Genomic DNA, 57,671 nt, shown 5'->3' with positions numbered 1-57,671 from the left:
CGCGATCCTGAACCTGCGGGACGCCGCCGCTGGCACACTGAGCTACATCTCCCCGGAGGGAAAGGAGTACACCCTCCGGACGGATGTACCGCTCGCCGTCGTCGTCGCACGTCCGCGCGGCTGGCACATGGAGGAACGCCACCTTCTTGTTAACGGTCGGCCGGCGGTCGGCGCGCTGGTTGATTTCGGTCTGCACTTCTTCCACGTCGCCAAGCAACTCATCAGCAACGGACAGGGCCCGTACTACTATCTGCCCAAGATGGAGAGCCACCGTGAAGCGCGGCTCTGGAACGATGTGTTTGTCTTCGCCCAGGACCGGCTCGGCATCCCGCAGGGAACCGTCCGTGCCACGGTGCTGGTCGAAACGATTCCTGCTGCGTTTGAAATGGACGAGATCCTGTTCGAACTCCGCGACCACGCCTCCGGACTCAACGCCGGACGCTGGGACTACCTGTTCAGCATCATCAAGTATTTCCGCGATGCCGGCGAGGAGTTTGTACTTCCGGACCGCGCCTCGGTGGCCATGACGGCACCGTTTATGCGCGCCTACACGGAACTGCTGGTCAAGACCTGCCACCACCGCGGCGCTTTTGCGATGGGAGGCATGGCTGCGGTGATCCCCAACCGCCGACATCCTGAGGTTACGGAAGCCGCATTTGCCAAGGTCCGGGCTGACAAAACCCGGGAGGCCAACGATGGCTTCGACGGGTCCTGGGTGGCCCACCCAGATCTGGTGCCGACGTGCCGTGAAGTGTTCGATTCGGTCCTTGGCGACCGTCCCAACCAGCTGGACAAGCTGCGGCCAGAGGTCTCGGTCACTGCGGAACAACTCCTGGATATCGCTTCGGCCGACGGTCAGGTCACCGAGGCCGGCCTGCGCCTAAACCTGTACGTCGCCGTCGCCTACACCGCGGTGTGGATCTCCGGAAACGGTGCTGTGGCCATCCATAACCTTATGGAGGACGCCGCCACGGCGGAGATCTCCCGCTCGCAGGTCTGGCAGCAGATCCGCAACAAATCCGTCCTGGCAGATACCGGCAACACCGTCACGCGGGAACTGGTGGAGCGCATCCTGGGCGAGGAAACGGAGCGGCTCCGTTCCGAGTTCGGCGATGAGGCGTTCCGCCGCTACTACCAGCCCGCCAGCGGGCTGATCGCGGACATCTGCCTCTCCGAGGAATACACGGACTTCCTCACCACCCCCGCCTACGAACTGGTCGGCTGAAAGGTGGCACAGCACCTTTCGCTGACCAGCAGGGACCTGGCCGAGATCGAAGCGCAACTGGTGGCAACGGACCGCCTGCTGGAGCAGAACTACCCGGGCGACGACGGTTCCCGCCAACCGGTGCACACGGTCTACGTTCCCGCAGACCGGTTCACGCCGTCGTTGGCGGCCGAGTGGGGAGCCCAAGCGCTGGCGGCAGCAGAGGCCCACGGCGGCTTGGCCCGTATCGGCGAACTGCTCGGCCAGGATGCCGAACTCGCCAACTCGGTGGCCGCCCGGGTGGCACCCAAACTGGCAGCCGAGCCGATCGAGGACCTGAGGCTGGACTTCGAGGACGGCTACGGGGACCGGGGAGACGACGCTGAGGATGCTGCGGCTGTGGGTGCGGCTGCGGCCGTGGCGGCCGCGGTTGCTGCGGGCACGGCGCCGCCGTTCATTGGCATCCGCTTCAAGTGCTTTGAAGCTGCCACCCGAAACCGGGGACTTCGCACGCTGGATCTTTTCGTGGCATCACTTGCGGCCGCCGGCGAACTCCCGGAGGGCCTGATCCTGACACTGCCCAAGGTCACCACAGTGGCCCAAGTGCAGGCCATGGACTATGCCGTCTCCCGGCTTGAGGAGATCCACTCGCTGCCGCACGGGCGGCTCAGGTTTGAAGTGCAGGTGGAAACACCCCAACTCATCCTCGGTCCCGACGGGACCTCCCCGGTGGCGCAGCTGCCGCACATCGTCCCGGGCCGGATCAGTGCCCTGCACTACGGAACGTACGACTATTCCGCGTCCCTGCAGATCTCTGCCGAGTACCAGTCGATGGAACATCCCGTGGCCGACTTCGCCAAGGAGGTTATGCAGCTGGCTGTCGCCGGTACGGGCATCCGCCTCTCCGACGGCTCGACCAATATCATTCCCGTCGGAGATGGTGTTGAGAATGCCTGGGCGATCCATGGCCGGCTGGTCCGCCGTTCGCTGGAGCGGGGCTACTACCAGGGCTGGGACCTCCATCCAGCCCAGCTGCCCAGCCGTTTTTCAGCTAGCTACGCCTTCTATCGCCAAGGGCTTCCGGCCGCCGCTGCCCGGCTGCGAAACTACGTTGAACAGACCGAAGGCGGCGTGATGGACGAGCCGGCCACCGCCCGGGCACTGGCGGCTTTTGTGCTGCGCGGCGTCCAGTGCGGCGCCGTAGGTGCCGACGAAGTCCAGGCGCTTGCCGGCGTCGGAGTTCCACGGCTGACAGCACTGGCCCACCCCCGGCTGGCCACCACTTCCACCTCCTAAGTAAGGATTCACCTGATGGGCAAGTACTACACACCTGAAGGCGGCTTGCCGCCGCAGACCCACCTCACCACCGAGCGCGCGATCGTCACGGAAGCCTATACGGTCATCCCGAAGGGCGTCCTGACAGACATCGTCACCAGCAACCTGCCGGGCTTTTCGAACACCCGCTCATGGATCATCGCCCGCCCAATCTCCGGGTTCGCTACTACTTTTTCCCAGCTGATCGTGGAGATTGGCCCGGGCGGCGGCGCGCCCAAGGCGGAATTCGAGGCTGGCGTTGAAGGCGTCATCTTCGTCACCAGGGGCAAGGTTAATCTGACGCTTGACGGTGAACTGCACCAGCTCGAAGAAGGCGGTTACGCCTACATTGCTGCCGGCGCGCAGTGGGGCCTGGAGAACGTCTCGGATGAGATCGTCTCCTTCCACTGGATCCGCAAGGCCTACGAGCGGTTGGAAGGCTACGAGGCGAAATCCTTTGTCACCAGTGACCAGGAAGTCGAGCCGCGTGAAATGCCGGATGTTGACGGCGTCTGGAAGACCACACGTTTCGCGGACCCCGGCGATCTGGCCCACGATATGCACGTGAACATCGTGACGTTCAAGCCTGGCGGAGTGATCCCATTCCCGGAAACACACGTGATGGAGCACGGCCTGTACGTCCTGGAGGGCAAGGCCATGTACTTGCTCAACAATGACTGGGTAGAGGTCGAGGCGGGCGACTTTATGTGGCTGCGTGCCTTCTGCCCGCAGGCATGCTACGCCGGCGGCCCCGGCAATTTCCGCTACCTGCTCTACAAGGATGTCAACCGCCAGATCCGCCTGACCTAACCACCCGCGCGTGCGCCCCGGCCCTACTAGGCCGGGGCGTCGCGCTTTAACCGCCACCGGGGTGCTGCGCAGGTTGACGTCGCGGACAACGAAGCCTAAACTTTTCATAAAGCAGAATAAAGATTCCACAAAGCGGAATCTGGAAGATATCAAGACTACCGGTTGTTGCCGGTTCAGAGGGCTAAGGACGAATCCAATGACGTATACCGTGAACTGCTCCATCCTGCTGACGGAACTGCCGCTCCTCGAGCGGCCCGCGGCCGCCAAGGCAGCAGGGTTTGACGCCGTCGAATTCTGGTGGCCGTTTGAGACCTCCGTACCCTCGGACAGCGAGGTAGCCAAGTTTGAGAAGGCCATTTCCGACGCCGGTGTCCAGCTCTCGGGTCTGAACTTCAACGCAGGCAACATGCCGGAAGGCGACCGTGGCCTGGTGTCCTGGCCGGCCCGCTCGGCCGAGTTCCTGGACAACATCGACGTCGTCGCGGGCATCGGCGAGCGACTCGGGTGCACAGCGTTCAACGCCCTCTACGGCAACCGCACTGCGGGAGATTCCGCCGAACAGCAGGACGCCGTGGCCGCCGAGAACCTCGCGACGGCCGCCGCCGCCGTCGCGCGGATCGGTGGCACCGTCCTGCTGGAGCCGGTCAGCGGCGCACCGCGCTACCCGCTGCTCACGGCCGCCGACGCCCTGAAGGTGATCGCCAGGGTCAAGGACGAGTCCGGCGCGGAGAACATCAAGCTCCTTGCCGACTTCTACCACCTGGCCGTCAACGGGGACGACGTCGCCGCCGTGATTGAACAGCACGCCAAAGACTTCGGCCACATCCAAATCGCCGACAACCCCGGCCGCGGAGCCCCCGGAACCGGAAACCTCCCGCTCGGCGAATGGATCTCCCGGAGCCGCGAACTCGGCTACACGGGCTACATCGGCCTCGAATACAAAGAACCGGCCAAAGCCGCCTTCAACTGGGCCATCCGCCAGCCTGCTGCGCACTGACCGCGCACCGGCCACCCTACTTCAGCAAAGGAATACAACATGAGCAACGTCACAGTCATCGGTCTCGGCATCATGGGCCTTCCCATGGCCATCAACCTCGTCAAGGCAGGCCACAGCGTCACCGGCTTCAACCGCAGCCAGGACAAGATCGACACGCTGGTCTCCGAGGGCGGCCGGGGTGCAGCGAGCATCGCCGACGCTGTCAGGGACGCGGACGTCGTTATTACGATGGTTCCGGACTCACCTGACGTCGAAAGCGTCGTCTCCGGACCCGAGGGCCTGTTCGCGAACGCGAAGCAGGGCACCCTCTGGATTGATGCCAGCAGCATCCGCCCCGATGTGGCCAAGCGGCTGGCGGACGATGCCAAGGCCGCCGGTATCCGTGCCCTGGACGCCCCGGTGTCAGGCGGCGAGCAGGGCGCCATCACCGCCGCGCTTTCCATTATGGTCGGCGGCGACGCAGCAGACTTCGAAGCAGCACAGGACGTGCTCAACGCTGTGGGAAAGACCATCGTCCACGTAGGCCCGGCCGGCTCCGGGCAGACCGTTAAAGCGGCCAACCAGCTGATCGTCGCCGTCAACATCCAGGTACTGGGCGAAGCCGTAGCCTTCCTTGAGGCCTACGGCGTGGATACTGATGCCGCGCTGAAGGTCCTCGGTGGCGGCCTGGCCGGCTCCAAAGTGCTGGACCAGAAGGGCCAGAAGATGCTGGACCGCGACTTCGCGCCCGGCTTCCGCCTCGCGCTCCACCACAAGGACATGGGTATCGTCACTTCGGCCGCCCGCGAGGCCAACGTCTCGCTCCCGCTCGGCGCCCTCGCCGCTCAGCTCGTCGCAGCCACTGTCAACCAGGGCGACGGCGGCCTCGACCACTCGGGTCTGTTCAAGCAGACCCTCCAGCTCAGCGGCCGCAAGTAACACTGCCGCACCTGAGCCGGACCAGCACACCCTACAGACTTTCAAGGAGAACACCATGACGAAAATGCGCACCGTAGATGCAGCCGTCGCGATCCTGGCAAAGGAGGGCGCCATTGAGGCGTTCGGCCTGCCAGGTGCTGCGATCAACCCCTTTTACTCGGCGATGCGGGAGCACGGTGGCATCCGCCACACCCTCGCCAGGCACGTGGAAGGCGCCTCGCACATGGCCGACGGGTACTCCCGGGCCAAGGACGGGAACATCGGCATCTGCATCGGCACTTCCGGTCCCGCCGGCACCGACATGATCACCGGACTCTATGCCGCGTGGGCGGACTCCATCCCCATGCTCTGCATCACCGGGCAGGCCCCCGTTGCCAAGCTCCACAAGGAAGACTTCCAGGCCGTGGACATCGAATCCATCGCCAAACCCGTCACCAAAATGGCAATGACAGTTCTGGAGCCCGGCCAGATCCCCGGCGCCTTTCAGAAAGCCTTCCAGCTGATGCGCTCCGGCCGCCCCGGCCCGGTGCTGCTGGACCTCCCGTTCGATGTGCAGATGGCCGAGATCGAATTCGACATCGACACCTACGAGCCCCTTCCGGTGGAAAAGCCCAAAGCCAGCCGCAAGCAGTTGGACAAGGCCCTGGACATGCTCACCGCGGCGCAGCACCCCTTGATCGTCGCCGGCGGCGGCGTGATCAACGCTTCGGCTTCGGCACAGCTTGTCGAACTGGCCGAACTGCTCAACGTCCCGGTCATCCCCACCCTGATGGGCTGGGGCAGCATCCCGGACGACCACCGCCTGATGGCCGGCATGGTGGGCCTGCAGACCTCACACCGCTACGGAAACGAGACCATGCTGGCCTCGGACTTTGTGATCGGGATCGGCAACCGCTGGGCCAACCGCCACACCGGCGGACTGGACACCTACACGTCCGGCCGCAAGTTCGTGCACATCGACATCGAACCGACCCAGATCGGCCGCGTTTTCTCCCCGGACCTGGGCATTGCCTCCGACGCCGGTGCGGCATTGGACGGGCTCCTGGAGCTGGCCCGGGAGCGCAAAGCCGCCGGCACCTTGCCCGATTACAGCGACTGGGTCGGCGAATGCGTCCTGCGCAAGGGATCGCTGCAGCGCAAAACGCACTTTGAAAATGTCCCGATCAAGCCGCAGCGTGTCTACGAGGAAATGAACAAGTCCTTCGGCAAAGACACCACTTACGTAACCACGATTGGCCTCTCCCAGATCGCCGGTGCCCAGATGCTCCACGTGTTCGGGCCCCGCAAATGGATCAACGCTGGCCAGGCCGGCCCGCTGGGATGGACCGGACCTGCCGCACTCGGTGTGGTCCGCGGGAAGCCGGACGAGACAGTCGTTGCCTTGTCCGGCGACTACGATTTCCAGTTCATGATCGAAGAACTGGCCGTCGGCGCACAGTTCAACCTCCCGTACGTGCACGTGGTGGTGAACAACTCGTACTTGGGCCTGATCCGACAGTCCCAGCGCGGCTTCAAGATGGAGCAGAACGTGTCCCTGGCGTTCGAAAACATCAACTCTCCGGAGACCAAGGGCTATGGCGTGGACCACTTGAAGGTTGCCGAAGGCCTGGGTTGCAAAGCCATCCGGGTGGAAGACCCGAGTGACCTTTCGGCAGCCTTCGACAAGGCCAAGGCGCTGATGAGCGAGTTCAACGTTCCCGTGGTGGTAGAGGTGATCCTGGAAAAGATCACCAACATCTCCATGGGCACCGAGATCAATGCGATCAACGAGTTCGAGGAGGTCGCTGCGCAGGGCGCCGACGCCCCCACGGCCATCATCGCAATGCTTGACTAACACCAGCCGTCTCCCGCGCGCCAACCCGGCGCGTCCGAATCATTGAAAGGAACCCCCGGCATGAGAGTGGTCATAGCACCGGACAAGTTCAAGGGCTCACTGACGGCCCCGGACATCGTTGCCCATCTCACGGCAGGTCTTCGCTCAGTAAAGCGGGCCGCCGGCCAGGTCCTGGACGTGGATGGCATTCCCGTGGCCGACGGCGGCGAAGGTACCCTCGATGCTGCTGTCGGCAGCGGTTTCACCCGCCGTACCGCTATCGTCAGCGGCCCGACGGGCGAGCCGCTGGAAGCCGAATTCGCCGTCCGTGGCCGCGAAGCGATTATCGAAATGGCGACGGCATCAGGACTTGCCGTGTTGCCCGGCGGCATCAGAGATGCGTTGGGATCAACCTCTCTGGGTACCGGGCAGCTGATCCGGGCAGCCTTGGACGCAGGGTGCCGCAAGATCATCCTCGGTGTTGGCGGAAGCGCCAACACCGACGGCGGCGCCGGGGTGCTGCAGGGGCTCGGTGCCCGCTTCATCGATTCTGACGGAAACGAAATTCCAGCCGGCGGGGCTGCCCTGGCCCGGCTGAAATGGATTGATTTCTCCGGGTTCGATACGCGGCTGGAGGAAACACGGTTCGTTCTGGCAAGTGATGTGGACAATCCGCTGCTTGGCCCGGATGGTGCGGCGGCGGTGTTTGGCCCGCAAAAGGGGGCGTCCAGCGAAGACGTCAGAACGCTCGACTCCGCGCTGGGACACTTCGTGGACGTGCTCAGCCATGAGCTGGGGTTCCGGGCACAAAAGGCTGCCGAGGCACCGGGCGCCGGTGCCGCCGGCGGCGTCGGGTATGCCGCCATCGCGGTCCTGGCGGCCTCCCGCCGGCCAGGCATCGATGTCGTCCTTGAATTTACTGACCTCGCCCATCGGCTGGTCGGGGCTGACCTCGTTATCACCGGCGAGGGCAGCCTGGATGAACAAAGCCTGCTCGGCAAAACCCCCATGGGAGTGGCGCGGGCAGCGGCGCTGGCCGGCGTACCGGTCATCGCCGTCTGCGGGCGCACTACATTGACGGCCGGTCAGTTGCGCGCCGCGGGATTCCAGTCCACGTTTGCCCTGACCTCGATTGAAGAGAACGTGGAAAAGTGCATCGCCGAAGCCGGGCGGCTGCTCGAAACGGTCGGCACCACCATCGGCGGCCAACTCGGTCCTGATTCACCCTGGTTCCGGCCCATGGAATCAACGCCCTCGAAGGAGTACCTCAATGCTTGAAGAACGCTATGACTTGGTTGTTCGTGGTCGGCGTGTGTTGACGACGGCGGGGATCGCGGCGCGGGAGGTCGGGATCCGGGGCGGGCGGATCGTGGCGATCGAGCCGTTGGGTAATGCCCTGGCCGGGGCGCAGGTCATAGACCTCGCCGATGACGAGACGATGATCCCGGGCCTGGTCGATACCCATGTCCACGTCAACGAACCGGGCCGCACGGAGTGGGAAGGGTTCGCGTCCGCGACCCGGGCCGCCGCGGCCGGGGGCGTCACGACGATCATCGACATGCCGCTGAACTCCATTCCGCCGACCACCACCGTCGAAGGGTTGAAACTCAAACGTGAAGTCGCCGCGGACCAGGCGTTTGTCGACGTCGGGTTCTGGGGCGGGGCGGTCCCGGGGAACCTGAAAGACCTCCGGGGCCTCCACGACGAGGGCGTCTTCGGGTTCAAGTGTTTCCTGCTCCACTCCGGGGTCGATGAATTCCCGCACCTGGAGGCCGATGAAATGGAAACAGACATGGCCGAGCTGAAATCCTTCGACTCACTCATGATCGTCCACGCCGAAGACTCCCACGCGATCGACCGCGCACCGCACCCGGGCGGGGACCACTACGCGAACTTCCTCTCCTCCCGCCCGCGCGGGGCCGAGAACAAAGCCATCGCCGAAGTCATCGAACGCGCCCGCTGGACCGGAGCCAGGGCCCACATCCTGCACCTGTCCTCCTCCGACGCGCTGCCGATGATCGCCTCGGCCAAACGCGACGGCGTGCACCTGACCGTGGAGACCTGCCCGCACTATTTGACACTGATGGCCGAGGAAATCCCCGACGGCGCCACCGCATACAAATGCTGCCCGCCGATCCGGGAAGCCGCGAACCGGGAACTGCTCTGGAAAGGCCTCCAGGAAGGCACCATCGACTGCATCGTCTCAGACCACTCACCCTCGACCCTGGACCTGAAAGACCTCGAAAACGGCGACTTCGCCGTCGCCTGGGGCGGGGTCTCCTCCCTGCAGCTCGGACTGTCCTTGATCTGGACCGAAGCCCGCCACCGCGGCATCGCCCTGGAACAAGTGATCTCCTGGATGGCCGCCAAACCCGCCGAACTCGCCCGCCTCACCACCAAAGGCCACATCGCCCTCGGCTACGACGCGGACTTCGCGATCTTCGCCCCCAACGAGGCCTACGTCGTGGACGTCACCAAACTCCAGCACAAAAACCCCATCACCCCCTACGACGGCAAAGCACTCTCCGGCGTCGTCCGCAAAACCTACCTCCGCGGCCACCCCATCAACAACCACACCCCCCACGGCACCCTCCTGCGCCGCGGCGGCATCTAAACCCCACCGCCATGTCTGTCCACGCCCATACAAGCGGTCCTGCGGCACCTGCGGACCGGGGGACCAGCGGGTTGCTGCACGGTCCTGGCCGGAAGAACATGCCCAGGGGTTTGGCAATCTGGGTTGAATCGTCCCGCGCAGATGAGGCGACCATGGTTCACGCGGCCGAAGTGCTCCTGGCCCGCGTGCTAAGAATTGTTCCGGAGGCGGAAGTACATCATTGGCCCGCCTCCGGAACAGCGCAACCTGAAGCCGTGCCCCCCGAAGGGATCGACGACGTGGGCCCGGGAGAGGACGACACAGGGCCCCCGCTCCGGGCCGGTACGCGCCCCCGCACGGTGGCAGTTGACCTCGCCAACGGAACAGTCCACGTCGATCAGTGGCCTGTTCAGCTGACTGGGGTCGAGTTCAGGCTCTTGCGCTACCTCGTGGAAAACTGCTCGAGGCCGATAGCGCGCAGTGAACTCCGGGAGTTTCTGGAGTCGCTGGATTTCCCGGGGTGCGCCTCGCGATCCATTGACGTCTATGTGGCCCGAGTGCGCCGAAAGCTTGGCGGGGCCCGGTCTACGATTGCCACGGTTCGCGGCGGTGGCTACCAGTTTGTCCCCGGTCCTTACGCCAAAGTGCGTGGACCTGCCGAATACTCCATCTGAATTGTTTCAACCGGGAAATCCGATTCCCACGACCTGTCAAGGAAGACAATGAACCTGTTCCCGACATCCCAGCGAGTCCCCACGAAGCTTCGGCCCGGAACGCCGGCACCGGATTTCAGCTTGACCGACGCTGGCGGCAAGCGTGTCTCGTTGACGGACTACCGCGGCAAGAGTGCCATCGTGTACTTCTACCCGAAGGCAGCGACCCCTGGCTGCACGACCGAGGCGTGCGATTTCCGCGATAGCCTCGCCTCCCTCACGAGGTCCGGATATGCAGTCCTCGGTATCTCGCCGGATTCGCAGGCCGCCTTGGCCGCCTTCGCCGGCGACCAGGGGCTTACCTTCCCGCTGCTTGCCGACGAGGACCATGCTGTGGCCCTGGCCTACGGTGCGTGGGGCGAGAAGCTGGTCAACGGCGAGGTTACGGAGGGCCTGGTCCGCTCCACGGTGGTGGTGGACCCCGAGGGCATCGTCGAACTCGCGCAGTACCAGGTCACCGCCAAGGGCCACGTCGCGCAGCTGAAGGCGGCACTGGGCCTGTAGCCACCGGCCGGCTATCGCTTCGGTATGGCCTCTCCTGCGCCATCAGGCAATCACGCATCGGTCCCGGCCTGACTGCTTGGAGGAGTAGAGGGCGACGTCGGCGTGACAGATCATTTCCTCCGGGGTTGTGGTGTTCCCTGCGTGGCCCGCGAAACCGCCAACGCTGACGGTCAGACGGATGGGGTGACCGTCCTCGAGGAGGCCTGCTTCGGCGACAGCCAGTCGGATCCTCTCGCCCGTTATGGCGAGATCGTCCCGCGTCGCCCCCGGCAAAACAACAATGAATTCTTCGCCGCCAAAACGAAGCAGCACATCGCTCCCGCGCAGGACCTTTCGCGCCGCTTGCACCACGCTGCGCAGCACTCGGTCGCCGACCAGATGCCCGAAGGTATCGTTGACCACCTTGAAATGGTCAATGTCGAACATGAGCACCCCGAGTGACTGGTGGGATCGCCTGGACCGATCGAATTCCTCCTCCAGCCGAACCAGACCTGAGCGTCGATTGAACACGCCTGTCAGTGGATCCAAAGCTGCGATCCGTTGCAGGTCCTCGTGCGTGAGGGCGTTGTTCACGGCCACTGCCAGACCCGGAAGCGAGGCGCCCAACACGGCCCTGGCCGCCGGGGCAGGGTGCTCCGCGAACGCCATCACCAGGACCCCGACTGTGGCCGCGTCGAACAGGACGGGCAGGATGTGTACCTCCTGCGGAGTAAATTCCGTCAGTGCCCCGGCCCTGACGAGGTCTTCGGGCAGCATAAGCACGGCGGGCCGTGCCGTGCCCAAGACACCGAGTACCAACTCTGTACCCGTCAGGTCGATACCGGCTCGCATCCGCAATGATCCGGCCACGTGGAGCGTGCCGTTGCTAACTGTGAGCAGCGCCGCAGCAGCACACGCGGTGTGCACCGACAGCTCATGCAACGCCGCCTCCGCGAGGGCGCCGATTTCCAGGTGGGCAGCGAGGGCTTGCGACACCTTCTTGATCCCATCGGAAACCTGGTGGCTGTCCGACAGGCTGGCGACCAGGCCGTTAAACGACTGGGCCACGTCGCCGAATTCATCGGCTGAGTCCACTGGAATTGCGCAGCCCGCCAGATCGCATCCTGTCCAGTCACCGCTCGCGGCCGCATCGACCAACAGAGCCTCGACAGGAGCCATCCCGGCAACCAGAGAACGCAGCCGACCCCCCACGACCACACGCACTAGGAGATGGTTGATCTCCGCGACAGCGATCCCCGCGGCCACGGTCAGGGCAAAGAAGCCTGGCTGCACGGCCGCCTCGGGTGAGAGTCCGAGCACGATCAGAAGAAATGGGAAGACCAGGCCGATAAGGAGCCCGAAACCCAGCATCCAGATTCTGAGGTCCAGCATGACATTGCCGGAGAGCCGGGGCAGCCACCCGTAATGAGAACCGGCCGGTCTCTTCCGCAGCGGCGCTAGCACTAGAGTGCCCACGGTCTGAGTGGGTTCGCCGTCGTGCGAGAGCACCCGGCACCTTTCATGATCGACCTCATAGCCCCCCCGGCTTTCGGTTGCGACCCGGGCAATCGTGGAGTGTTCCTCGTCAGCGTGCGGGCGGTTCACTGATTATGCTGGAGTGGGTTCAGGGAACAAAATCGCTGCCCCTTCACGGTCGGCGGGTGCGGTGTCCGTGGGCTAAACCTCGGACATCTGTCGAGCACACCCTTTGAGGCGTCGATTCACAATTTGCTCCGGGTGGTGGTGACGGCATCCTCTCAGAGGTCGTTTGGGCCGGCCGCCGTTATGATACTGACGATCTCAGCAAACCCCAGCCGGTGCGCGTTCTCCAAAGCCGTTCGCCCCTGAGGATCCGGGATGTTGGGGTCCGCTCCTGCGGCGAGGAGGTGCCTGACTACGTCCTGCTGCCTGGGGCCGCCGTCGTTGAGCAGGATGGCCTCCTGCAGGGCGGTCCAGCCCAGGTTGTTTACGTGGTTGACGGGAACCCCTGCTGCTGTGAGGATGCGGACGGTCTCCACATGTCCGTGTTCGCTGGCGGGAATCAGAGCTGTCCCGCCGAACCGGTTGGTGCTGGAAACGTCAGCACCGTTGGCGATCGTCAGCCGCAAGACCCCGTTGAATCCTTCTGCCCCGGAGTAGAGGAACGCCGAATCCTGACGGGAGTCTTTGGCATTGACGTTGCCCCCGGCCCGGATCAGCTCTGTCACGTGGGCGACGTCGTTGGCCTTGGCAGCCAGGATAAGACGCTGGTCCAGTGATGCCTGCGCCTCGCGGGAACGGGCCGGCGGAGCGGAGACAGCCATCGTCGGGGCCACAGGCGGCGGTGCCGCCAGTGGCGGCGGTCGTTGTCCGGGGCTCACCCCGCCCGTCGGTGACGAGGGACGGAGTGGCTCCCCGGTTCCCGGGCCGCAGGCCGCCAGCCCCAGCATCGCTGCACAGATCAGGACAAGATTCCGGTTCCAGAACATCGTGATTTCCTACTTGGCTGTGCCCGGTGCCACACCCGCGATGGCGTCCGCCCCGGCCGCGGCACAGGCCTCGTCGAGATTACCGTCGGGAGCACCGCCCACACCGATGCCCGCCACAGAGACCCCGTCGACCTTGAGCGGAACCCCGCCGGCCAAGAAGAGGGTGCCCGGGAGATCAGCGATGCTGGGCCCGTTCCCGTTGACCCGCTTGGACAGCTCGCTGGTGGGCGTACCGAAAGCCGCTGCGGTATAGGCTTTTTGCCTCGCCGCTTCAATCGTGTGCTCTGCGGCGTTGTCGCCGCGGAGAAGGGCCTGCACGGTTCCGAAGCGGTCGACGAGTGCCACCGTCACGAACGGCAGCTTGTCAGCTTGGCATTTTGCGAGGGCAGCTTGTACGGCAGCAGCCGAAGCACCCACGCTGATGCGGTTCTGGGCAATGACTTTTCCAGGGGACGGCTGGATGTCGGTGGTGGCTACCGCAGCCGGAACCGGGTTGGGCCCGGCATTGGCGGCAGCCGTTAGCCCTGCGGTGATGAGCAATGCAGCAGCAGCGGCGGCGGTGATCTTCTTGGACGTCTTCACGGGTTCTCCTCGGAGTACTGTAGGGGGCGGGCCCAAGCCAACGGCCCGGGCCCAAATCCATTCTTCGTCCTCGCACCGGTTGGGACATCGGGCGTTGGTCTGCCGATTTCTCCCCCATCGGGCCAGGAGTATCAGCCAAAAGGGTGAGGGAGGCCTAACGGCGCGGGACTTAATATGGTGGGGTAGCACTTCATCCACCGGAACCGGACCCTATGCCTTCCTCATCAGCCACTTTGCGGGAACACTCCCAGCACCAACGGGCCACCGCCACGGGCAGCGGTCCGCTGGGCCGAATCGACGCCGTCGTCCATATCGGTTTTGCCGTGCTGGTGGTCGCGTCGGCGGTCCGGTACGCGATGCGGCACAGCCCCGCGGACAACGTGGGGGTCCTGGCACTCGCCACAGCGGTCTGTTCGCTGTACGCCGTGATCGCTGTGCTCTCGCAGCGGAGGCGGCCCTGGGCGGTGTGGATGTTTTTCCTGGCGGGGCTGTGGGCCGTGCTGGTGATCGCAGCGCCGAGCTTTGCCTGGTGCTCCTTCGCCCTGTTCTTCCTTTGCCGCACTGCCTTCACCGGCTGGGTCGCCAACCTCGCTGGCGGCGCGACGGCAGCAGTTACCGCCGTCGGGCTCTTCCGGCTGGGCGGCGGAAACGACGTCGCCACGCTTTTGGGCCCGCTGGCCGTCGGGTTCATGCTGACACTGATCTATAACCGGATTGAACACGACACTGCGGAGCAACGCCGCCTGAATGAAGCGCTGACGCAGGCACAGGATCAGCTGGCGGCCACCGAGCGGCGGGCGGGCAGCATCGAAGAACGTGCGCGGGTTTCCCGGGAAATCCACGACACAGTGACGCAGGGCCTGGCGAGCAGTCTCCTTCTCCTGGAAGCCGCCAGCCGGTCCTGGCCCAGCCCGGCCGCGCGTGAGGACGTCCGTTCGGCCAGCGGTCTGCTGCGCCAGAACCTGGCCGAAACCCGCAGCCTGGTCCACGAATTAGCTTCCCCCGGGCTGGATACGGCGCCCCTGACGGATGCCGTGTCCAGGGCAGCGTCGCAGTACCTGCCGGGTGTTCGCCTCCTTGTCACCGGTGTGCCCCGTACCGTCACCGCCGCCACCCGGCACGCCCTGCTGCGGGTGGTCCAGAGCGCGACGGCCAACACGGCGCTGCATGCGGCTGCGGCCAACGCAACAGTCACGCTCGGCTTTCTACCGGGCGCTGTCACGCTGGATGTATACGACGACGGCGCGGGCTTCGATCCGTCGTCGCTGGCGCCGCCCTCGGACACAGGAGGCTATGGGCTGCGCGCCATGCGGCAGCGGGTGGAACAACTCGGCGGCGTGTTCTCGGTGGAAAGCAGCCCCGGCGGCGGGACGGTTGTGGCCGCGGAACTGCCTACCGGGGAGAAACAGTGAACATCATTTCCGTGCTGCTGGTAGATGACCATCTGGTGGTCCGCAGCGGGCTCAAGGCGCTGTTGGGGACGCAGCCCGGCATTGAGGTGGTGGCCGAGGCAGCCTCCGGCGAGGAGGCACTGGTGCTGGTGGAGCGGCACGGTCCGGCCGTGGTGATGATGGATCTCGCCATGGGTGCCGGCATGGACGGCATCGAGGCCATCAAGGCATTGCGGCGCCGCAACAGTCGGCAGGCGATCCTCGTGTTCACCACCTACGACTCTGATGCCGACATCGTCCGCGCCGTGGATGCCGGGGCGATGGGCTACCTGCTTAAGGACGCTTCACCCGAGGAGATATTTGCAGCTGTCCGCGGCGCAGTCCAGGGCAAGAGCGTGATGAGCGCGCCGGTGGCTTCGCGGCTCTTCCAGCAGCTGCGCAACCCGGACGCAATCCTGACCCCGCGCGAGGCCGAACTGCTGAGCCTCCTGACCGAAGGACTCAGCAACCGGGAACTCGGCCAGCGGCTGTTCATCTCCGAGGCCACAGTCAAAACGCATTTGGCACATATCTACGCCAAACTCGGCGTCGAAACCCGGGCAGCGGCTATCGCCACCGCCATCCGCCGGGAGGGCATGCGCTAGGCCGTGCCGAAGCCGCGGCTGAAACGTCCCGCGTTATGGTTTTGATGCGCTTGGAGCCGGTGCACTGGCATAGGGAAAAGTCGGAGGGAACAGTTGGTCCGGAGACCGGCGTTCGCTGTCACGCTCTGAGTATGCTTCGCGCATCTTTGCGAACAGCCGTTGGGCCTCCACTTTCAGGCCCGGAATATCAATGCCCGGGATGTCGCCGTCCCGCATTACGATGCGCCCTGCGACGACGGAATGAGTGGCCTGCCGTGCTGTTCCGTTCAGCAACAGGGTTCGAATCGGGTCGTCCAGGACTCCGTCCCGGAAGTCGTCAAGAGCGAACGCAACGAGGTCCGCTTGCGCTCCTTCTTCCAGCCTCCCCAGGTCAGGGCGGTCCAGGGCGCGGGCTCCGCCGAGGGTTGCTGCTTCAAAGTAGTGTTCCGCGGGTGCTGCGTCCGGCCTTCGCTCTAGGAGTTTGGCCAGGTGTACACCGGTGTCCATGCCGCGGATGAGATCCGGCGGGAAGGAGTCCGTTCCAAGACACAGGTTGATGCCTGCTGCCCGGAAGGCAGCGAACGAGTCGAGTGCCATGCCGTATCTGAAGGATGTGAGTGGACAGTGGACGATGGAGATATTTGCATCCGCAAGAGTTTGAAGATCACCGGCATCCATACCACCCAGGGCCGGATTCCGGTCCACGAAGATTCCGTGCGGGATGAGTAGGCGCACATCCAGCAGCCCTGTTTTCTGCAAGAGCTGGAGGGGAGTAAGTCCGTGCCAACGCTGCAGCAGTTCCCGTTCCAGAGCCCCTTGAAGGCAGTGCAACCGAACGAGGGCATGCCTTTCTCGGGCGATTTCGGCCGTTGCGCGCAGGAGTTCAGCGGTCAGCGTTTCAATTCTGCACGGTAGGAGAACCCCGGTAATCAGCGGATCGGCCAGATCCTCTGCGTAGTCCAGGAAGCGAACGGCATCGGCGAGCCCGGCCCGCCCCTGGCTCTCGTCGAATGCGACGTCGCGCTGTCCATCGGCCCTGACAATATTTACCCCGGAGCGGAACGCCGGGCCCAAATATCCCCGGAGGCCGAGCTCGCGGGAGGTCTCGGCCATGCCGGCAAGCTCTGCAAAGCTTTCCGCCCAGGCGGAATGGATCTCCGATGCGATGGGCATGTAGGTAGTGATGCCGTGCAGTGCCAACTGCACCAGGGCGTATTTTCGGATGGTCTGGCGCTCCTCTGCGGTGAAAACGTCCGCGCGGCGGCTTCGGAAGTAGTCTTCGGACCATTGCAGACCGGTGGCCCGGTCCGGCGATGCCCACGAGTCGATGAGCAGGTGATCGATGTCTGTCAGGGCGTCCAGATCGATGAGACCCGGCGTGATGAGGGAACGGCCAAGATCATAGTGCTCGTCCGCGGGACCCTCGTAGCCGTGCCCGACATACACAATGCGCGTGTCCTCGTAGACAACGTCACCGTCGCGGATAAGCACGTGGTGACCGTCCTTATGCCCGAGCACAAATGCTGCGCTGAACTTGGTGCGCAAACCAACCTCCAATGTCGATGATGGAGCGGGCACCGCAGGGTGAACCGCACAGATCAAACCATATCGATTTTGGTATACCAATAACAAGGGTTTGGTGAGGTCAGATGGGGCCCGGTCAACCGAACCAGCTAATCGCCGGGCTTCAAACGTGATTTACATCTCGTCCGAACCGGCTTACTATATTTTTGGTATACAAAATAGTTGCGACATAAAACACACATGTACCCCCGACCCAGCAGCCGCCCAGTACGGGTGGAGGGTCTTTCCCAAAGGACAGTTACTCCCATGGCCTCAGAAGCCCAACAAATCAGTCAGACCTCTGCATCCGTCGCGGACCAGAAGATCACGCGCCGGCACTGGTGGACGGTGGTGACCGTGTCCATGCTCGTCTCGACGGCGGCCGTCCTGATTGGCACGTACAAGTTTCAGCTGGGCCCGGCGCCGGTGGTGCTCTTCCCCATCATTTGGGCCGTTGTCATCGGCGGCATCATCGGAACCCAGCGAATCCGGCGCGTCTCGGGTGCCAGCCGCGCCGTTGCGACGCTTCTGTTGGAGATCGGAATCATCCTTTTCCTCGCTCGGCTGGGCACGCAGATCGGGCCGTCGCTGGCGAAGGTCACTGAGATCGGTCCGGCCATCCTTCTTCAGGAGGTCGGGCACATCTTCGGCACGGTCATCCTCGCCTTGCCGATAGCTGTGGCCATGGGGCTGGGTCGGGTAGCGATCGGGGCCACCTGGTCAATTGACCGCGAGTCGTTTCTTGCCTTCGCCATCCAGCGTTTCGGGGTTCGCTCCGGGGAGTACCGTGGCGTTTTCTCCGTGTGGTTGCTCGGCAGCCTCTTTGGCGCAGTCTTTATCTCCCTGCTCGCCGGATTCCTGGGCGGACTGAATATCTTCGATCCGCGTGCACTGGCCCTCGGGCTTGGGCTCGGCTCGGCGTCGATGATGCTCGGGGGAGTGGGGGCGCTTTCGCTGCTCTACCCGGAACAGGCCGGTGAAATCATGGCGCTGGCCGCATTGTCCAACCTCGTTACGAACATCGTCGGCTTCTATGCGGGGGTCTTCCTGTCCCTGCCGCTGTGCCGGAGGCTGTATGCGTTCTGGAGCCGCCTTTTTGGAAAGGACGACGAAGGCAGGTCCACGCGGGGGACCCGAGGCAAGACGGCACAGAGCGCAGCGGCGCAGCTTGCCCCTCCAGTGGCAGTGGAGGTAGATCCGGCACTGAAGCTGACTCCACGGATTACGATTCTCGCCTTCGCCATCGCCGGGGCCTCCGCCCTCGCTATGAACGTCATCGGAACGAAGAGCTTCGCCTGGAACGATCTGGCGGGTGTGGTCGTCCTGTTGCTGCTGACGGGGCTGTCCTTCCGTCTGGCCCGTCTGATGCCCTCGGTGCCGTCCAGTGTGTGGGTGCTGACTCTCACAACGGTACTGTCGGCGCCGTTCCTGCCCACTGCCGGTCTGCTTGCGGCGCTGACCGGACATCTGGACGTCATTCTCATCGGGCTACCTGCGCTGACTTTGATCGGGCTTACGGTCGGGCGGGACATCAAGGCGCTGAAGTCCTTGAGCTGGAAGATCATCGTTGTCGCGCTGGTGACCTACAGTGCATCCTTCATTGCGGCGGCCGCCCTGGGGCAGATTGCCCTCGGCCGGTAACCGGCGCCCTGAGCTCACTTTAGAAATCTGGTATTCCAAAGAATCCTCCTTTACGAACGCCGCACGCATGCGTTCTGCGCGTGAACCTACGGTCCCTAGATCAGGCTAGGCTTGGTATACCAGAATATAGTCAGGAGACGACTGTGAAAAAGATCCCCCGGGCGCCCTGGGAGCGGCCCCGGACACCTGCAGCTTCGAAGATCGCATTGACACTCGTCGCTTTGAGCCTCGTTTCCATTAACCTACGGCCGGCGATTACGACCATCGCCGGATCCATGGGCCAACTGGAACAGGGGCTGGGGATAGCTGCCCCGGCGCTGCCGCTCCTTGCGGCGCTGCCGGTCCTCGCCTTCGGAATGTCCGCCCCGTGCGGACCGTGGCTCGCCCGCCGCCTGGGTGCAGGGACAGCCATCGCTCTTGCGATGCTGTTGCTGGCCTTGGCCCTGGTCGCCCGGGTGCTGGTGCCTGCCCTACTGCTCCCCGGCACCTTTGTGGCCGGCATGGCCATCATGGCAGCCAGCGTGTTGCTGCCCCAGGTCGTCAAGGCCAACCAGGGCAACGGCTGGTGGACGGGGCTGTGCAGCATGGGCTTCGGACTCGGCGCGGCACTGGGGGCAGGGTTGATCCAACCGCTGCAGCACGCTCTGGACGGAAGCCTGAACGGGGCTCTGGCCATCTGGGCTGTACCAGCTGTGCTGGCGGCAATACTGATGCTCCAACACGGTGGGGTGGCCACCGGACCTGCCGGTACGCTGGCCGCCATTCCACCTTCAAATGCTTTCAGCTCCGGCAGCTCAAGGGCCGGTGCGGAGCGGCTACTCCCTGCCGCCCGCGCACTGCGGAGCCAGGGAACTGCCTGGGCGGTGACAGCATTCTTTGGTCTCCAGGCGATGCTCTACTTCGCGGTCACTTCATGGCTGACAGTCTTCCTGGTGTCGAAGGGCCTCACCGCCGGCGACGCTGCGGCGCATCTTGCGTGGTTCAGCGTGGCCGGCCTTCCCGCCAGCCTGCTGGCACCCGTGCTGGCCAGCCGGCCGGCTGTTCTCAAGATCATGGCGCCCGGTTTGGGGATGTTTGTGGCCGCCGCGCTGCTCGGGGTGCTGGCCGGCCCGGCTGAGTTTCAGTTCCTCTTGATAGGTGTCCTGGGAGTTGTCCAGAGCGCCGGACTCGGGCTTGGACTTGCGCTCGTGGTGCTCCGCTCCACGGGGCCCCAAACCGCGGGGAGTCTTTCGGCGATGAGCCAGGGGCTCGGGTTCGCCCTGGCCTCCCTTGGACCTGTGCTGGCCGCCCTGATTCATGATGTGACCGGCGGCTGGGAAGCTGCGTTCTGGGCCTTGGCGGGAGTGGCCATGCTGCTGTCCCTGGCGGGATACTTCTCGGTGAGCGGGCGAATCGTGTCTGCGGACGAAAGCACGGTGTTCACCGGCGAGACCCGGCCGGCCGGCGTCGGAAGCTGACCCCCACACAAAAAAGTGGCAGGTCCCTTAGAAAGGAACCTGCCACTTTATTGCGGGCCTAGGGAAGTAGTTGCAGTTGGTCTGCCACAACGCGGCCGCGGTGGATCACGGTTCGGTCGGTGCCCCGGTCCATGACCGCGGAGGCGACCGTCTCGCCGTCGACCAGCAGCAGCTCGGCCGGATCGCCGACGTCAAGGCAGGGCCGGTGCGCGGTGCCGTTGAGCCGGATGGCGGCCGGGTCCAGCACGCTGGCGCCGCCCACCGTAGCGATGGCCAGGCAGTGTTCGATCAACTCGTCCCTGCGGAAACCATGGGTGAACGCGAGCTGCCAGGTGCGGTCCAGCATGTCTGTATTGCCGTAGGGGGACCAGTAATCGCGCTGCCCGTCCTCGCCCAGGCCCACGCGGACACCGGCCTCCGCCAGCAGCGGGAGCGGGAGCTGCCCGGATGCCGCCGGGGCCACGGATGCCATGGAGATGTCAAGCTCCGCGAACTCCTCGACGAGCCGGTGTGTGGTGGCCTCGGAGACGCTGCCCAGCTGGTAGGCGTGGGACATGGTGACCTTGCCCTGCATCCCGAGGGCCCGGGTTCGCTCCATCACCAGGTCCGTGCTGAAGACGCCCAGCTCGCCCGGTTCGTGGAGGTGGATGTCGATGGGAACCTGGTACTTCTCGGCCAGGCCAAAGACGATGTCCAGGTGCCGGACGGGATCCCGGTCCAGGCTGCATGGATCAATGCCACCCATCACGTTGGCCCCGGCCCGGAGGGCCTGCTCCATCAGCGGCACGGTGCCGTCCTCGAGAAGGAGACCGGCCTGCGGGAAGGCGATGATGTCGACGTCGGCCTGGTCCTCGAAGTGTTCCTTAGCCGCCAGGACCGCTTCGAAGCGTTCCAGCCGGCAGTCCACATCGACCTGGGCGTAGGAGCGGACCCTGGTTGTGCCGCGCGCGATCATCCGGCCCAGCGTGTTGTTGACGCGTTCCTGGAGGGGGACCTCGGCGTCGCGCCAGTTTTTCCGGTCGTTCATCATCATGGTCCAAACGCCGGGGCCTCCGGTGTGCTCGCGGAACGGCAGGCCGATGCGGGTCGAGTCCAGCTGGACATGGACGTCGGAGAAGGACGGGAGCAGCAGCCGGCCGCGGCCTTCGACGACGGTGGCCGCCTCTTGGAGGGCCCCTGGCGGGTCCGTCGGGGTGTGCGCGGGGTTATGCGGCTCGATGCCGGCGATTTTCCCATCTTTGAGCAGGATGTCGCTCAGCGCTTGCCCCCAGGGACGGGCGGCGCGGATCAGGGTAGTCAATGTAGTGCTCCTTATTGTTGGGTCTATTGCACACCGGCGGGGGTGGCGGCGGCCAGCCCCGCCGGTGTGGCAGGCCGGGGCGGCCGGGCCGGCCGGTGAGGGAATGTCGCTGATGCACACCTGCTGCCGGCTTTCGTGCAGTGCGTCGAACAGTGGGCAGCGGGTGCGGAAGACGCAGCCGCTGGGCGGGTTTGACGGTGACGGAAGATCTCCGCGGAGCCTGATCTTCACTTGCTGCCGGGCTGCCCGTGGATCGGGCAACGGCACCGCTGAGAGCAGCGCCTGGGTGTAGGGGTGCCGGGTACGGATGCCGGGTGTCGTGGAAGATCTCATCCACCGGTCCCGACTCGACGCATTGGCCCCCGGCAGCGACGGCGGGTTGGCCGCCGGGGGACAGGGGGCCGCTGGCGCCGGCGCTGTCGCCAGGCAACGTCCTCGCAGCAGTTGGTGTGGCACCGGACTGAAGCTGGGTCATTGGGAACGCTCGATTCAGGTCCGCGGAGCAGGCTCCATTGTTTTGTATACCAAACATAGATTAGAGCACCATTTGTGCGATGTAAATCACCTTTCGATATTATTTGGAATACCAGCCTTGATGCGGCCCATACTCCGCGGCACACCGGGATACGTGTCCATTCCCGGGGCAAGCCAATCCAGGACAGGCAGGATGGAAGCCGGTGGGTGTGCCCGGAGCCGGCAGTCGGGCACGTGTATGCTCAGGTGGAACGCTGAGCGGCACGGTCCGCAGGGCCAGAGGGTGAGTGATGAACGGCGGGGTGAATGTGGTTGAACCGAAAGGGGATGCGCTGAACGGGCGGGACGACGAGGTCCGGGCCGAACACGTGTATCAGCTTGTCCTTGAGGGGATTGTGACAGGCAAATACGAGCAGGGTACGCGGCTGCGCGAACGTGAACTCTCAGAACTTCACAGCGTGTCAAGGATCCCCGTCCGGGAGGCCATCCAGCGCCTGGAACAGGACGGCTTCGTCGAAACATCACCTCGCAGGGGTGCGGCGGTGCGGCGGCTGACGCTCACCGACGTCAACGAACTCTTCGACGTCCGCCTCTGCCTCGAAACTTTTGCCGCGCGTGCTGCAGCGGTCCGGGTTGCCGACGGTCAAGACGGTGCAAGATTGCAGGAACTCGTGGACGAAACACGACGCGCTATCGACGACGGTCCTGAGGCGAATGTTGCAGGTCTCAGCGCGGAATTCCATGCCGAAATTGTGCGGCTCTCCGGCAACCGACTACTTGTCGATTCTGTGAAGCCCCTTTTTGGCCGGATGCGCTGGATCTTTGGCCTCGCCCACAACCGCAGCAATGAGCTTCAGCGTGACGAGCACGTGGAGCTCTGCAATGCCATCCTGCAGGGCCGCCCGGACTTGGCTTATTCCCTTGCGTACTCCCATATCGAGTTAGGCCGCGAACCAGTACTTGCCGGGCTCGCCCATACGCTCGCGCCGTAGCTGCCGGTGTAATCGACCCGGCAGCACCTTCGTGCCGGACCGGGAGGATCTGCCGAGCGCGTTGTCCGCGGCCGCTGATCGGCAGCAGACCACGCAGTTCGTGCGGCCTGATCACTTGTTGCGCGGACACCCCGACGCTCCTGGGGCATCGGGAACGGCAAATGCGGAGCGCACAAGGCACGGTGGCTCCCTCAGGTTGAGCAGTAGGCCTGAGTTCTTCAGGAGATCTGCGTCGCGCATAGCGGCTTGTGGCACCGAACAGAGGAGGGCATCAGTGTACGGATGGGCGGGGGAGCCGAGCACAGCATCAGCGTCGCCCGCTTCCACAATTCGCCCGGCATACATAACAGCCAGGCGGTCGGCAGCTCGAGGATCTGGGCTTGCACGGTAACGTCCAGTGCTGTCGTCGGTTCGTCCGCGATCAACAAGGGCGGCTCGAGGGCAATGGCCATCGCGATGAGGATCCGCTGATGGATACCCCCGGAAAACTGATGCGGCTCGTCAGCCGGCCGGGCCCAGTAGATCCGGCCGGGATTGGCGGCACCGACGGGGGAGTGTTAAAAGCCGGGAGTCGAACCGTCATTCAACGCAGGCGGCCGGGGGTTGTCCTACAAGGTATCTATCCCCGGGACGGGTCGCCGGGTCCAATGGTGGGCGGTTCCGGGTCCCAATCCGGATTGTAGTCCGGGTGGTCCCGGTGGGCACCTGCGAGCAGAACGAGCATGGTTCGCCTGGCGATGGCGATGGTGTCGGTTGCTTCATCCGGGTCGGTGATCCCTTCCGCGGCGGCTGATTCCTTCCAGCTCGCAATGAGGGCTCGCTGCTGGGCGCATTCTTCCAGCATGCGTTCCTGCACGGTGGCGCTGTCTTCGCTGCCATCAGCGGGGTTCGTGGATGAGCCGAGTGTGAAGGCCCCGGCTCGGAGCGCCGCCTCCTGCTCCGAGGTCCGGTCTTCCAGGAACTGGACAATATCCATGTCATTCATCATTTCAGTTCTCGTGCCGCGCATATCGTTTCGGGTCAGGACCGTTCGGCCTTGCAGCGTTAGTGGGCCAAGGCGAACTTATGGGGCGGGATCGGTTAAAGCAAGGGCCCGTCCCCGAGAGGGTTTGAGTGCCAGAGGCGGCCGCACTGCCGAAGCGGCATCGATGTTGACCAGCGCCTCGGTAGGCTGGTGTTATCTGCCACACACTTTTGGCCAGCGGGGATCACATGGCATATCCGATAATTGCTACGAAGCTGTTCGTTCCGAAGCTGCGACGTGCCCTGGTACCTCGCCCCAGGCTCAGCGAACGCTTGCGTGGCGGAGCAGAGCCGCGGCTTACGCTGATATCCGCTCCGGCTGGCTTCGGCAAGACTACGCTGCTCGCAGAGTGGCTGGCTGAAACGCCCGGTGAAGCCCGCTGTGTTGCCTGGCTCGCGCTCGACCCTGCGGACAACGAGCCTGCGTCGTTCTGGACCTACGTAGTGAATGCCCTCCAAATGGCGGTGCCGGGCATCGGTCCGGTTGCGCTGGAGCTCATCGCGTCCAGACCAATGCCCACCGAGCTTGTTCTTGCGACGATGCTGAACGATCTGGCCGCGGCTGCCGCTGATGTTTGGCTTGTGCTCGATGACTACCACGTGGTCGACAGTGGCGATATCAGCGCGGGAATGGTTTTCCTGCTTGAGCACCTTCCACCCCGCGTGCACGTGGTGATCAGCACGCGGGCCGACCCGGATCTGCCACTGTCCCGGTGGCGGGTGCGCGGCGAGCTGATCGAGATCCGTGCCGCGGATCTGCGCTTCACCTCGGAGGAGGCCGCCGCCTATCTCAAAGAAGTGGCGGGACTGGACCTGGCCGCGGACGACGTGGCGACGCTGGAAGAACGGACCGAGGGGTGGATTGCCGCGCTTCAGCTCGCCGCGCTCTCGCTCCAACGGCACGACGACGTCGCCGGCTTCATCGCCCGCTTCGCCGGGAACGACCGCTATGTGCTCGACTACCTCGTCGAGGAGGTGCTGCGGCATCAACCTGATGCGGTTCGTCGGTTCTTGCTGGACTCGGCTGTTCTCAACAGGCTCACCGGTCCGCTCTGTGATGCGCTTACCGGGCGCGGCGACGGGAGCCAAATGCTCACGGCCTTGGAGCGGGCGAACCTGTTCCTCGTCCCGCTGGATGATCGGCGTGAGTGGTACCGCTACCACAACCTGTTCGCCGACGTGCTGCGGGCCCGCCTCCTCAGCGAGCACCCCGAACGGATTCCGTTACTGCACCAGCGCGCCAGCCGGTGGTATGAATCCCATGACCAGAGTGAGGACGCCGTCAGGCATGCCTTGGCCACCTTCGACTTCGACCGTGCCGTGCACCTGATGGAGTTGGCGGTGCCGGTACTGCGGCGCAACCGCCAGGATGCCGTATTGCATAGTTGGCTGAGCGTCCTTCCCGAGGATGCCATTCGCCGCAGTCCGGTCCTGAGTGTCTTCTTTGCCGGGATGCTGATGGCCTCCGGGGACCTTGACGGGGTGGAGTCCTGGCTCGATGACGCGGGTAGCGCACTCGCTGCGGAAGTGAAACTCGGCGTGCCGGAATCAGCGTCACGCGGTGGAACGACGCCGTCCTGGGCCGGCATAGAGGAGGTCCAGACACTGCCGTCGACAATTGCTGTTTATCGGGCTTCCCTCGCACAGGCACGGGGTGATATGGCGGCCACCTCGTCTTATGCCCGGCAGGCACTTGAGCTTGCCGGCCCGGATGACCATCTCGCGCGCGGCGGGGCCGCCGGGTTCCTGGGGCTCGCAGCCTGGGCTGCCGGCGACGTGCGGAGAGCGGCGCGGACGTTCTCCGAGGCTGTGGCGAGCCTGCGAGCAGGCGGAAACCTGGTCGACGAGCTCAGCGGCACGGTGGTGCTCGCGGACCTGTGGCTCGCGAAGGGGCGTCCCGGCGAGGCACGCCGGCTGTATCAGAAGTCGCTGAAGCGGGCCCGGGCGCGCGGTGGATCCATGGCCCGGGCGAGCAGTGACCTGCATGTCGGGCTGGGCGAAATTGATCGCCAGGCCGGAGACCTCGGCAACGCCAAGCAGCACCTTGAGCTGGCCGCGGCGTTTGTTCACCGCGGACCGATGACGGAAAGCCGTTACCGGTGGTTCGTGGCGTCGGGACTGGTGGCCCGCGATGAAGGAAACCACGATCGCGCCATCGATTTTCTTGACCAGGCGGAGGAGCTCTACCGGCCCGGGTTCTTCCCGGATGTGCGCCCGATAGCCGCCATCAAGGCGCGCGTTTGGATAGCCCAGGGCGCCTTGTCGGAGGCTGCTGGCTGGGCACGTGAACGGGGGCTTTCCGTCACGGACGAGGTCAGCTATCTCAGGGAATACAATCACCTGACGCTGGTGCGGCTGTTGATTGCCCAGGAGCGGGCCGACCCGGAAGGCGGCGCCGTCCGGGGCGTCCACCGCCTGTTGGCGGAGTTGCTGACCCATGCCTCGGCATCCGGGCGCGCGGGCAGCGTGGTGGAGATCCTTATGCTCCAGGGTTTGGTGTACCACGTGCAGGGGCATCGACAACTGGCGCTCGAAGCGCTTCGCTGCGCGTGGGAGGAAGCGTCTGAACCCGATGAGTACGTGCGGCTGTTCCTGGACGAAGGAGCGCCCATGGTGGAGTTGTTGCGTTCGGCAATGCACGACGGCGGCACCGTCGCCCACGCGTCACGGCTGCTCAACCTGGGCAAGGGGTCTGCGGCGCAAACCTCCCGGCCAGGGGAGCGCCCGGCGTCGGCCGTTGACTCCCTCAGCGAGCGGGAGATCCAGGTTCTCAAGCACCTCGACAGCGCGCTGACCGGACCGGAGATCGCCCGCGAACTGTTCATCTCGCACAACACCTTGCGATCCCACACCAAACACGTCTTCACCAAACTCGGCGTAACCAGCCGCCGAGCAGCGGTTATTTGTGCCCGCGACCACGGGCTGATCTAGCCGCTACCACGATCATGTTTCATCCTGTCAGTCACATCATGGGGTGACGCCGGGTCACACCATCCGTCCCTACCTTTGAGTTATCCGGCAGCGCCACGCGGCCGGGACTTACGATTAGGGAGCCAGACATGTCCATAACACCCGCCCGCCTCGCCCGCTCAGCCGGCCTGGCCGCCGTCGCAGCAGGCCTGCTGTTCATCGGTGTCCAGATCAGCCACCCTCCCTTGGATGCAGAGTTCGCCACCACCACCGAGTACACGGTCCGACAAAGCCTGAAGGTGCTGATGTCCGGCCTATCGCTGGTCGGCATCACCGGCATGTACCTGCGCCAGGTGAGGCAGGCCGGAGTGCTGGGCCTGATCGGGTACCTCGTGTTCGGCGCCGGCTACCTCTTGATGATGAGCGTCGAAGTCATCGGCGCTGTTGTCTTTCCAACGCTTGCCCGGATGGCGCCCGGATACGTCAACGACGTCTTTGCCGTAGTGACGGGCGGCCAGGCCAGCGGCGACATCGGCCTGATGCAGCTCCTGAACCTGGCCTCGGCCGCCACCTTCCTCGGCGGCGGCCTGTTGTTCGGCATCGGACTCTTCCGCGCCGGCATCCTCGCCCGGTGGGCCGCCGTGCTTCTCGCCGCCGGATCCGTGGCAACTCTCGCCATCCCGCTGCTTCCGCAAGTCAACGAACGGCTGTTCGCTATTCCTACCGGTGTAGCCATGATCGGCCTCGGCTACTCGCTGTGGCACGGCTTGCGCGCCCCTGCTGCCCGTCGCCTCAACGGCACGGTCAGCTCACCGCTCCACCAAGCAGGCGCCAAGTGAGCATTCAGGCGGCGGCGCGTGCCCACCGGCCGGCCCGCCAGGTGGGGTGGGTGCCGTTCGCGCTGGTAGCCCTCGTCATGGTTCCGGCCGCTGCCGGTTGCCTGCGGCTGTTGGAACTGGCCGGCGGCCCGCCGCTTATCCCCGATAACGCCCGGATGACCGCCTCGCCCCTGGCTGTGACAGTGCATATCGTCTGCGCCGTGGGATACGCCGTCGTCGGCGCATTTCAATTCGCCCCCAGGCTCCGGCGTCGCCACCCGGTTTGGCACCGGACGGCTGGACGAGCTTTGTTGGGACTCGGCCTGGCAGTGGCGGCATCTGCACTGTGGATGACGTTGTTCTACCCCCGCCAGCCGGGCACCGGGGAACTCGCTTATGTGTTTCGACTGGCTTTCGGATCCGGCATGGCTGCCAGCATCATCCTGGGATTCGCGGCAGTCCGCCGAGGCGACATAAGCCTTCACCAGGCATGGATGACGCGGGCCTATGCCTTGGCCCTAGGAGCAGGCACCCAGGTATTCACCCAAGGCATAGGACACGCAGCGTTCGGCACCAGCGTGCTAAGTACCGACCTTATGCTGGGCGCCGGGTGGGCTATCAATCTCACGGTCGCTGAGGTCGTCATCCACCGCTACAGCAGCCGGACCGGGCCGCCGGCGCCGGAGGCCTGGTCCTAATGGGGCAGCGACGCAAACAAAAGGATCCCGCTGGCTACCAGCTTCGGGTGGATGGGCACCTCGACGAGCGCTGGTCTGCCTGGTTCGGCGACCTTACCCTGACCCACGAAGACGATGGGACGACCAGCCTGCGCGGTTTTGTCCCTGATCAACCGGCGCTGCACGGGCTCCTGGTGAAAGTCCGAAATCTTGGCCTCATCTTGATCTCGGTGGAGGCCATCGACCCATCAGATACACAAGCGCCCACGGCGGAAGTAATCGACGGCGCATGATTTTCCCCATGATTCGGTCTCCTCGGTCGGAATCTTCGAGATGGTGGCAGCGACTTCGCGCAGCTGGGTGAAGCCGTGGTTCGAATCCGTCGCTCGCTCAGCGGGAGTCGGCGTCGTCCTCGTCCCGCTTCATTTCGATGAGCTGGATGAGGTTGCCGCAGGTGTCATCAAAGACGGCCACCACAGCGGTGCCGATGTCAGTTGGCGGCTGCGTGAACACCACGCCCCTGCCGGTGAGTCTGGAGTGCTCGGCTTCGATGTCAGCGACGGCGAATTGAGCGAGTGGAATGCCGTCCTCGACCAGGGCATCCCGATACGGCTTTACTGCCGGGTGGCTCGACGGTTCGAGAAGCAGCTCCGGACCATCCGGCGATTCGGGGGATACAACGGTGATCCAGAAGTCATCGCCGAGGGGGATGTCGTGGCGCTTCGAGAAACCGAGCACGTCCGTGTAAAAGGCAAGGGCAGCGCGCTGGTCGTCGACGAACAGGCTCGTCAGGGCAATTTTCATTCTTCGATCCTCTTTCTGGCGGTCCATCGTCCGGTAATCTCGGCGATTGGCTCAGGGTTAAAGTAGTGGAACTTGGAACGTCCGCGCCGCTCCGTCACTACGAGGCCTGCCGACTCAAGCACGCCGAGGTGCTGTGAGATCGCCTGGCGCGTGAGGCTGAGGCCATGCCGCACCGTCAGCATGGAGCAGATCTCAAACAGGGTTTGACCGTCGCGCACTGACAACTCATCAAGGACTGTGCGCCGTGTCGCATCGTCGAGTGCTCGGAAGACATCAACCATGGCTTCACTATAGGCAAGTCACCGCTTGCTTATCAAGGCTGCGACCGTTCCGCAAACGTCCGCCGGAGTAACTGCTGGTATTCCACCAGGTGGCAGCCACCTCTATCCGCCGACCGGAACGGGCCGCAGTCGTTGCCCGGACTGACGGATGCACGGCAGGCGGGCCAGGGTAAAGAATTCCGGCAAATCCTGCCACTGCCATTTGGGACACACCGTTGCCAACGCGGCGTTGTTTAGTCGATGATGGCCGTGTGCCCCAACGCCAGCAAAAAGTCTGGAGATCCAATCAACCGACGGGCCGCCCCTAAGCCGCGGTGCGGCACAACACTCGGCGACAAGGGGACAGACGGAGGGATATTTCGATGAACGCTGATCAAGCGGCGTCCAACGGTGAGACCCGCCTCGCCTACATCCTCGGTGTGCCTCTGGCCGAGAATGCGGTGCGGCAATGGCCTCAAATGGGCGAGGTCGTGCGCACCAAAAAGCTGATCGGCAGCGTCGAGGGCAATTTCGCCGAACTTACGCTCGAGGTTGGAAGACGCCTCCACCTGAAAGATGTTGTGGTGGTGGAGTGGACGTGCAACTACGGCGACGGTCGGCTCTACCGCAACGTGACCATCGGCGAACTTGAGGATGGGAAAGCCGTGCGAGTCACCGACTACTGGGGAGAACCCACTGACACCCCGCAATGGCGCGAGCCGATGACCGGCCGGCTCGACATGCCCGGTGACGGCATCTGGAAAGACGACGAGCACCTCAGCCACCACTGACGCCACCGTTGGCCGCCGCCGGGGGCGTAGGAGTTGCTAGCGAGCACAGCCACCACTAACGGGCGCTTTAGGGGTGTTCGGTCCAGCAGGCCAGGATGGTGGTTGCGATTTGGTATGCAAATGCCGCGGGTGTGACGCTGTTCGGCCCGACGGCTCCGGGCAGGTCTGTGGCGTCCACGGACAGGGTCATGTTGTCCTTCAGGAAAACAACTGACCCCCGGGGTGCCTCGTAGGCCGGGAACCCGAGGTTGGCAAGCCCTTGGATCGGCGCCGCATCCCCGGCTTCACTTTGCAGCGCATCAAAGTACTGGCGAGCCGCTGCAGGATCAGCTGATTCCTTCACGGAGATCACGAAGCTTCCTTCGGCAAGGTGATAGGTACAGGTGAAGAGTTTGTCGGCCCAGCTGCTCACGCTGTGCGGGGCAGCGCTGAGGGCAAGGCTCGAAGAGATATTGTCCTGCGTCTCTTTCCCGCACACCATTTGGGCCGCTTCAGGTGGGCCCTCGGCCGCGGCCGGGGCGTCGGTGCCGGTATCGTGTTGCTCCCCGGTGTGCCCCGCCGCGTGGGTCTCCGACGCCGTCGGCGCCGCGGCGCCGGGAGCGGCGGCTCCGGCGGCAGCGCAGCCGGACAGCAGCAGCGACGCCGCGGCCAGTGCTGCAAGCCAGGAATTTTGGTATTTCATGTCGCGTCCACTTCCTTGTGAATTATCGCTCGCGTCGTTTTGCAACGGAGCCGCCGTGGCAATGTTGCACAGACCGGACGGTCAGGTTTGGAGCGTGGCGTAGACGACGTAGTTGTCGTCGAACAGTCCCGTGGCTGGATCGTATCCATCGCAGGTGATCAGCCGCAGTTCGGCCGCAGTCGTATTGCCGTAGACCTCCAGGGTGGGGAACGCGTCCTTGCCATAAGCTGCGGCCCGGTCAACCGTGAACGTTGCGGTGGAGCCGTCGGTCCGTTGGATGGTGACAGGTGTTCCAGCGGTAAGGCTGCGGAGGTTGGCGAAAACTCCGGGTCCGCCGCCGACCGCGTTGACGTGGCCCAGCAGGACGGCCGGTCCGCGTTCACCGGGGGTGGGTGATCCGTTGTACCAGCCAGCCGGTGCGCCGGGGCCGTCCGGCGGTACCTGAAGAGACTTGTTATCCCGCAGGCCCAGGCCGAGGAGTTCAGTCTGGACGCCGATCGCCGGGATGGAGAGCGAGGCAGGAGTAGATTTCGGCAGCACAGTGGGAAGGGCCTGGGCGGACACCGTGGCCGGTGCCGGGCTGGTGGCCGTCGCCGAAGCCGTGGATGTGTTCGGTGTTGGCGACGCTGACCGTGCCGCACCGGAGGCGCCGGCGGATATTTCTGCGTTGCCTGCCGAGCAGCCGGCAAGGAGCAGAAGTCCAACCGCCGCGGAGGCCAGCAGGCTTCCGCGGCGGCCGAAATTCGTTGTCGTCATAATGACAGTCCGGGCAGCTGTGCTTAAGCCGCTGAACCGGAATGGCGGCGGCGAACCAGATAGACTCCGCCGGCGGCGGCTGCAAGCACAAGGCCACCACCCAGCGCGAGCGTTCCCGCGTCCGTTCCGCTGGTACCCTGTGCGACGCCGGTGTCAGCGCCACCGACCGGCATGGACATTTGACCGACAGCCAGGGTTCCACACAGGGCCGGCGATGTTGCTGCCAGCGGCAGGGTAGGCGCCAGATCGCTCTTCGCCGCCTGGCCGGCAGCGCTCAGCGTGGCCGGGTCGAGACCATGGACAACCACAACCGCGGTTCCGGCTTCCAGGGCAGCCTTAGTTTCCGCGTTCAATTCGAACGTGCGGTCAACGGTGTAGCTGGCGCCCTGACCGGCGACCTTGAGGTCCAGCCCGGCGGCCGGGCTGGTATCGCCGGTGGTGGAGAGCGTGGTGACAATGCCGCCATAGGACGGAGCTCCCTCTGTTGTGCTGACCACACCGTCGCCGTCCATATCCGCACCCGGTGCCGGGCACGCGCCCTTGGCACCGCCGTGGATGTGCTGAACATGCGGGTAAGGCGCGTCCATAAAGGTCTGGGCCAGTCCTGCAACCTTCAGCACAACGTGCGCCTGGTTACCCGTGACGTCGACGGTGACCGTGCCGGACGCGGAGCTGCCGTTGATCTGTCCCAGTGTGGACTGGTATGACCCGTCGGCCGCCATGGCCGGGGCACCGGAAAGGGCGAGCGCTCCCAGAGCAAGGGTGGGTATTGCCATGAATCGCAGTGTCTTCTTCATCGAAGCATTCTCCTCATGCAAGTGTTCGTGATGTCCCACGTTAGGGACAGCAGTAGTTCGGAGCGGATTGGGATCCAGATGTGTTTGGATGTGAGATAAATTACGCCGGCGGGCCCTGGGGGCTCGCGCCCGCTGCTGTGGGGCCGGGCCCGCGCGTTTGCGCGCCCTTGCGCAGCAGGAGATATCCACCAACGGACAGCAGCCCGGCCAGCCCCTCGACGACGGTGGCGAGGACCTTTTCCGGGTACCAGACAGGCTCATACATAGCCGGGATCGGCCCGATCTCCGGCAGCTGAACGTAGCGGTAAATGATTGCCGCGGCGAACGCCGAGAGTGACATCACTGCCGCCCCAATAAAGGCCCGCGAGCCCCCATTGAGCAGGACAAACACCGCCGCCAGCAACGACCCCGCAGCGTGGATTCGGAACAGGGTTCCCTGCCCGACGCCGCCCGGTGCGGCCTCTTGGTAACCGGCGGCAAGCTGGAAGTGGATCACCGCACTGATCGCCAACCCGGCAGCAATCAGGGTGCGCAGGCCCAGCCGCACAACAGCCGACCGGCCTTCGCGCTGCCTGGCCGGCGTCATTTCACGACCAGTGTTCCGGCCATCCGGGGATGGTACGTGCAGATGACGGCGTAATCGCCAGCGTCCTTGGGGGCCGTGAAGGTTATAGTTTGCCCGGCCGCCACCTGCGCATTAAACGCCCCACCGTCCTTGGCGGTGACCGTGTGCGGGGCGGTGTCCTCGTTGATCACAGTGATCGTCGCTCCAGGCGCGACGGACGCCGGCATCTCATAGGCGAAGTCCCGGATTTTGATCACGGTTTCCCCGTCCGGTGCGGCCGGTCCGGAGGAAGCCCCGGATGATCCCGGAGTTGTTGCACCCGGCGATGCCTGCGCCGCGGATGAAGTGGAGGCAGGCGGATCCTGGCTCGGTGCCTGCCCGGCAGGGGCGGAGCATCCGGTCAGGCCCGCAAGTCCTGCGGCCGCGACAATGATCCACGCTCGGTTGCCAATTTTCATGAGGTCCCTTTCAACGGTGTGATCGTCCAAGAACGCAGGGCGGCGTTGTCAGCCCAGCCCCACGTATGATATTCGTCACGCCGCACCACAGGGACTGCCCGGGAAGCAGCCCGGTTTACCCGATGCTGACAATCCGCCGCCAGCGGGCAGGCTTCCCCCAGCGAACCCTCGTTGCGTTCGCGCCCGGCGCCGCCGGCATTCGAGCCTACGCGGTGCATAACAACGCTTTCCGACGCCGGAATCATAGACTGCCGTCGCAAGTGTCGTCGGGCATCCTGCCGGGGACACCGTAAAACTCCGCGGCGTCAATTTTCCATCGGCCGTTACCCCGGCCGGACTTCGGCGCAAACCAGCTCCGGCACCAATCAGACCAGCCTGCGGGCCGCGGGCAACGGGTGCAGAGGCCCGGCCTGGTTTATGGCTGCGGGTCAGGGCATGAACCTGTATCCGATGCCCGCCTCGGTCAGGAAGTGGCGGGGGTTGCCGGCTTCTTGTTCGAGCTTGCGGCGGAGCTGGGCCATATACACACGCAGGTAGTTGGCTTCCTTGGCATACGCAGGACCCCAGATTTCGGTGAGCAACTGCTGTTGCGTGATGAGCTTCTCGGGGTTCCGGACCAACAGTTCCAGGATGCCCCATTCGGTGGGGGTCAGCCGAACATCCTCCCCGTTGCGGGTGATGCGTTTTTTAGCCAGGTCCACAGTGAAAGCGGGAGTGGATACGATGGGCGTTTCGTCGGCCTGGATGCTGCGGCGTTGGACGGCCCGCAGCCGCGCCAGCAGCTCGTCCAGTCCAAAGGGTTTGGTGACGTAATCGTCGGCTCCGGCATCCAGGGCCCGGACCTTGTCCTCGGAGCCGTGCCGTGCGGACAGGACCAGGATCGGGACGCGGCTCCATTGCCGGAGACGGTTGATGACGGTCGTTCCGTCCATGTCCGGCAGGCCCAGGTCCAGCACGATGACGGCGAAGCTGTGTTGGGCGGCGGCCCTAAGTGCGGAATCGCCGTCGGGGGCCGTCACAACGTTGTATCCGTGCGCATGCAGGGTGATCTTGAGGGCTTTGAGAATGTGGGGATCGTCGTCGACCACAAGCACGTCGTTCACTGCGTGGCCTCCGTCGCGGACGCGGGTTGGGTGTTCAGCGGGCGCGGGAGGGCTGGCTGCGCCTGACGCCGTGTTTGGCCACCAGTTTGGGCCCCAGTCTGGTGGAATGCCGCCCCGGGAGAGAGGGGCAGCCGGATCACCATCGTCAGTCCGCCAGCTGGTGTCCCTTCCGCGGTCAGGGTTCCGCCCATCGCCTCGGTGAAGCCTTTGGCAACAGCCAGTCCCAGACCCACGCCAGTTGCCTGCGGGACGTCATCGAGGCGTTGGAACGGCTGGAACATCCGTACGACGCTTTCCGCCGGCACGCCCTGGCCGTGGTCGATGATGCGCAGTTCCCCCGCAGGCTGGCCACCCAGCGTTGCGTGGCTGAGCCCGCCTGCTGCTCCTACAATCACAACGTCGGAGTCCGGTGCGTACTTGACGGCGTTCTCCACGATATTTGCGATGACGCGTTCCAGCATTCCGGCGTCAGCCTCGACTTCGGGCATATTGCCGGGCAGCTCGATCCGCACCCGGCCGGCCGGGATTCCCTGCAGAGCGGCAGGCATCACGTCGTACCAGCGCGCTGGCCTGATGAGCGGATTGACGGAATCGGAGGTGATCCGGGACATGTCCAGCAGGTTGCCCACCAGCGCATCCAGCCGGTCAGAGCATTCGTCTATGGTCGCGAGCAGCTCTTGTTCCTCCTCGTCGGTGTAGTGGACGTCCGGCTGCCTGAGGCCGCCGACGGCCAGTTTGATGCCCGCCAGCGGTGTCCGAAGGTCGTGGGAGACCGCACGGAGAATGGCGGTCCGCATCGTGTTGCCCTCGGCAAGCCGCACGACGTCCCGGCGGCTGGCCGCCAGCTGCTGGCGCTCCAGCTGCGCGGCCAGGTGCACGCCGAACGCACCGAGCAACCGTCTGTCACTGGCGGGCAGTGTCCGTCCGGAGAGGACGAGGCGGGTTGTGGAGTCGATCTCTTCGATGTTTTCCGCACCGTCAAGGCCGGCGGAAGGGACTGTGCCGGCCTGTGCCACGAGCCGCCAGCCGGCCTTCCCTGCCCCTCCAGTGCCGGGGTTTCCGGCGGAACTGTAGAGGACCGCGCCACTGACCTGGAACACGTCCAGGGCCTGATCGAGGAGTCCCTTTAGGGTGTCCTCGGCACGGCCGGCGCTGCGGGTGAGGTCCCCCAGCGTGGCTGCCTCCGCCCGTGCGCGCGAGGCTTCCTTGGACCGGCGGGCGGAGAGGTCGACGACGACGGCAACGGCCGCGGAGACGCCCACAAAGACCAACAGGGCGAGGAGATTCTGCGGGTCGCTGATGGTCAGGTTGCCCAGTGGGGGTGTGGAGAAATAGTTGACCAGGAGGCTGCTCCAGAGGGCGGCCAGGACGGCGGGCCAGAGTCCGCCGACCAGCGCGACGGCGACGGACCCGGCGAGCTGGATGAGTGCTGCGGTGGCAACATTCCGGTCCGGGTTCAGCGAGAGCAGCATCTGCAGCAGTACAGGAAGTACGACGGACAGGACAAAACCCGCGGCGACACGGATCCGCCCGAGGTCCCGTTGCCGCCGCGGACCGGCGCCGCGGCCGCCGAGGGGGTGGGAGACCATGTGGACGTCGATGTCACCGGAGTCGCGCACGACCCTGGTCCCGGTGCCGCCGCCGAGCAGGCTTCCCAGGAGGCCCGCGAGCCGCTTGTGGCGTGAGATGCCGACGACAATCTGGGTGGCGTTGACGCTGCGGGCGAAGTCCAGCAGCGCGTCAGCCGGATCCTCGCCGGTCACGACGTGGTAGCTGCCGCCCAGGTCCAGGATCAAACGACGCTGGGCTTCGAGAGCTTGGGGTGATTCGCCCGCCACGCCGTCAGCCGCCCGGACGTGCACGGCCAGCAGGTCCCCGCCATTGACGCGGTTCAGGATCCGGGCCCCGCGGCGGATCAGGATCTCCCCTTCGGGGCCGCCGGTCAGGCCCACAACAATCCGCTCCCGGGCGGGCCAGGTAGCCTCGATGCCCTGTTCAGCGCGGTACCTGGCCAGGCCTTCATCCACCCGGTCAGCCAGCCAGAGAAGTGCCAGTTCCCGCAGGGCGGTGAGGTTGCCCAGCCGGAAGTAGTTCGTCAGGGCCGCGTCAATCTTGTCGCCGCTGTAGATTTTGCCATCGCCCAGCCGCTGGCGCAGCAGCTCAGGGGAAATGTCAACCAAGTGGATCTGGTCTGCCCGGCGGACGATGTCGTCCGGCACGGTCTCGGCCTGGCGGACGTTGGTGATGGCGCTGACGACGTCGCCGAGGGATGCCAGATGCTGGATGTTGACCGTGGACAAAACGTTGATGCCGGCATCGAGGAGTTCGTCGATGTCCTCCCACCTTTTGGCATGGCGGCTGCCGGGAATGTTGGAGTGGGCATATTCGTCCACTACCGAGGTGCCGGGAGCCCGTGCAAGAACGGCGTCCAGGTCCATTTCCACAAACTCCGTCCCGCGGTATGCCAGGTGCTTGGTCGGCACAACTTCCAGCCCCTCTAGCAGGGCACTGGTGTCGCTGCGCCCATGGTCCAGGGCCCAGGCGACCACAACGTCCTCGCCGCGCCGGCTTAAGCGGTGCGCTTCCTCAAGCATCGCGTAGGTTTTACCGACCCCGGGCGCGGCTCCCAGGAAGATCCGCAGCGTGCCACGGGCCATGGACTTATCCTTTCGCTCGGACTCTCAGGTGGACTCTCACTTGGACTGTACCGTGGCAGCGAGATCAATGTTGAGGGCAGTCACGTTCACGGAAGGCTGGCCCAGGAAGGCCTCCAAGCCGCCGCTGGTGTGCTTGTTGACCAGGGACATCACCGCATCGGCGCTCAGGTGCTGCGCCCTGGCAACGCGGGGAACCTGCAGCCGGGCGTAGGCGGGGGAGATATCCGGGTCCAGACCCGAGCCGCTGGCAGTTACCGCGTCTGCCGGCACCCGTTCCGCGTCGACGCCTTCGGCGCCAGCAACAGCTGACCGGTTGGCGGTGACGGCGTCCAAGAGCTTGGGATCATTGGGACCGAGGTTGCTGGCCGATGACGACGCCGGGTCCCATTTCACCGCGGAAGACCGGGCATGGAACCACCGCGGATCCTGGACGCCGGCGTCGTCGGCGGGGGCCTGGACGATCAAGGCAGACGCTGCCGGGGCTCCCGCCCTGTCTTTGATGATGGACCCGTTGGCCTGGTACGGGGCGATCAGCTGCCCGACGCCAAAGACGGCCAGCGGGTAGGCGGCGCCAAGGACGAGGGCGGCGAGGAGCAGGAACCGCAGCGCAGTTCCGGCCTGGCGCAGATAGCCGGTAAGAGTGTTCATAATGGTCTTCCTAGCCGATGCCGGGGATGAGGGAAATGATCAGGTCGATGATCTTGATGCCGACGAAGGGGGCGATGAGTCCACCGAGCCCGTAGATCAGCAGGTTCCGGGCCAGCGCCTGATTGGCCGAGACGGCGCGGTATTTCACACCCCGGAGCGCGAGCGGCACCAAGGCGACGATGACCAGGGCGTTGAAGATCACCGCGGAGAGGATGGCCGAGGAGGGGGTTGCCAGGCCCATGATGTTCAGCAGCCCGAGCCCCGGGAAGGCCGCGGTGAAGAGGGCGGGCACAATCGCGAAGTACTTGGCGACGTCGTTGGCGACCGAGAACGTGGTCAGCGCCCCGCGGGTGATCAGCAGTTGCTTGCCGATGCCGACGATATTGATGAGTTTGGTGGGATCGGAGTCGAGGTCCACCATGTTGGCAGCGTCCTTGGCGGCGGGGGTGCCGGAGTTCATGGCGACGCCGACGTCCGCCGCGGCCAGGGCAGGGGCGTCGTTGGTGCCGTCCCCGGTCATGGCCACGAGCCGGCCGGCTGCCTGCTCCTTTTTGATGACCGCGAGTTTGTCCTCGGGGGTTGCTTCGGCCAGGAAATCATCGACGCCGGCCTCGGCGGCGATCGCCCGGGCGGTAACGGGGTTGTCCCCGGTGATCATCACGGTGCGGATGCCCATTTTCCGCAGTTCGTCGAATCGGGCGTGCATTCCGGGTTTGACGACGTCGGCGAGGTGAACGGTCCCCAAAATTTCCGCGCTGCCGTCCTGGCTCACCTGGGCGACCAGCAGGGGAGTGCCGCCCCCGGCGGAGATGTCGTTGACGCGGTCCGTGACCTCCGCCGGGGTGTGGCCGCCGTAACCGGCAACGAACGCGGACACTGCAGAGGTGGCGCCCTTTCGGATCTGCCGGCCGTCAAGGTCCAGCCCGCTCATACGCGTGCTGGCGCTGAAAGGGACCACCGTGAAATCACCGGAACTGCGCTGCAGCGTTGCCAGATCCTGCCCGGCAGCACCGTCCCCGGCGGCGAGATCCACGATGGACCGTCCTTCCGGGGTTTCGTCGGCCAGGCTGCAGACCCGGGCCGCTTCCACAAGCCGGGCCGGCTCAACACCATGGGCGGGGAAGAAATTCACGGCCCGGCGGTTGCCGTAGGTGATGGTTCCGGTCTTGTCGAGCAGGAGGGTGGTGATATCTCCGGCGGTCTCCACGGCGCGGCCGGAGGTCGCCAGCACGTTGTGCTGGACCAGCCGGTCCATCCCGGCGATGCCGATCGCCGGGACCAGGGCCCCGATAGTGGTCGGGATCAGGCAGACCAGCAGCGCAACCAGCACAATCGGCGACGGCGTTGCGCCGGCGAGGGCGGCGAACGGCGCCAGTGACATGGTCACGGCCAGGAAGACGATGGTCAGTGATACCAGCAGCACGTGGAGAGCAATCTCGTTGGGCGTTTTCTGCCGCACGGCGCCCTCGACGAGCTTGATCATCCGGTCGACAAACGTCGCGCCGGGCTCGGCGGTGATGCGGATGACGATCCGGTCCGAGAGGACCTTTGTACCGCCGGTGACGGAACACCGGTCGCCGCCGGATTCGCGGATCACCGGCGCCGATTCGCCGGTGATCGTCGATTCGTCGACGCTGGCCAGGCCCTCGATGATTTCGCCGTCCGAGGGGATGACGTCTCCCGCTTCGCAAATGACGACGTCGTTGAGCCGAAGCTCGGTGCCGGGGACCTCTTTGATGGCTCCGTCGGGCTGCCGGAGCCGGGCCAAGATTCCCTGGCGGCTGGCGCGGAGGCTGTCGGCCTGGGCCTTGCCGCGGCCCTCCGCGATGGATTCGGACAGTGTGCCGAACAGTGCGGTGAGCCATAGCCAGGCGGTGACCGCAATGCCGAAGGCCGACGGCCGGTAGAAGGAGAGCGCAGTGCACAAGGCGGCGCCCACCAGCACTGTGAACATGACCGGGGAATGGATCATCTGCCCGGGCGCGAGCTTCCGGACTGCGAGAGGCAGGGCGGCCATAACGCTTGCGAACGTCAGTTTTGCCGGGGTTTTAGTGTGGTGTTTGTGTTCGCCGGGGGTGCCGAGGGGGTTGCCGTCGGCGTAGGTTCGGGTGGCGGTGTCCGCGGCGGGTGCCGGGCTGGACCGGGTCATTTGAGGAGTCCTTCTGCGAGGGGCCCGAGGGCAAGGGCAGGGAAGTAGCTCACGGCGGTCATAATTACTGTCACGCCGAGCAGCAGGGCGCCGAACAGCAAGCCGTGGGTGGGTACGGTACCGGCGGAGGCTGGAACCTTGCCTTGCCGGGCCAGGGAGCCGGCGAGGGCGAGCACCAGGATAATCGGCAGGAAGCGGCCAAACAGCATTGCCAGGCCCATCATGACCGAGAGGTACGGGCCTGATGTGGTGATGCCGCCGAAAGCGGACCCGTTGTTGTTGGCCCCGGAGGTGAAGGCGTAGAGCACCTCACTGAACTGATGGGGACCGGACGACGGGGCGTTGGCAACTGCATCCGGCAGCAGGACGGTGATACCGGACAGGGCCAGCACCAGCGTGGGAGTGATCAGGATGTACATGGCTGCGAGCTTCATTTCCGTTGGGCCGATCCTCTTGCCCTGGTACTCCGGGGTCCGGCCCACCATCAGGCCGGCGATGAAGACGGCGATGATCGACAGAATAAGCAGGCCGTAAAGTCCCGAGCCGGTTCCGCCGGGGGCTACTTCGCCGAGCATCATGTTGACCATGGCTACTGCGCCGGCCAGCGGCGGCAGGGAGTCATGGGCGACGTTGACCGCGCCGGTGGAGGTCAGCGTGGTGGCCGCGGCGAAGATCGCGCTCGGCGCGGGACCAAAGCGTTGTTCAAACCCTTCGCCCAGCCCGCCGGCCGCAGCGGTCGCAGCCCCCTGGCCCGAGGCCACGGCCCATCCCATCAGGGTGGTGGAAGCAAGCCACAGGAGGCCCATTACCGCAGCCACGGTGTAGCCCTGCTTCTGGTCGCCGACCATCCGGCCGAAGGCGTAGGGCAGGGCCGAAGGGATGAGCAGGATCAGGAACACCTCGAAGAAGCTGATGACGGCGTTCGGGTTCTCGAACGGGTGGGCGGAGTTGGCATTGAAGTAGCCGCCGCCGTTGGTCCCGAGGACCTTGATGGCTTCCTGGGACGCCACCGGGCCGCCGGGAATGGTCTGGCTGATTCCGGTGAACTGGTTCGTGACGTCGGTCGGCCAGAAGTTCTGCACCACGCCGCCGAGGACCATCACCACTGCCGCGATAAACGCTATCGGCAGCAGGATCCGGAACGACGTCCGGGCCAGATCCACCCAGAAGTTGCCCAGCCGTTGCGTCCTCGTTCGGGCGATGCCGCGGATGAGGGCGACGGCGACGACGATGCCGACCGCTGCGGAGAGGAAGTTCTGGACCGCAAGCAGGGCCATCTGAACGAAAATGCCCACGGTGGCCTCCGGCGCATACGTTTGCCAGTTCGTGTTGGTCACAAAGGAAACGGCGGTGTTCATGGCTATCCACGGGTCCACGCCGGGAAGGGAGCCGTTGCCGGGCAGGACGCCCTGGAGCCGTTGGAGGCTGTAAACGGCCAGGATGGATACAGCAGAAAACGCCAGAACGCTGCGCAGGTAGACGGACCAGGTCTGCTCAGTACCCGCGTCGATTCCGGCAAGCCGGTAGAAGAGGCGCTCAGGACGGCTGGCTTTTGTGCCCTCGAATACCCGGGCCAGATAGATGCCAAAGGGCTTGTGCAGGCCCGCCAGCACCAGCAGGAGTCCGGCCACCTGGACGATGAAGGACGCAGCATTAAAAGTCATAATCTGCTCACCACTTTTCCGGGTGGATCAGGACGGCCAGCAGGTACCCGAAGAGGCACAGTCCGGCAATCAGCAGGACCAGCCACATGACCGCGTCGGCGCTCATTTGCCGCCCTCCGGCCGTTCGTCGGCGGTGCCGACCATCCCGGCCACAACGTGGCCTATCCACATAACGAATCCCATTGACACCATGAGGATTCCGATAACAGCCAGGTCGGCCATCGCAGGTTCCTTTCATCCATTCCCCGTTTGCGGGTCTAGTGAAAGTCAACTCCCAGCGACGGCCGGATATCCGGTTCCTGATGGTTTCTTAACGCCCGGAGGATGAATCTTGACGCTGTCTTAACGCGCACGGAGGATTCGGGTCCGTGCTGCTTTAAGTGCTGCGCACGACGTCAGGCGTCCGGCTATCAGCCGACGTGGACCCAGGGCCGTTTGGTGACATCGGGTTCGGCCTCCCGGAGCACCTCACGGGTCACCGGGGCGATCTCGCCCTCACCGAACGCGAGGAAGCGGAGCAGGTTGGTGACCGGGTTTCCCTCGGTCCAGCGGAAGTAGATATGCGGCATCAATCCGGTCACGTCCCGGATGTGGAGCAACACTGAGGCGATGGTGTTCGGCACAACGGGTCCGTGGACTTCCAGGACCCTGTACCCGTGCCGGGTCACCCCTCGCACCTCCAATGCCGTTTCAAAGTCAGAGGAATCGTCGACGACCACTTCCAGGAACAACGCCTGGTAGTCCACCGGCAGATGGCTGACCTGGATCGCCGATGTCAGCTTGTCCCGGTAGGCCGTGGCGCTCAGGCGCAGCGGCTCGTGCGCGATGATGGCAATGGGCCCGTCCAAATCGTCAGACATAAATTCCAGTGACTGCCGGTCCAGATGGACCTGGGTGGCGTGAAGTTCGAAGGCCCTCCGGACGCGTGAGAGCAACGAGATCACGATGATGCCCACAATAAAGATCGCTGCAATCCGGATGCCTTCGGGGCGCTCAATGATGTTGGCCACCGTTGTGTAGATGAACACCGCTGCTATAACGCCAAAACCCAGAGTCCGCTTGCGTTGCCTCGCGCGCCGGGCTGAGAGCGCCACGGCAACCGCTGCCGAGGTCATCAGCACCAGGACGCCGGTGGCGTAGGCACCGCCCTGCGCGTCGACGTCGGCATTAAACAGCCATGTGATCAGGAATCCGACCAATGTGAACACCAGGACCAACGGACGCACGGCACGCGCCCACCCCGGGGCCATCCCGTAGCGGGGAAGGTACCGCGGGACGAGGTTGAGCAGCCCGGCCATCGCGGACGCGCCGGCGAACCAGAGAATGGCGATCGTGCTCACGTCGTAGACAGTGCCGAACCCTGCCCCCAGGTATTCGTGGGCCAGGAAAGCCAGGGCGCGGCCGTTGGCCTGGCCGCCCGGTTGGAACTCCTGCTCCGGGATCAGGATCACAGTCGTGAAGCTGGTGGTGATCAGGAAGCTGCTCATAATGACGGCGGCGGTTGTCAGCAGCCGCCGGGCACCTTCGATCCTGCCGGCCGGATTCTCCTCGGTGTCACCCGGCTTTCCCTGGACTTGCGGCATCACGGCCACTCCGGTCTCGAAGCCGGACAGGCCCAGTGCGAGTTTGGGGAAGACCAGCAGGGCGATGCCGACCACCATAAACGGGTTGCCATGGGAGGTTGTCAGGGCGGTCCACCAGTCCCCGACGGCAACGGGGTGGGCCAGCACTTCAAGGACTGTGGTGATGACCACCACGACGTTGAGGCTGAGGTAAATGCCGACCAGGACGACCGCGACGCCCATGGCCTCCTTAAACCCGCGGAGGAAGACCGCGCCGAGCATGGCCAGCAGGAAAAGAGTCACCGGCACGTTTTGGCCTTGCAACCAGCCCGGAACGAACGGGTTCTGGATCGCATGGGCTGTGGCGTCGGCCGCAGACAACGTCATGGTGATCATAAAGTCCGTAGCGGCGAACCCCAGCAGAACGAGCACAAAAAGCTTGCCGCCCCAACGGGGCAGCAGCCGCTCCAGCATGGCGATGGAACCCTCGCCGCGGTGGCTCTCCCCGGCAACCCGGCGGTAGACGGGAAGGGCGCCCAACAGTGTGACAGCCACCAGTACCATCGTCGCCAGCGGCGAGATCACACCGGCGGCGAGCGCTGCGATGGCCGGCTGGTAGCCCAGGGTTGAGAAGTAGTCGACGCCGGTCAGGCACATCACCTGCCACCATGGATGCTTCTTCAGATGCGATTCACTCACGGCACCGGGCCCTTGGTGGGTGCCCTTTGCGTCCTGTAGGCCGAACAGGAGCCAACTCCTTAAGTTTTCACGGGCACCCGGCCGCGCCGCCGAGGGGTCCGCAGGCGGCCTGCTCATTGTGGTCATCCGTGCCTCTCCGCGCGATGCCCGGCATCGTGTGTCACTGCCGACCCTAACACCGGGCTCAGTCGCCGCTGCCGGACCCGCAGAAGTCTTGACGGATCCTTAACACCCGCCCGCAGCCGCGGTGCCCATAGTGCGCCGCGAGCGTTGGTTTGCACCGTCCGGCGGTGTGCGGCGCTATTTCCCGTGACAGCGCCTCCCGGCCGTGCTATTCCTGAGGTGTGAGTGGCACGGGCCCTGGGGCCGCGGACTTTTCCAATGCCCCGCCGGCTACCCTGGCCGGCAGCTTAATGGTGGTCCCGGTGCACGTCCTGGAGCTTCGGGCCGAGGTGTCCTTTGATGCAGTCCGGGGCACGTCGGTGGCCGCGGCGACGATGGATTATCGGGTGGGTCCCACCGGGGGCAACCCGTTTTTCGATTTACGTCAGAGTGTGGACAGCTGCTGGCTGGACGGGGTGCCGCTCGATCCGGAAATGATCGGCGGGTGCGACGTCGGTGCTGGACCGGCCGGCTCCGTCCGGGTCCTGCGCCGGTTCCAGGACCGCGGGTCCGTCCACAGCCTTCGGTTCCGCTACCGGTTGGGGTTGCCGCACGCTGAGCTGGGCGGGGCCTCGCCGCCGGTGCTGGAGTGGTCCGACGGTCCCGCGCTGCGTTGGACGCTGGGCATGTCGGACCTCTTCGCGGGCCGCTACCTGGAAGCCTGGTTCCCCTCCAACCTTCCGTTCGACCAGTTCCCCGTCACCCTCAACATCACCCTGACAGGGACGGAGGTGGCGCACGTGCTGATCAGCAACGGGGACGTTGCCGTTGGCGGCCCGGGACGCTGGTCCGTTGCATTCCCGGCGTCGTTCACCACCCTTTCGCACCTTGTGGAGCTCCGCCCGGCGGCCACCGTCGAAGGCCAGAAGTCGACGGTGGTATTACCGGTCTCGGGCACCGCCGTCACTGTCGAGGCCTGGAAATGCTCCGCCGGACCGGAGGACCTCGGCCATGAGCTGGGCAGGATCGAGAGTCTGCTGGCGCAGAACGAGGCGGACTACGGCAGGTTCCCGGGGAACCGGTTCGTCTGCTTCTTCAACGGCAACCGCGGTGGGATGGAATACCACCATGGGGCCACCACATCCCGGCGGGCGCTGGCCCACGAGGTTTTCCATTCCTGGTTTTCCCGCGGGGTCATGCCGGCCTCGCAGGCCGACGGCTGGTGGGACGAGGCCTTCACCTCCTACCATGAGCACGGCGCCGGCCAATTGGAGGCTTTCGACTTCAATGAAGCCCCGGTGGAACTGTGTTCCCGGCGTCCCTTTGACCGTCGGACCGCGGTCAATGCCTATCCGGACGGTAGCCGATTCTTCCGCGGGCTGGCCGACGCGCTGGGGGTGGAACGCCTGCGCGCCTGCATGCGGGCCGTATACGCCCGGCATTGCAGCGCTCCGCTTTCCACGATCGGGCTGGAGGCCGACATCCTGGTTGCGGGCGGTGAGCCGTCTGTGGTCGATGCTTTCCACCGGTTTGTTTACGGGCTTCCCGACCCGTCGCCGGCTCCGAAGCTTCGGCTCCATGGGTTGGCGGCCCGGGGTGCAGGGGACCGGATCCGGGTCAGTGTGAGCAACGACTCCGGGGGCGGTCCGTGCAGGCACTTTATGGTGGTGTTTTCGCTGGCCGGTGCCGCTACTGGCGGGGAGCGGGCGGCGGGGGCCTGCCGGAACATCGCCGCTACTGGAGGCTTCGATCTCCAACCAGGGGAAGAACGAGAAGTCTGGACGACGGCATCGGAAGCCCTCATTCAGAGGTCCTGGACCGGGACGATGCTGGTGGCCTCGGTGCATGCCCGCGGCTGCGACCCCTCGCCCCGGACCAGGGTATCGGCGCTGTTGCCCCCGGCGCAGGCAACTAGTGCGTCGCAGTTCCCTGCACCGGCATGACCAAGCCGACCTTCCTGAATAACTCCGGCGAGGGGCGCAACCCCAGTTCGGTCCACAGCAGGCGGGCATATCCGTTGAGCTGCCGCCTGGCCTCGAATACGTTGCCTTCGCCCAGATGAGCATCGATCAGGAGCCGCTGCGCGGACTCACGCAGCGGCTCCTCGGCAACTACCGCCAGCAAGACGTCGATGGCTTCGATGTAGCGTTCCCGTTCACGAAGCCTGCGCGCGGTTACCTCGGACGCGTGCAGGCGCATCTGACGCAACTGCTCGCGGGCCAGCAACAGCCAGTCCTCGTCCCAGCCCGGAAGAAGTTCCTCCGCATGTGCCAGAAACTGCGAATGTTCGGGTTCACCGCGCACATCGGTCAGTACCCGTTCTGCCTGTCGGCGCAGGCGGTGCACATCCACCTCGACGTCGTCGGCTAGCCACACCCGGTCCGAATCCCCATCGATCAGGCGCGAATCGGCGCTGCGGATCCGCCAGAGTGCCGTCCGGAGGCTTCCGCGGCAACGTTCGGACGTTGAGTCGGACCACAGCCGTTCGGCCAGCACCGTCCGGTCGCAGTCGTGTGCCCCGAGCTTGTCCAGCGAAAGGTAGGCGATAACGCGGCGGGCGTGCAGGGGCAACGACACCGGGGCGTTGGCGATGCGCAAGGAGAACCCTCCGAGTAGCGAAAGGCTGACCCGCCCGTCAGAGTGTGCCACGACGGGACGATGTGATGGGTGCATCAGGGCCCTCCCCGGATACGCGGCCGTGAATGGATCACTTTGATCATCAGACTCCGACGTCCACCCGGTGTCAACACTATGTCAACGCGGACGGAACGTTGACGCTGCAAACGATGGCCGGGCGGGAAGCTGCAGAAGTGGAATATACCGACTACCAGATCATTGTTATCCGGGCCAGGCGGGACGGGGGCCAGCTGATCGTCCGCATCCTGACCGGCGGGAACCCCGCCGACCCGGCGCGCCAATGGGTCTTCGCCAGCGTCGACGAGGTGTGTGTGCTGGTCGAGCGACTGCTGGAGGAACTCGGCGGTCCCGGTCCCCGGAGCGCGGCGGTCCCGCCGCGGGGCGGCGGCTGACGCCGGAAGATACGCAGGATTGACGGCCCGGAAGACACCGGACCCGATCATGGGATCAAGAGGAATAATGGAGGTGGGAAAATGAGCGTCGATTCCTATTCGGCTTCTTCCGGAGAAGCCGGGAGCTATACCTCCCCGTTTGCGGGGCTTTCGCATTTCACCGACCAGGCAGCCCCGGGGGCCGAAGCTCCTTCCGAGGAGTCCGGTGACGCCTTGTTCGAAGCGATCTATTACACGGATTCCCCCTTTGGCGCCGAGGCTGACAGCGAAGCCGACGTCGAGCGGGAAACGGCTGAAGCACGCGATTTCCTCGAAACCCTCCATGACGAGGAATTTGAGGACGCCCTCGAACAGCTGCTCAACGAGGGAGCCTCGCGTGTGCTGGCCGATGCCCAAGAATGGTCTGCGGCGCCGACGGATGCCGGAACCCGGGAGGCACTCGATGAGTGGATCGATCCGCTGACAAATGAATGGGAAAACTCGATCAACAGGATCGGCGGGGGCCTGGAAAATACCGATTTGACCAGACTGAGCGAGCAGGAACTGGACGAGCTCCTGGACTCCCTGGAGCCGGCGCCCACCCTCGGATCGGAGGTCTTCGACAACTTTCTGGGAAAGCTGCTGCGAAAGGCGAAGTCCTTCATCAAGGAGAGGGTCCGCCAGGCAGGGAACTTCATCAAGAACCCGGTGAAGGGCGTTATCGACCTGGCGAAGAGCGGGCTGCAGACGATCAAAAGCGGCATCCAGACCATCGGCAAGCACCTGATCGGACCTATCCTCAACAGGCTCAAAGGAATCGGCTTGGCCCTGCTCAAGGGCGTGGTTAAGAAGCTGGCAGCCCCGCTGACCCGCTTGCTGCCCTCCTATGTGCGGCCGGCCGTGAAGATCCTGATGACCAAGCTTGGTCTTGACGAGGCAGGGGAGTTCCCGGCGACCGAAACCGAGGAAATTGCGGGGTCCGCCGGAGCGCTGGCACAGAATTTTGACACCGAACTTGTAAACCTGCTGTACCCGGTCGAATCCGCCGGTGAAGAATCCGGGGAATTCGACGAATCCGAATACATCGAGCCCGAGTTCGATGAGGCTGCCGGGCTGGATGATGCGCGCACCCGGTTGGCCAGCGCGCTGAGCGAGCACACCGGAACCGAGCCGCCAACGGCCGAAATTGAACAGTTCCTGCCGGTTGTCCTTGCCATCCGGCCGCTGCTCAAGCTGGGACTGAAACTCACCGGCGCCCGGGGGAAGCTCATCAACCTGATTGCCACTCCGCTGGCGAATCTGATCAAGGGGATGGTGGGACCGGAGGCGGCACGGCTCATCGCCAAGGCCGGGGTCGACGTCGGATTCACCGCCCTGGGCCTGGAGACAAGCCCGCAGCAGGAACAGACCCTGTCCGGGGAGGCCCTGGCCTCCACGGTAGAAGCGACGGCGATGGAAGTTCTCGACGAGATCACCGATGAAGCGCTCGAGGACCCCCTCCAGGTCAGCGCCGCGGTCCAGCGTGCGTTTTCGCGGGCCGCCGCGGCCTACCTGCCCGACCGGCTCCTGCGGGCAGATCTGCCCGAACGTGAATCTGCCGGCGCAGAGGGCTACTGGATCCTGATGCCGCGCTCGCTGCGGCCGCGGTACCGGTTCCGCAAATACTCGCAGGTCTTCGCCGTCCCGATCAGCCGGCAGCAGGCCCGGGCATTAAGATGGTCCGACGGCGGGACGATGGAAACGTACCTGTTGGACCGGGGCGTTGACCGTTGGCCCGTACAGGCGGAGATCGACCTTTACGAGACGCTGCCGGGCACGATACCGGGCCACTTCACTCGAGACGAAGGGTTGCCTGCCGGCGAGCACCCGGTCGACAACGAATTCCAGCCCCTGACAGCGGAAGCCGCGGGCCTGCTGTTGCGGGAACCCGGGCTCGGACGCGCGCCGCTGGCGCTGCATCGATTCCCCCTGGCACAGCAGCCGGTGCCGGGACAGCGCTACTTCCGGATCCGCGCCGGGCAGCTGCCGGCACGCAAGAGCGCCCGGCCCAGACGACTGCTCGTCATTGACTGGGATCCGGCCGGCAGGCAACTGCGGATAGCGATCAGGCTCTCGGAGCGCCGGGCCCGGGCGCTGCTGGCATCCATCCAACGCTCAGCCCCCTCGGGGCAGCGGGATCTGCCTGCCGTACTCTCGGAACTTCGTGCCATCTACCTTCCACACCTGACAACGAAAATCAGCCGACGGCTGCTGCGCTCCTCCCTGGTGAGCGATCCTGCTGCAGCGAACCGGATCGCCGCAGCCATGGCAGCGTCAACGGGTACCGCAATCTCCAAATACCTGGTCCAGCGGGGCGCGCAGCTGGGCGCCGCCGTCGCGGACCCGGCCTCCGGCGTCACCCTCACCGTGACCTTCACATCGGTTACCGGACATCCGACAGCCGCCCTGCGGCCGCCAACCGTTTCGGCGAAGCCGGGATGGCACCATGTCTGATTCCAGTACCACCGCCGCGAGGGCGGCCCTCGGTGTCGAAATCCGGCACTGGCGCCGAGCGTGCGTCGATTTGGGCGACCTGGAGGTTTCGGCGTCACCGGCGGCGTGGAAGGAGCTCGAGTCTTACCTTGGCCTGAACCTCCGCCGGAGCCTGACCTCCGTCGTTGTTCGCCTCACCGCCCACGCTGATCGTGCCCTCTTTTCGCTCAAGGCCGCCGAGACCGTTGGCGAACTCGCCGCCGTTAGGTCGGAGTTGCTGATCCTGCGGCGGCGCTATAGCCGGGCCGAAGCTGTCATCGATTTCTACGGCGACGCAGTCAACACCCGGACAAATCCGGTCGTGGCATCGGTGCTGCGGGGCCTTGACGCGCTTGCCGTTTACAGCATGGACCAGGTTCTCCGGCCGTTGAACATCGACACTCCGCCGGCGCTTTGCTATCTGGACAAGGGCTTGGGCGCCTCCATCCTGCGTGCCGGGGCGCGGCTGTGGGATTCCTCCCTGTCGCCGGCCGCTGCCATCAAGATCACCAGGCACAACCTCTGGCAGCCGACTTCCCTGGTCCACGAGACCGGTCACCAGGTGGCACACCTGACAGGGTGGACGACGGAACTGGGCACAGCACTCTACAAGGCCTTGGCACCGCACAACACACTGGTGGCCGAAGTATGGCGGGCCTGGGCTGCGGAGGTGGCCGGCGACGTGTACGCCTTTGCCTTGCTGGGCTACGCGCCGGTACCAGCGCTGGCGACGGTTGTTGACGGCCCTGCCCAGCTCGTCTATCGCATGCTCCCGGGCGATCCGCACCCCATATCGGCGCTGCGGGTCCAGTTTAATGTGGCGCTCTGCCGCTCCTGGTACGGAGCCGGGCCCTGGGACGTGCTGGGCGCCGGGTGGCTGGCCCGGTACCCGCTGGGACAGGCTCCCCGCGAGGTTGCCGAGATCATGGCCGAGAGCATGCCCCTGCTGCCGACCATCGTGGATGTGTGCACGCGCCAACCGATGCAGGCATTCCACGGCGTTCCGCTTGCTGCGCTCGCAGACCCTCGGCGGCTGTCCCCGGCCGAACTCGACCGCTTGGCCCAGCGGTCAGGGGACTCGCTGTACACCTCGAACCATCTGCAGCGGTTGGAGCCGCTGCGGATATTGGCCTTGAGCGTACTCCGCGGCCTCGAGTCCCAAAACACGCCAACCGAAATGCGAACGTGGCTGAGCCGCCTCGGCGGCGAGCGGCCCATCGCCGCATAAGCAGGAGAGATGACACCATGACCGAGCAATACACCCCGCAGGGATCTGCCGAGCAGTTCGCGCAGAACGTCGCCCAATTGGTCAGCGCCTTCGGACGCGGCCCGCAGCAGGAGCTCCGGCCGGAGCAGCAGCAACTCATTTTGCAGTTCCGCGCCCTCCGCAACGGTCTGGGAAACTTCGGTCGGCACGGGGAAACCCCGGACAAGGCGATCCTCGCATCCCCTGATATCAGTCCCGGCGATGCACGGAACGCACGCTACACCTTGACCTTCGTCGAGGCACTGCCAAGCCGCGCGGCCAGCATCCTGCTGCGCTACCCGCATCCGCCGTTCGAGTCGTTCTACTCCGTAGGCGACGTCGACAACGAGTACTGGGAACTTGTCATCGCGGACCCGGAGGTGGCTTCCGTTGAAGTCTGGGATGCCCATGGCGAGCCGCTAGCCGTGGGAGTCCCGCACTTCCACGACAAGGGCAGGAACCGCAGCAAACAAAAGACCTCGGTCACCGGCCGCCCGGTCCCGTCCAGCCCAGTATCCGAGACTCCCTCCCGCCGCCAGCCCGGCGGCTCAGCCACCGTGAAGGACTAGCCATGTTCCGGACATTAGTCGGACTAATCCCCGATCCAGTTTCACCAGCGCCCGCATGGAAACTTGAAGAAAAGGCCAACGCCGTAATGGCCGTCCACCCGCTGCAGCTCAGCAGATGGCTGGAAGAAGTGTGGTCTCAAGGCGGAATTGCCAACCCTGCCTGGCAGGCGATCCTCGGCGGCGGAGGTTCGGTGCCGGTGCCGTTGGGGGATCCGGACGCCGTTACCAAGACCACGCTGCCCCAGTTGCTTCGCGATACCCTGCTTTCCGGCATTGACCCGGCGCCAGGTTCGCCAACTCCGTTGCAGCCCTACAACCCAACATCCGCATTTCAGAAGCTGACGCCCCCGCCGGTATGGGAGAACCTGCTCTACGCCTACTTGGTGGAAGCGACCGGCGTTTTCGAGATCCTGGGCGAAGTGGTGCGGCGCTACGCATGGGGTGAGAGCCTTCCGGCGCCCAGTGTGGATACCCTGGTTTGGGCACGGAATACCGAGCAGCTGTTCTTCCGCGATCCACCGCTTTTCGGAATGGGCGGGCTGATGACCAGCCAGCTGCGGCCGGACGCCAGCATCAACCGGCGCAACATCTATTGGCGAATGTTTGGGCTGGACCTGCCGCACGCTCCAACGAAGGCCGTGGAAGGCCAGCCCTGGAAGCTCAACATCGGCACCGCCGGCAACACCAGATTCCTTGAACTATGGAACGAACTGCTCAGGCAGGTCTGGATGGGCATCGAAAATGACAGAAACTCCTCGGGCTCCAATTCCACGGATCCCACGTATATCGGCTACCTTTGCCAAACCATCGGCGAAATGCTGCAGCTCCGACGGCGCGGCGGAATGGTTTCTCAGGAGGAATTTGCCTACGTCACAATGCTCAGCTGGTTCCACCTGACCGTTGAATACGATACGTCACTGGTCGTGGACCTGCATGCCAATGCCGGTGGGCTGGGGAATGCAGCCGACCGGCTGTCGGCCATCGGCAAAGTGGTGGGGATCGCCCCCTCGAGGCAGGCGCGTGAGCTGTTCGAACTCGCAGACCTCGTGTCCACCCTGATGTGGCTCATCGAATTGGGCATGTTCAACGCCACGGACAAGGCGACACTGCTCTACAAGAAGGACGGCGTGGCCAACCCGAAGATTGCCGAAACCATGAACCGCATCATCGACCTCTGGCAATCGGGCACCGGCGAGCGGGTCAAGGACCTGGCGATCACCACCCGCCGCCCCCAACTTGACCTGCGTTCAGCGCAGCCCACCAGGCTCCCGGGCCCCGGGGCTTCCGTTCCAGTGACGGTCCCGTCTAGTAATGGAAACCGGGCCCCAGCCGGGCCCCGGCTCTGAGCGAAAGAACGACCATGGAAAAGCTTGAAATGTCCAGCATATTTGCGCCCCCGGCGCATCTGGTCCCGGACGTTGGCACCGAGTCATGGCCCACTCCAAGCGTGTTCTCCCTCCCAGACGGGGGCAGCGAAACGTCATGGGATGAGACAACCGACGAATATGCCGACGAATATGCCGGCCAGACAGAATGGAACGAGAGTACCGGCGAAGCGGCCTGGAATGAGCTTGGCTGGGACGAAACCGCCGACGAGTCAACGGACGAGGCCGCTGATGAATTCGCCGACGAGGCAACGGACGAGGCCGCTGATCAATTCGCCGACGAGGCAACGGACGAGGCCGCTGATCAATTCGCCGACGGCGCCGGGGAACTGGGCGGTCAGGCGCAGGAAAACGGCGAGGTTGAGGAATCCGAACTTGCCTCAATGCTCGCAGCAGAGCCGCTGCTGACAGGCCAGCATCATGAGGGATTCGAAACCGGACTTGTACTGGTCCCGAGCCCCGGCAATCAAGGGAAGGGGGAAGAGCATTGGGACCCGCACAACACCGGAGTCCCCATTTACGCGACCGGCGCCGGCGTCCGGAAGGAAAAGCTCTCCAGGAACTTCACCGTGGGCGAACTCGCCTCCAGCGGGGGCCGGGCCGATGACCGGGCGAGGATTTCCGCGGAGCTTGTGACAGCGCTCCAGGCCATCCGTGACCGGGCGGCCCGGCCAGTTAAGATCACATCGGGATACCGTTCCTGGGCCCGGAACGTTGCGGTCTACCGCAGAGCTGGGAAGAGCCCAACGCTCAGCCGCCACTGCAGCGGCCAAGCGGCGGACATCAAGATCGCCGGCCTGAACGGAATGCAGATCGCGAAGCTGGCGCTCGACGCCTGCGGTGAAGGAATCGGCGTCGGCATCGGCGGGAACTTCGCGCACGTTGACGTGCGCGGCTCCTGGGCCAAATGGACTTACTTCAGCGGCGACAAGAACCGCAAGGCGCTCGCGGAAATCGAAAGCTACAGGCGGCACCGGAAATCCGCACCGCCGCGGCCACTACCGCCAGTCCATCCGGGAACCGCATCAGATGTGGCGGCCGGCAGGCTGGTCGTTAATGAGTTGCCCCTACTGGCATCACACGCGGGCACGCATCCCGATCTTGTGCTGAAGTGGAATGCCATGACCCGCCCGTCCGTCGTCGACGTGGTAGTGCACCTGCATGGGCACACGCCCAGCGGATATGCCCTGAACATCGCGAAGGAGAAGGAGCCGTTCAGCGGGCTGGACATCGCAAACCCGGAGCAGCCGGGCGGACCTGCCCGGACCCGACCGACGCTCTTGGTGTTGCCGCGCGGCAACCACGCCCCCCGGACCAAGGCCGGGCACAACAACCAGCGCTATACCTTTCCGGCGCTGACCCAAGCGGGTGGGCTCCAAGCCCTTGTAGCGGCCGCCCTTGAGAGATTCACCGCGAGCACGGGCGCCACGGTGGCGGTGGACAGGCTGATCCTTACGGCGCATTCCGGCGGCGGGGCGGCGCTGATGTCAATCCTTGACCACAACAACCCGCACGAGATTTACACGTTCGATGCCCTCTACACCGACCCGGCACGGTTGATCGGCTGGGCCCAGCGCCGAATGGCGGCCGGAACGGGCGCCCTCCGTGTTATCTACCGGCCAGGGGAGCAAACGGCCCGACACAGCGAGGCCGTGCACGCAGCCCTTCGGAATACCGCCTCGCCCAGCTTCCGGGTCGAAGGCACCAGGGTCAGCCATGGCAACATTCCCCGCCATTTCGGCTGGAGATTCCTGGTGGATCCGTCCGCTGATGTACCGGACGTTGTGAAGCTGGCGGCGGGCAGCATCCTCCCGGAAGCGCCCGCCGCCGAATGGACAACGGTCGGGGAGAGGGACGAAGCCGCGTTCACGGATGAATCAGCGTATCTGGACGAGGCGCTTTACGCGGACGAGGGCGCTGAAGTTGAAGAAATGCAGTCGCTGCCGGCGATGGAGGCAGTGGAGGGAGCCGAATCGGTGGAGGCATCGGAGTCCTTTGACGAAGCGGGTCCTTTCGCACTGGAGGCTGCACCCTTCGCTTTATTGGAGGCGCCCTCACCCCGGGCTCCGGTATGTGGCGCGCTGCGGGGCGACGAACCCAAGTTTCGGCTAGGCGGTGCATCAACGAAGGAGGGGGTGGCAGAACCCCGGACCACCCAGGACCCGCGCGTCTACGGAGTTCAACTCTGGGACTACAAGGTCAATGACTATGCCCTGCGCGCCAGGCACCTTCAGGCTCTGCAAATCCTGGTGGCAAAGATCGCCGCCGATGTTCGCTCGGGCCGCTTCTCCGACGCCGGGTGGAAAATCAGCGTCGATGGTTTTGCCTCGAGAACGGGCAACGTCGATCACAACGTGAGTCTTTCGTTTTGGCGGATGACGACGGTGGCGCGTTGCCTGGAATGTCTGCTGGCCGCGGCCGGCATTCCGCCGGGACGAGTGACCATGGGGGACCAGCGCGGGTTGGGTTTCCAAGACGCGGTCCCCAACGTCGAGGACCCGCGCAGGCGCCTTGTGCAGGTATCAGTTCACCCGCCGGGGCTCAGGCCCCCGCCCGTGCGGCCATCGTCGGATCGTTTCGAGATCTGTTTCACCTCGCTGAAGAACCAGGTCCAGTCCCTGCCGATACCCGGAACGGCGGGTATGCTCGGTGTCGCTCGAACCACCGCAGCGTACCGGATACGTGATATCCAGACCCGCCAGGTACAGGCATACAGCTATACGGGACTCGGATTTATGCTGCAGGTTCCGGTGGACAAAATCATCCCCGCAGGGGTCAAAAAGCGCCTACCCAAACCGTTGCTGGATATGATCGGAAAGCTCCTGGCCAAGGTGGTACCCGGCGGGGGCAAACCCGGGACGGGCACCTGTACGCCTTTTGGCGTGTTCGTCTTTCCGACGCCGGACCCGGTACGCATTCCTGGCCCCGTTATCGGCGTTCGTTCGTTCGCCGGCGACGCCGACCTGATGGTACCGGCACCGGGACTGGGGAACGTGCAGATCCGGTTCAACAATTCGATCTTTCGTCTGCACAGCAAGGCCCTCGTCAATCCGGACCCGCTTGAGGTCAACGTATCGCGGGCGCTCTCCGCCAAGGCGATTATTGGCACACAGGGCACCGCCACGATGGTCGGCCCGGTCTCTCACGAGGACAGCAGCGAGATGGAGGCAGGGCTGGACGTTGCCGAAGGCATCTTCGCGGAACACTAGATACTCCGCTCGTTCCGCAACGCACGGCGGGCGGAACATTGGATCTGAAGCGCACGCAGCAGTGGTTCCGAGCGTGGGCTAACCGGCCAGCAGCTCCGCCAGGTAGTGGAACTGGGCAACCCAGTGGTGTTCCTGGCCTCCCTCGTGGTTGTTGAACCGGTAGACCTCGATCGACTTAGCGGGAGCGGCCTGCGGGGCGTCCGCCGGCCCGGTGCCATAAGCGTTGTATGCGGCGAAGACGGTGGATGGCGGGCAGGTATGGTCCATTAGCGCAACGGAGAACAGGGCAGGCGCCGTGGCGCGCCGGCCCAGGTGTACACCGTCGAAGTAACCCAGGACCCCGAGTGCCGGCTCGTAATGGTCACGATGGCGGGCCAGGAAATTCGCAATTTCCGGGTACGGGCCGCGCGGGGCGATGTCGATGGCGCGGGGAAAATCCTGCAGGAACGGGACGTCGGCCATGGTGCACAGAATGCCGTGAAGGCGTCAACGAAAACGCGGCGGTAGTAGTAGTCTTCCTTGGCTGAAATGCCACGCGTCATCAGCCCGGCGTAGGACACCTTCCCGGCGGAGGGATGCGGATCTGCTGTCGCACCAAGGGTGCCGCCGTACCCCTGGCTGCGGGTGTCCATAATGAAGTGCGCGTAGCCTGCCTGCGCCCATTTTGTGTCCTGCTGGACCAGGCAGGCCGCGCCCACCCGAATAGCCGACATACTGCACCACCACGGGCAGCTCCTGTCCGGCGCCGCGGTTGGCCGGCAGATGCAGCCAGCCTTTGATCCGATCCCCGCCATAGCCCGCGAACGTGACATCGAAACTGTCAATGACACTCAGCAGGTTCCCCACCGGGGTGAATTCGGCGTCGAGCGGGAACTCCCGGGCGTCGGCAATGGTTCGGTTCCAGAAATCGTCGAAGTCTTCCGGCTCCACTGCTGATGAGGTGTAGCTGCGCAGCTGGTCCCAGCCGGGGGTGGCTACAAAGTGGGCGCTGTACTGAAATTTACTTGTAGGCCAGCCCATCTTCGCCCAGGGTGTACTTGAAGCGTCAGGTAAATCACCCGCCGCTCCCGCCCTGACCGCCAAGGACCTGCCGGCCAGGGCAGGAACCGCATCGTTCAGAACTCCTGGCAGATGGGTCAATTCACTGTTTTTGTCCCCGAGATAAGTAACGGGTTGGTGACGGTTCCCGGGTGACCCATCCGGGGTGGGGGGTGTTCCCGAAGTACTCCTGACAGACCAAGCCGGACCCGCTGGATTCATTGTCAGGACCGCACCGCTTACG

The 57,671-nt window shown here is 64.9% G+C and carries 47 protein-coding genes and 4 pseudogenes (1 of these 51 running past the window's edge); 27 read left to right on the top strand and 24 right to left on the bottom strand.

What is annotated here, in order from left to right:
* From aceB to bcp, 10 genes and pseudogenes are all read left to right on the top strand, one after another.
* A protein-coding gene (gene aceB, locus QMG72_RS14740) for a malate synthase A (RefSeq protein WP_282361007.1) crosses the window boundary here: on the top strand, positions 1-1,225 show its 3' portion. It extends 374 nt beyond the left edge of the window; the window shows 1,225 of its 1,599 coding nt (coding positions 375-1,599); its start codon lies off the left edge, out of view; it ends in the stop codon at positions 1,223-1,225.
* A gap of 3 nt (positions 1,226-1,228) precedes the next feature.
* Positions 1,229-2,500 carry a DUF6986 family protein gene (locus tag QMG72_RS14735; protein WP_282361008.1) on the top strand — a complete coding sequence of 424 codons (1,272 nt, stop codon included), beginning with the start codon at positions 1,229-1,231 and terminating at the stop codon, positions 2,498-2,500.
* Positions 2,501-2,515: 15 nt separating this feature from the next.
* Positions 2,516-3,328, top strand: coding sequence for a bifunctional allantoicase/(S)-ureidoglycine aminohydrolase (locus QMG72_RS14730; protein ID WP_226776512.1), 813 nt, complete (start codon positions 2,516-2,518; stop codon positions 3,326-3,328).
* A 196-nt stretch (positions 3,329-3,524) separates the two neighbouring features.
* Positions 3,525-4,325: a hydroxypyruvate isomerase family protein gene (locus tag QMG72_RS14725; RefSeq protein WP_282361009.1), complete on the top strand. Its 801-nt coding sequence runs from the start codon at positions 3,525-3,527 to the stop codon at positions 4,323-4,325.
* 33 nt (positions 4,326-4,358) lie between these two features.
* Positions 4,359-5,243: pseudogene (locus QMG72_RS14720) on the top strand (2-hydroxy-3-oxopropionate reductase); the annotation flags it as partial.
* A 55-nt stretch (positions 5,244-5,298) separates the two neighbouring features.
* Positions 5,299-7,077 carry a glyoxylate carboligase gene (gene gcl, locus QMG72_RS14715; protein ID WP_226776509.1) on the top strand — a complete coding sequence of 593 codons (1,779 nt, stop codon included), beginning with the start codon at positions 5,299-5,301 and terminating at the stop codon, positions 7,075-7,077.
* Between the two features lie 60 nt (positions 7,078-7,137).
* Complete coding sequence (locus QMG72_RS14710) at positions 7,138-8,334, top strand: glycerate kinase (protein WP_226776508.1); 1,197 nt, start codon at positions 7,138-7,140, stop codon at positions 8,332-8,334.
* Positions 8,327-9,670 (top strand): allantoinase AllB, encoded by a 1,344-nt coding sequence (gene allB / locus QMG72_RS14705; protein WP_283480907.1) that lies wholly within the window; start codon positions 8,327-8,329, stop codon positions 9,668-9,670. Before QMG72_RS14710 ends, allB begins: the two co-directional genes overlap by 8 nt.
* 254 nt (positions 9,671-9,924) lie before the next feature.
* Positions 9,925-10,323, top strand: coding sequence for a winged helix-turn-helix domain-containing protein (locus QMG72_RS17775; protein WP_349359604.1), 399 nt, complete (start codon positions 9,925-9,927; stop codon positions 10,321-10,323).
* Positions 10,324-10,371: 48 nt separating this feature from the next.
* Positions 10,372-10,866: a thioredoxin-dependent thiol peroxidase gene (gene bcp, locus QMG72_RS14695; RefSeq protein WP_282360771.1), complete on the top strand. Its 495-nt coding sequence runs from the start codon at positions 10,372-10,374 to the stop codon at positions 10,864-10,866.
* A 42-nt stretch (positions 10,867-10,908) separates the two neighbouring features.
* Here bcp and QMG72_RS14690 read toward each other — a convergent pair whose 3' ends face one another.
* From QMG72_RS14690 to QMG72_RS14680, 3 genes are all read right to left on the bottom strand, one after another.
* The gene (locus tag QMG72_RS14690; RefSeq protein ID WP_226776504.1) at positions 10,909-12,237 is read right to left on the bottom strand and encodes a GGDEF domain-containing protein; all 1,329 of its coding nucleotides are present in this window, start codon (positions 12,235-12,237) and stop codon (positions 10,909-10,911) included.
* 365 nt (positions 12,238-12,602) lie between these two features.
* Positions 12,603-13,148, bottom strand: coding sequence for an ankyrin repeat domain-containing protein (locus QMG72_RS14685; RefSeq protein WP_282360773.1), 546 nt, complete (start codon positions 13,146-13,148; stop codon positions 12,603-12,605).
* A 174-nt stretch (positions 13,149-13,322) separates the two neighbouring features.
* Complete coding sequence (locus QMG72_RS14680) at positions 13,323-13,895, bottom strand: GlcG/HbpS family heme-binding protein (protein WP_282360774.1); 573 nt, start codon at positions 13,893-13,895, stop codon at positions 13,323-13,325.
* A 212-nt stretch (positions 13,896-14,107) separates the two neighbouring features.
* Here QMG72_RS14680 and QMG72_RS14675 point away from each other — a divergent pair, with 212 nt between their 5' ends.
* Entirely contained in the window at positions 14,108-15,307 is a 1,200-nt protein-coding gene (locus QMG72_RS14675) for a sensor histidine kinase (protein WP_283480905.1), read from the top strand.
* The gene (locus QMG72_RS14670) at positions 15,304-15,930 is read left to right on the top strand and encodes a response regulator (RefSeq protein WP_226776500.1); all 627 of its coding nucleotides are present in this window, start codon (positions 15,304-15,306) and stop codon (positions 15,928-15,930) included. The genes QMG72_RS14675 and QMG72_RS14670 overlap by 4 nt, the downstream gene beginning before the upstream one ends.
* Before the next feature lie 33 nt (positions 15,931-15,963).
* On the opposite strand, the gene QMG72_RS14665 is transcribed toward QMG72_RS14670, so the two are convergent.
* On the bottom strand, positions 15,964-17,454 hold the full coding sequence (locus QMG72_RS14665) for a chlorohydrolase family protein (RefSeq protein WP_283480904.1): 1,491 nt from the start codon (positions 17,452-17,454) through the stop codon (positions 15,964-15,966).
* 285 nt (positions 17,455-17,739) lie between these two features.
* Here QMG72_RS14665 and QMG72_RS14660 point away from each other — a divergent pair, with 285 nt between their 5' ends.
* Positions 17,740-19,113, top strand: coding sequence for a DUF3100 domain-containing protein (locus tag QMG72_RS14660; protein WP_282360778.1), 1,374 nt, complete (start codon positions 17,740-17,742; stop codon positions 19,111-19,113).
* Positions 19,114-19,256: 143 nt separating this feature from the next.
* On the top strand, positions 19,257-20,570 hold the full coding sequence (locus QMG72_RS14655) for an MFS transporter (RefSeq protein ID WP_226776497.1): 1,314 nt from the start codon (positions 19,257-19,259) through the stop codon (positions 20,568-20,570).
* A gap of 58 nt (positions 20,571-20,628) precedes the next feature.
* Here the strand turns inward: QMG72_RS14655 and QMG72_RS14650 are convergent, their stop codons facing one another.
* On the bottom strand, positions 20,629-21,870 hold the full coding sequence (locus QMG72_RS14650) for an amidohydrolase family protein (protein WP_283480954.1): 1,242 nt from the start codon (positions 21,868-21,870) through the stop codon (positions 20,629-20,631).
* A 207-nt stretch (positions 21,871-22,077) separates the two neighbouring features.
* Positions 22,078-22,203, bottom strand: a pseudogene (locus QMG72_RS14645) (hypothetical protein); the annotation flags it as partial.
* A gap of 449 nt (positions 22,204-22,652) precedes the next feature.
* On the opposite strand from QMG72_RS14645, the gene QMG72_RS14640 reads away from it, so the two are divergent.
* Entirely contained in the window at positions 22,653-23,336 is a 684-nt protein-coding gene (locus tag QMG72_RS14640; protein ID WP_226776496.1) for a GntR family transcriptional regulator, read from the top strand.
* A 111-nt stretch (positions 23,337-23,447) separates the two neighbouring features.
* Here the strand turns inward: QMG72_RS14640 and QMG72_RS14635 are convergent.
* Positions 23,448-23,851 (bottom strand): annotated as a pseudogene (locus tag QMG72_RS14635) (ATP-binding cassette domain-containing protein); the annotation flags it as partial.
* Between the two features lie 104 nt (positions 23,852-23,955).
* On the bottom strand, positions 23,956-24,312 hold the full coding sequence (locus QMG72_RS14630) for a DUF6221 family protein (protein ID WP_226776495.1): 357 nt from the start codon (positions 24,310-24,312) through the stop codon (positions 23,956-23,958).
* Positions 24,313-24,548: 236 nt separating this feature from the next.
* Between QMG72_RS14630 and QMG72_RS14625 the strand changes: the two genes are divergently transcribed.
* The 4 genes from QMG72_RS14625 to QMG72_RS14610 all read left to right on the top strand — a co-directional run bounded on the left by QMG72_RS14625 (position 24,549) and on the right by QMG72_RS14610 (position 29,057).
* A complete protein-coding gene (locus QMG72_RS14625) occupies positions 24,549-27,290 on the top strand; it encodes a winged helix-turn-helix domain-containing protein (protein ID WP_283480901.1) in 2,742 nt (913 codons plus the stop codon).
* A 128-nt stretch (positions 27,291-27,418) separates the two neighbouring features.
* Complete coding sequence (locus tag QMG72_RS14620) at positions 27,419-28,108, top strand: hypothetical protein (RefSeq protein ID WP_282360783.1); 690 nt, start codon at positions 27,419-27,421, stop codon at positions 28,106-28,108.
* On the top strand, positions 28,105-28,785 hold the full coding sequence (locus QMG72_RS14615) for a DUF2306 domain-containing protein (RefSeq protein WP_283480900.1): 681 nt from the start codon (positions 28,105-28,107) through the stop codon (positions 28,783-28,785). The genes QMG72_RS14620 and QMG72_RS14615 overlap by 4 nt, the downstream gene beginning before the upstream one ends.
* The gene (locus QMG72_RS14610) at positions 28,785-29,057 is read left to right on the top strand and encodes a DUF8691 family protein (RefSeq protein WP_282360785.1); all 273 of its coding nucleotides are present in this window, start codon (positions 28,785-28,787) and stop codon (positions 29,055-29,057) included. Before QMG72_RS14615 ends, QMG72_RS14610 begins: the two co-directional genes overlap by 1 nt.
* Before the next feature lie 97 nt (positions 29,058-29,154).
* On the opposite strand, the gene QMG72_RS14605 is transcribed toward QMG72_RS14610, so the two are convergent.
* Both QMG72_RS14605 and QMG72_RS14600 read right to left on the bottom strand, forming a co-directional pair.
* Positions 29,155-29,568, bottom strand: coding sequence for a VOC family protein (locus tag QMG72_RS14605; protein WP_253032882.1), 414 nt, complete (start codon positions 29,566-29,568; stop codon positions 29,155-29,157).
* Positions 29,565-29,849 (bottom strand): ArsR/SmtB family transcription factor, encoded by a 285-nt coding sequence (locus tag QMG72_RS14600; RefSeq protein WP_226776489.1) that lies wholly within the window; start codon positions 29,847-29,849, stop codon positions 29,565-29,567. Before QMG72_RS14600 ends, QMG72_RS14605 begins: the two co-directional genes overlap by 4 nt.
* Before the next feature lie 362 nt (positions 29,850-30,211).
* Here QMG72_RS14600 and QMG72_RS14595 point away from each other — a divergent pair, with 362 nt between their 5' ends.
* Positions 30,212-30,619 (top strand): nuclear transport factor 2 family protein, encoded by a 408-nt coding sequence (locus tag QMG72_RS14595; protein WP_283480899.1) that lies wholly within the window; start codon positions 30,212-30,214, stop codon positions 30,617-30,619.
* A 67-nt stretch (positions 30,620-30,686) separates the two neighbouring features.
* Here QMG72_RS14595 and QMG72_RS14590 read toward each other — a convergent pair whose 3' ends face one another.
* From QMG72_RS14590 to QMG72_RS14535, 12 genes are all read right to left on the bottom strand, one after another.
* Positions 30,687-31,301 carry a hypothetical protein gene (locus tag QMG72_RS14590; RefSeq protein WP_283480897.1) on the bottom strand — a complete coding sequence of 205 codons (615 nt, stop codon included), beginning with the start codon at positions 31,299-31,301 and terminating at the stop codon, positions 30,687-30,689.
* An 81-nt stretch (positions 31,302-31,382) separates the two neighbouring features.
* Positions 31,383-32,057 carry a class F sortase gene (locus QMG72_RS14585; RefSeq protein WP_226776486.1) on the bottom strand — a complete coding sequence of 225 codons (675 nt, stop codon included), beginning with the start codon at positions 32,055-32,057 and terminating at the stop codon, positions 31,383-31,385.
* Between the two features lie 23 nt (positions 32,058-32,080).
* Positions 32,081-32,854 (bottom strand): GVDTG sorting domain-containing protein, encoded by a 774-nt coding sequence (locus QMG72_RS14580; RefSeq protein ID WP_226776485.1) that lies wholly within the window; start codon positions 32,852-32,854, stop codon positions 32,081-32,083.
* A 100-nt stretch (positions 32,855-32,954) separates the two neighbouring features.
* Entirely contained in the window at positions 32,955-33,440 is a 486-nt protein-coding gene (locus QMG72_RS14575; RefSeq protein WP_283480896.1) for a hypothetical protein, read from the bottom strand.
* A complete protein-coding gene (locus QMG72_RS14570) occupies positions 33,437-33,877 on the bottom strand; it encodes a cupredoxin domain-containing protein (protein WP_226776483.1) in 441 nt (146 codons plus the stop codon). Before QMG72_RS14570 ends, QMG72_RS14575 begins: the two co-directional genes overlap by 4 nt.
* A gap of 428 nt (positions 33,878-34,305) precedes the next feature.
* Positions 34,306-34,980 carry a response regulator gene (locus QMG72_RS14565; protein WP_226776482.1) on the bottom strand — a complete coding sequence of 225 codons (675 nt, stop codon included), beginning with the start codon at positions 34,978-34,980 and terminating at the stop codon, positions 34,306-34,308.
* The gene (locus tag QMG72_RS14560) at positions 34,977-37,637 is read right to left on the bottom strand and encodes a DUF4118 domain-containing protein (RefSeq protein WP_283480895.1); all 2,661 of its coding nucleotides are present in this window, start codon (positions 37,635-37,637) and stop codon (positions 34,977-34,979) included. The genes QMG72_RS14565 and QMG72_RS14560 overlap by 4 nt, the downstream gene beginning before the upstream one ends.
* Positions 37,638-37,673: 36 nt before the next feature.
* Positions 37,674-38,285, bottom strand: coding sequence for a K(+)-transporting ATPase subunit C (kdpC, locus tag QMG72_RS14555; protein WP_226776480.1), 612 nt, complete (start codon positions 38,283-38,285; stop codon positions 37,674-37,676).
* 10 nt (positions 38,286-38,295) lie between these two features.
* Complete coding sequence (gene kdpB, locus QMG72_RS14550) at positions 38,296-40,434, bottom strand: potassium-transporting ATPase subunit KdpB (RefSeq protein ID WP_282360788.1); 2,139 nt, start codon at positions 40,432-40,434, stop codon at positions 38,296-38,298.
* The gene (kdpA, locus tag QMG72_RS14545) at positions 40,431-42,098 is read right to left on the bottom strand and encodes a potassium-transporting ATPase subunit KdpA (protein ID WP_282360789.1); all 1,668 of its coding nucleotides are present in this window, start codon (positions 42,096-42,098) and stop codon (positions 40,431-40,433) included. Before kdpA ends, kdpB begins: the two co-directional genes overlap by 4 nt.
* 7 nt (positions 42,099-42,105) lie before the next feature.
* Positions 42,106-42,204, bottom strand: a complete 99-nt coding sequence (locus QMG72_RS14540) for a potassium-transporting ATPase subunit F (protein ID WP_226760016.1) — start codon at positions 42,202-42,204, stop codon at positions 42,106-42,108.
* A gap of 304 nt (positions 42,205-42,508) precedes the next feature.
* Positions 42,509-44,485: an APC family permease gene (locus tag QMG72_RS14535; RefSeq protein ID WP_226776477.1), complete on the bottom strand. Its 1,977-nt coding sequence runs from the start codon at positions 44,483-44,485 to the stop codon at positions 42,509-42,511.
* A 218-nt stretch (positions 44,486-44,703) separates the two neighbouring features.
* Between QMG72_RS14535 and QMG72_RS14530 the strand changes: the two genes are divergently transcribed.
* Complete coding sequence (locus tag QMG72_RS14530) at positions 44,704-46,404, top strand: gluzincin family metallopeptidase (RefSeq protein WP_283480894.1); 1,701 nt, start codon at positions 44,704-44,706, stop codon at positions 46,402-46,404.
* Here QMG72_RS14530 and QMG72_RS14525 read toward each other — a convergent pair.
* Entirely contained in the window at positions 46,373-47,110 is a 738-nt protein-coding gene (locus QMG72_RS14525) for an AfsR/SARP family transcriptional regulator (RefSeq protein WP_226776475.1), read from the bottom strand. The genes QMG72_RS14530 and QMG72_RS14525 overlap by 32 nt on opposite strands.
* 161 nt (positions 47,111-47,271) lie before the next feature.
* Here QMG72_RS14525 and QMG72_RS14520 point away from each other — a divergent pair, with 161 nt between their 5' ends.
* The 6 genes from QMG72_RS14520 (at position 47,272) to QMG72_RS14495 (ending at position 56,389) form a co-directional block, all read left to right on the top strand.
* Positions 47,272-47,490 (top strand): hypothetical protein, encoded by a 219-nt coding sequence (locus QMG72_RS14520; protein WP_226776474.1) that lies wholly within the window; start codon positions 47,272-47,274, stop codon positions 47,488-47,490.
* An 81-nt stretch (positions 47,491-47,571) separates the two neighbouring features.
* Entirely contained in the window at positions 47,572-49,962 is a 2,391-nt protein-coding gene (locus QMG72_RS14515; protein WP_283480893.1) for a hypothetical protein, read from the top strand.
* Positions 49,955-51,208 (top strand): hypothetical protein, encoded by a 1,254-nt coding sequence (locus QMG72_RS14510; RefSeq protein WP_226776472.1) that lies wholly within the window; start codon positions 49,955-49,957, stop codon positions 51,206-51,208. The genes QMG72_RS14515 and QMG72_RS14510 overlap by 8 nt, the downstream gene beginning before the upstream one ends.
* A gap of 17 nt (positions 51,209-51,225) precedes the next feature.
* Entirely contained in the window at positions 51,226-51,795 is a 570-nt protein-coding gene (locus tag QMG72_RS14505) for a hypothetical protein (RefSeq protein ID WP_226776471.1), read from the top strand.
* A 2-nt stretch (positions 51,796-51,797) separates the two neighbouring features.
* Positions 51,798-53,141: a hypothetical protein gene (locus tag QMG72_RS14500; RefSeq protein WP_226776470.1), complete on the top strand. Its 1,344-nt coding sequence runs from the start codon at positions 51,798-51,800 to the stop codon at positions 53,139-53,141.
* Between the two features lie 14 nt (positions 53,142-53,155).
* A complete protein-coding gene (locus QMG72_RS14495; protein ID WP_283480890.1) occupies positions 53,156-56,389 on the top strand; it encodes a D-Ala-D-Ala carboxypeptidase family metallohydrolase in 3,234 nt (1,077 codons plus the stop codon).
* Positions 56,390-56,467: 78 nt separating this feature from the next.
* Here QMG72_RS14495 and QMG72_RS14490 read toward each other — a convergent pair.
* Positions 56,468-57,409, bottom strand: a pseudogene (locus QMG72_RS14490) (acetylxylan esterase).
* Positions 57,410-57,671: the final 262 nt, after the last annotated feature.

The organism is Pseudarthrobacter sp. PH31-O2, assembly GCF_030063265.1.
Taxonomy (GTDB): Bacteria; Actinomycetota; Actinomycetes; order Actinomycetales; family Micrococcaceae; genus Arthrobacter.
The sequence above is the reverse complement of the archived record's forward strand: the minus strand, read 5'-3'. Positions and strand labels throughout refer to the sequence as shown.

Coding starts and splice junctions, on each gene's coding strand:
- QMG72_RS14730 (WP_226776512.1), top strand. CDS start 2,516: ATGGGCAAGTACTACACACCTGAAGGCGGCTTGCCGCCGCAGACCCAC.
- QMG72_RS14725 (WP_282361009.1), top strand. CDS start 3,525: ATGACGTATACCGTGAACTGCTCCATCCTGCTGACGGAACTGCCGCTC.
- gcl (WP_226776509.1), top strand. CDS start 5,299: ATGACGAAAATGCGCACCGTAGATGCAGCCGTCGCGATCCTGGCAAAG.
- QMG72_RS14710 (WP_226776508.1), top strand. CDS start 7,138: ATGAGAGTGGTCATAGCACCGGACAAGTTCAAGGGCTCACTGACGGCC.
- allB (WP_283480907.1), top strand. CDS start 8,327: ATGCTTGAAGAACGCTATGACTTGGTTGTTCGTGGTCGGCGTGTGTTG.
- bcp (WP_282360771.1), top strand. CDS start 10,372: ATGAACCTGTTCCCGACATCCCAGCGAGTCCCCACGAAGCTTCGGCCC.
- QMG72_RS14690 (WP_226776504.1), bottom strand. CDS start 12,237: ATGCTGGACCTCAGAATCTGGATGCTGGGTTTCGGGCTCCTTATCGGC.
- QMG72_RS14685 (WP_282360773.1), bottom strand. CDS start 13,148: ATGGCTGTCTCCGCTCCGCCGGCCCGTTCCCGCGAGGCGCAGGCATCA.
- QMG72_RS14675 (WP_283480905.1), top strand. CDS start 14,108: ATGCCTTCCTCATCAGCCACTTTGCGGGAACACTCCCAGCACCAACGG.
- QMG72_RS14660 (WP_282360778.1), top strand. CDS start 17,740: ATGGCCTCAGAAGCCCAACAAATCAGTCAGACCTCTGCATCCGTCGCG.
- QMG72_RS14630 (WP_226776495.1), bottom strand. CDS start 24,312: ATGGATATTGTCCAGTTCCTGGAAGACCGGACCTCGGAGCAGGAGGCG.
- QMG72_RS14625 (WP_283480901.1), top strand. CDS start 24,549: ATGGCATATCCGATAATTGCTACGAAGCTGTTCGTTCCGAAGCTGCGA.
- QMG72_RS14620 (WP_282360783.1), top strand. CDS start 27,419: ATGTCCATAACACCCGCCCGCCTCGCCCGCTCAGCCGGCCTGGCCGCC.
- QMG72_RS14610 (WP_282360785.1), top strand. CDS start 28,785: ATGGGGCAGCGACGCAAACAAAAGGATCCCGCTGGCTACCAGCTTCGG.
- QMG72_RS14605 (WP_253032882.1), bottom strand. CDS start 29,568: ATGAAAATTGCCCTGACGAGCCTGTTCGTCGACGACCAGCGCGCTGCC.
- QMG72_RS14600 (WP_226776489.1), bottom strand. CDS start 29,849: ATGGTTGATGTCTTCCGAGCACTCGACGATGCGACACGGCGCACAGTC.
- QMG72_RS14595 (WP_283480899.1), top strand. CDS start 30,212: ATGAACGCTGATCAAGCGGCGTCCAACGGTGAGACCCGCCTCGCCTAC.
- QMG72_RS14590 (WP_283480897.1), bottom strand. CDS start 31,301: ATGAAATACCAAAATTCCTGGCTTGCAGCACTGGCCGCGGCGTCGCTG.
- QMG72_RS14585 (WP_226776486.1), bottom strand. CDS start 32,057: ATGACGACAACGAATTTCGGCCGCCGCGGAAGCCTGCTGGCCTCCGCG.
- QMG72_RS14580 (WP_226776485.1), bottom strand. CDS start 32,854: ATGAAGAAGACACTGCGATTCATGGCAATACCCACCCTTGCTCTGGGA.
- QMG72_RS14575 (WP_283480896.1), bottom strand. CDS start 33,440: ATGACGCCGGCCAGGCAGCGCGAAGGCCGGTCGGCTGTTGTGCGGCTG.
- QMG72_RS14570 (WP_226776483.1), bottom strand. CDS start 33,877: ATGAAAATTGGCAACCGAGCGTGGATCATTGTCGCGGCCGCAGGACTT.
- QMG72_RS14560 (WP_283480895.1), bottom strand. CDS start 37,637: ATGGCCCGTGGCACGCTGCGGATCTTCCTGGGAGCCGCGCCCGGGGTC.
- kdpC (WP_226776480.1), bottom strand. CDS start 38,285: ATGAACACTCTTACCGGCTATCTGCGCCAGGCCGGAACTGCGCTGCGG.
- kdpB (WP_282360788.1), bottom strand. CDS start 40,434: ATGACCCGGTCCAGCCCGGCACCCGCCGCGGACACCGCCACCCGAACC.
- kdpA (WP_282360789.1), bottom strand. CDS start 42,098: ATGACTTTTAATGCTGCGTCCTTCATCGTCCAGGTGGCCGGACTCCTG.
- QMG72_RS14540 (WP_226760016.1), bottom strand. CDS start 42,204: ATGAGCGCCGACGCGGTCATGTGGCTGGTCCTGCTGATTGCCGGACTG.
- QMG72_RS14535 (WP_226776477.1), bottom strand. CDS start 44,485: ATGACCACAATGAGCAGGCCGCCTGCGGACCCCTCGGCGGCGCGGCCG.
- QMG72_RS14515 (WP_283480893.1), top strand. CDS start 47,572: ATGAGCGTCGATTCCTATTCGGCTTCTTCCGGAGAAGCCGGGAGCTAT.
- QMG72_RS14510 (WP_226776472.1), top strand. CDS start 49,955: ATGTCTGATTCCAGTACCACCGCCGCGAGGGCGGCCCTCGGTGTCGAA.
- QMG72_RS14505 (WP_226776471.1), top strand. CDS start 51,226: ATGACCGAGCAATACACCCCGCAGGGATCTGCCGAGCAGTTCGCGCAG.
- QMG72_RS14500 (WP_226776470.1), top strand. CDS start 51,798: ATGTTCCGGACATTAGTCGGACTAATCCCCGATCCAGTTTCACCAGCG.
- QMG72_RS14495 (WP_283480890.1), top strand. CDS start 53,156: ATGGAAAAGCTTGAAATGTCCAGCATATTTGCGCCCCCGGCGCATCTG.